The sequence below is a fragment of the Luteolibacter sp. genome, from assembly GCF_039920825.1.
Classification (GTDB): Bacteria; Verrucomicrobiota; Verrucomicrobiia; order Verrucomicrobiales; family Akkermansiaceae; genus Luteolibacter.
This window is the reverse complement of sequence record NZ_JBDSCX010000038.1, coordinates 230687-284925: the sequence shown is the minus strand read 5'-3', so window position 1 is coordinate 284925 and position 54239 is coordinate 230687. Positions and strand designations below refer to the sequence as shown.

Sequence of the window (54239 nt, the reverse complement as noted above, 5' to 3'; positions counted from 1 at the left end):
CTTCGTCCGGAACGCCGCTTCCTCCGCGCTGTTGATGCAGCTCCGGAGATCATCCTCGGTAATCTGCCGCCACATGGTTAGAGGGCCTCCCCGGTTTGGATTTCCTGAGCCGCGATCTCTTCGGCGAAATAGAGCGTAACCTTGCCGCCATTGGCGAAGGCGCAGAAACCCGCCACCAGGATCCGACTGCCGGGACTGCGAAGCGCCGCCATCACCGTCATTTCCGCCACCTTCACCGCACCGTCTGGAGTCTGGCTCCCTCCGGAAATGGCGTTCGCCTTCGCCGCCAGTTCCACGGCATCCACCTCCGCCAACAACGCTCTCACGGTGGCTACATCTTCCGGCTTATCTAAATCATGCATGGCTGGTCTCTCTTTTCTTTCTATCAACTTTCAACTCTCAACCATCAACTCGTGATGCCGGTGATGCGGCGGAACGGAAAACCATTAACCATCCCGCCGCACGAACCGGAACCAGAGGATTCAGGAAAGCGTGATCCGGCGTGCGCACGACGCTGCCACGACTTCGGGATCTTCGGTCCAATCGACGTAGTAGACATCGGATGCCGCCCGCTCCTCGCGGTATTCACGGACGCCATCGACCAGAGTGGCGGTCGTCGCGAAAGTCTTCGCGAACGACGGGTCCATTTGGTCGGGGTTGTCGGATCCGTAGAAGAGGAAGACCTCACCGCCGACGATGTTCACCGCGTTTTTGGCCGCGCCCGCCTTGAGCGTGTCGTAGCTGAGGATGCCCACGCGGAATTCCATCTGCGGATTGATCGTCATGCGCACGGCTTGATCGCCGGTCAGACCGATGAGTTCCGCGCCTGGCTGGCGGGCTTTCACGAGCGCGTGATTGCGGAAGACCCTCCAGGCACCGAGGCCGAAGATGATCCGGTTGGGCATGCGGCCGGTGTCGGTGGCGATGGCTTCGATCTGCGCGTCGATCTCGGCAACGGGATCGTTTGCAGCGTTGGACCACACACCCACGCCGCCGGACGCGGCCTTGCCCGCCTTCACCATGTCGAAGATCTTCTTCTCATGGCTGGTGGAACAGGCACCGACGAGGTTCCTGATCTTCGATTCCTGGAGCGCCTTGATTCCTTTTTCCCCGGCGAGTTCGCGTTCGTAGTCGTCGATGGTGGTTTCCAGGCCCTGCGGCACGCAGTTGAAAAACGGATCGGTGGCGGAGAATTCAATCCGCTTGCGGTTCCCCCCCACGGCGCGTGAGGTGTCGTAAACCTGGAAGTCGTTCTTGTCCCCGTATTTCTTGTATTGTCCGTGGGCAATTCCACAGGCAACAATCGGGGCAATGAAGTTGGCCAGGCTCGTGGTGCGATCCTGGGCGAGGCCGCTCGCGTAGTTCGAGAGGTAGATGTTTCGGGTAGCTGCTGAAGCAGGCATGATCGTATGGTGTTAGGGTATTGGTTTCTGGAGTGTCTGTTAGGCGAGGATGGCGGGATCGACGAGGACGGCATCAATGAGTTCCTGGGCGACACCGGCTTCGATTGCGCGGGCCACACGGATCCGGGCGGTGCCAGCACCGGGGTCGAGCTTGGTGGTGCCGTCCGCCTGGAGAACCAGGGAGGAACCGGCCACGACAGCGCCGGGCGCGGCACCCAGCTTGACCTTCACGATTCCGCCGAAGTTGTGCAGCGCGACGGAGTCTTTTCCGGTGACGGGAAATCCTTCGGTAATGACGCCGAGCGGCAGCGTGGCCGTGGCGGAGGTGACAATGCCGCCGGATGGCAGCACGAAGTATCCCTCAAGGCCGGTGTGATCGGCAAGGGGAGTGAGTGGGATGATGGCATCGGAACGAGAGATCATGATGTTTTGGTGTCTGGAGTTTGGTTTCTAACGTGTAGTGGATGGGATCAGAACAGTTCCGGCTTCTCGCCCTTGGCGATGGTCCAGGCGGTTTGGAAATCGCACTTCTCGCGATTCTTGACGGTGGCGACCAAAGCCGTGCGCTTGCTTTCCTTCTGGTCATCCTCCGCCTCGGTGAATTTCTTTCCGTCGGGAGGAGTGGCGCGGTTCTTTTGGAACAGGGGCTTGTTTGGATCCTCGCCCCTCTTCGCCATCTGGGCGGCGAAGGTCTTCACCGTGGCGGCGCGGTTGAGCTGGAGGAGTTCCTTGGCGGCTTCCTTGTCTTCAATGACTGCGGCGTAGGTTTCGAGATCGCTTTCGATGGCCTCGGCACGCAGGACCTTCACTTCGGTCTCCAGCTTGTCGGCTTCGGCAGCGCGGTTCTTGGAGGTGGCGACATCGGCTTTGAACGCCGTGGTTTTCGTTTCGAGTTCCGCCTCGGGGGTGGTTTCCGGGACGCCGAGAAGCCCGCAGAGCAGGGCGAGTGATTTGATGGTGGACATACTTTTGTTGGATTCAGTTTTGCGATTCGCGCTCACCGGCCTGAGCGCTTTCAGTTTGGGCCGGTTGGTCAGCCCGGCACCCGTTAGGGATGTCGGATAGAATTTGAAAACCCCGGCCTCATAGCGGACGGATCCGGAGAACTCGGGGGAGATGTAGCGGTAAACCTGGGTGGTGATTTTCTCCCGGCCCGGTGGAGTCCACGGGGTTTCCAGCTCCAGCTCGCTGCGGTCGCCGCCGTAGCGGAGCGCATGCCCCCAGCCGAGAGCTTCGGTGGACTGCGTCATGTCGTGGGACAGATGGTCCGCGTCGATCAGGATGTCACCCTCGAACGACTGCACCAGGCTCTCAAACACGGCCGCATCAAACACCGTCAGCCCTTCGACCGACATGTCCTCCGCCGCCACGCCGTATCCCGGCACATCGTAGCCGGCGGGAATGTCCACCGTGCCGGGAAACTCTCCCAGCGAGGCGACGTGCGTCCATGGCTTCGGCGTCTTGTTGAAGGTGGTTAGGTCGCGGAAACGTCCGCTGCAATGAAGTTCGTTTTTCATGGGGTATCCAAAAGGGCTTGAACCAGCTCGGCTCCTAACAATGCTTCCAGCTCCGGGCTTGCCATGAACTCGGGTGCCTTTTCGGCCAGGGCTTTCATCGCGGCATCGAGCGCGGGAATGTCATCGGCTTCCCAAGCGGACTCCACCGCACGGCCCAGCGGTTGGGCGTCGGCGGTCAATGCCGTGACCAGGGCGGAGTCAACGGATTTGGTTGCCCGGTTCTTTGAACCCGGCAGCTTGGATTTTTCATCCAGGAGTTTCTTCTCAGCGGCAAGCTTGGCGGGATCCGGTTTCGTGTCCGGATTGGCGGGATCGACCGGCGGCACAGCGGCGGCCTTGGCGGTTAGGGTGTAACCGGTTTTCTCACTGAGTTCCGCGCCGTCGATCACCCATCCGGCATCGGCCAGGTTTTTGACGTTTTCCACCAGCTTGCCGACATCCTCGGCATCCTTGGCCGCAAGCTCGAAATAACAGAGAGGGGTTTCGCCGGGGAAGGACTTCGCGAGGATCGGCACGTCGAGCTGTTCGTGAAATAACGCGGAGATCTCCTTGGCCAGTGCCAAGGCGATGTCGTCGAAGGTATCCTGGTGGGCTTCGGAGTTTCCAGAGCCGAGGCCGGTCGCTTCGTTGAGCATCGTCAGCTTGCCCGACGTGGCGGCCATCACGATCTGTTCATCCTGATAGCCGAGATGCTGGAGGAACGGATTTTGATCCTTGCCGCCGCCGCCGCTGTCCAGGGTTTCCAGCGTGCCGCCGGGAATGATGCCTTCGCCATCGCTGCCGATGCCGCGCATGATCCGCATCCACGCCTGCATCTTCGCCGGGTCATCGGCGAGGGCCGCCGCCATTTGGTCCGGCAGGATCCAGAACACGAACGGGATTCCATAGCGGGCGATGTAGGCATCAAAATCTTTTCCTGATAGACCTTTCCTGACGAAGGCGGGCAGCGCGATTTCATTGATCGGATCCTCGACCTCGCGAATCAGGAAATTCTCCGGCTTGATCTCCACGCCGGAAACGCCTCCATGCAGCGCGTTTTCCTGGAACAACCAGTCGCCGTAATAACCCTGCTTGCACCAGTGCCATTGCGGCACCGGCTCCAGGCCGATGATCTCACCACCGCTGCCGAAGTGTTTCTCCACATGCGAGAAGCCGCGGAACTCCGCCAGCGCCAGATGCTTCAGCGCGGCGCGGAAACCTGTCATGCCCTGGTAGGCGGCCTTGAGTTTCTCCGCCTGCTTCTCCGCCTTGGCTTTGAGGCCATCGTCTAAATCGGATTGGATCTTGATGTCCCAATCCAGCTTCAGCAGGGCGGATAGAATCCGCCGCTTGGCACCGCGCAAAGTGGCATCCCGCTTTTCAATGAAGTGGTAAAGCCACTGGAGATTGGAAAGTTCGCCACGCTGGCCAGCCTCCAACTCGGAGATCACCCGACCCATGTTCAATCCCCGCAACGGATTTTGCGTGGACAGCATGTTGTCGGTTAGGTCGGTCGTGAGCAGCTTCATGAAACGCCCTCACCCATGCACGCGACATCACCGCCCATTCAAGAACCGTGACAACTGCGGCGCGGACCTGTAGCAGGGACATCCTGTCCCTTGCCATCATTTATTCATCATCATCTGGCAGCACCCGAAACGTCCTCGGTGTGATCGTGCCGATTCCAGCTTGGCGCAATCGCTCTGAGAATCGTTCCCATGCGGTGCCTTCACCCTTACGCTCTGCGATTGCGCGGGCGGATATCAGTAGGTCTTCCAGTTCCAACTCCCGCGCCGTCTTCGCGGTCGTCACCTGGGAAAGTTCCAGGAACAGTTTGTCGATCATCTCAGTTTGCATAAAATGTTTCGGTTAGCCAGTCAACGAACGATCCCCGCGCATCACCGCATCCGGCGTCCAGATCTTCGTCCGCACCGGCGGCAGCACGATTCCCGTCGGCGTCTTGCCCGCATGAACAGACAAGGCCAAAGCCCAGAATCTATCCGAGTGACCGTCCGGCCCGGTGTCCGCCGTGAAACGGATGTTTCCTGACGCCGTGGTTTCTTTTTTAACACCACGCAAGTCCGCACGGATTTCCTTTCTCTCCGGAATCTTCAACGCCCGGTCCTCCATCAGCGAGCGGACCGGATAGGCCAGCTCTTCTTTGACGGGCGCGGAGAACGTCACCGCCTCCACTCGATAGATGGAGAACTTCTCCTGGGCGCGTTCGGCGAGCTGCATGCCGAGGCCGGTGGCGTCAATACAGCAACGCTTCACTTTCCGCTCCGCGATCAACGGCCACAGGATTTCCTCCTGTTTGGAGAAAGGCATGTTCTTCAGCTCAATGACGCGCCTGGTGAAATAATACCCGCCGATCTTCTCAAGAATCCAAATGACGGTGAGGTCATGGCGGCGGCCGATGTCCACGCCTATATATAAGTCACCGATGCAGTTGTGCAGGTCGATCTTGTCCCAGATCTCGCCCTTCGTGTATTCCGCCGCCGCGATCAGATCCCATTCCAGGAACGCGGCCTTGTCATCGGCCGGGATACAGCAGAACTCCTGGAGGAAGCTTTCCTCGTCCGGGCATTCGCGGCGGACCATGTCGAAGTATTCCGGTTCGTCCATGTCGAGGATCGGATCCTCGGGGTTCGCTTTCGCCAGGGTGGTCTGGAGTTTGAATAGAAAGCCCTGGTCGAGCGCGTCCTGGAGAGTGACCGTATGGAGCGAGATCTTCTTCGGGTTGCCCTTTTCCTTGATCTCTCTAACAAGTTCATTGAAGAAGGTCAGATTCCCCCGGTGGGTGGAAATCATCGAGAGATTGCCGCCCCAGGTGATGCCCGGATACGCGATGGCATATAACTTCCGCTGGTGCGGATTGATCGCGAACTCATCGAGCTTGCGCGGTCCGCGCTTTCCGGCCTGGGCATCCGGATTGGAACTGAGCGAATGAATCACCCGCTCGTTGGCGAACTGCATTTCATAGGACTTGAAGGCCTTGCCCTTTTCATCCTCGTAAACCTTTTCGCCCAGATCCTTGGCACCGTGCTGGAGAACCCTTGCCCAGCCGACGCAGTCATTTAGATAGAGAGCGGCCTGTCCTTCGTCACGGGAACTGATCCAGGTATCATGCACCCGGCTCGCCGGGGCGATGGACCGCACCGTTTCATAAGCATCTGCCCAGGAGATTCCCACCTGGCGGCTTTTCTCCATCAGCTTGATGCGGGCCTGATCCTTCACCCAGCGCGTCTGATAGGGAAGGAACCGCGCCTTTATATTAGTGGGCCGGATTTTCGCCTTACCCGGAAATGCCTTCACGGTGCATGACGCGGAAACTTTGCGCGGACGATTGGCAGGGGCCGTGCGAGCCGTGGTTTGCCCCGTGCGAGCGGCGGGAGCGTTTTCGGCGGCATCGCCCTTACCGGACGCGTCCGCGCCAGCTGGGGTTGATTTTCTCGCCCGCTTCATTTTCAGGATTAGCCGAAGAGTTCCAGGGATTCCTCCATCAGCTCGATGGCCTCTTTCGAGACCCCGCCCTTCTTGATCAGCGCGGCCTTCTTCTCCTCGATCTTTTGCTTGGCCGCCTGGCGCTCCTCCTCCTTGACCTCGAAGGCCCGGAGCTTTGCTTGTGTTAGCTTGTCGCCCTGGTTGGAGGACGAGAGCATTTGCAGCGTCAGCGCCAGTGAGGAGAACTGCTTCGGTGTGGCGTCATCCGTCATTAGGAAGTCCACCACCTTTTCCGCCAGTGCCGTGCGGCCACCGGCAAGCAACCCGGATTCATCACCGGCGGTCACGGCCTCGGCCAGCATTTCGCTTTTGTGGCGGGCTTCTCTCAGCCGGGTGAGATAGGGATGCAAAGCACCGTCCCGGAAACTGGAGGCACCCATCAGCGAGATTTCAACGCCTCGCTTTTTCGCCGCCTCCTTAATCACCGCGAGAACATGCCCGCCCGGCGTCTTGGCCAGCGCTTCGAGCAGCTCGACCACCTCTTCGGGTGTCAGTTCCTTTTCGACCTTGGATGACATTAGATTTTCTTCACTTCGATGTTCGATGTTGAACGTTCGATGTTCGGTGTTCCGCTAGACCAGCCCCTCGGCTTCGCAGTAATCCACCGCTTCCGCCGTGGACTCCCACCGTTTCACCCCTGCGGAAAGCGTCCTGCCCACCGGGAGCCGGGCGAAGCCGCGCTTGACCAGGTAATCAAGATGTTGCTCCAGCTCCTCGTTGGTCAGTCGGAAACCCGCCGCCTTGGCCGTCGCCAACAGAGTGGCGAGTGGCAGCGAGAGAGGAGCGGAAACCACCAACGCGGCCAACAACGCATCACGCAAAATCTGTTTTTGTTCGGCGGTCATGGCGGTTAGGAATGGCGGCCAAGCAGAGTGTCGATCTTCCTGCCCTGGTAAATCATCGTCTGTTCGATGGTCTCCTGGCCTTTCACCAGCGTGGCATTGCTCACTGCCACAGCCCCGATCTCAGTGCGGATTTCCTCACGAGCGCGGGTGCTTTCCTGCTGGCTCGTTTCCATCTTCGCTTCCACCTTGCCGAGCTGCTTCTGGAAATCCTTCTTCAGCGCTTCCAGGTCAGACTTCAAAACCGCCTGCCCGTCCCGACTGTCCCGCTTGTAGGCAAAGAAGAACTGGGAGAGCTGGATCGCGATCAGCACGAACACGCCAATCGAAGTCGGCGTGACTTCAGGGGCGGCATCAGCAATGAAAGTGAAGGGGATCATGTAGATTGTGAATTATGGCTTCTAACTAAAGTGTGGGGCGCGGCGTCAACCAGCCATGGAACCACCGCGCCCCGTTCGGGAATCACTTCCCGAGAATGGTGACGGGCCGGGTGGCTTTCATCCGGCCGTAGATGACCATGACCAGGCCGACGAGAGCGGAGACGCCTTCCAGCACTTGCTGGAGCTGTCCGCCCGCCTGGTTGATTTCGTCCTGGGAAACCGGCGCTTGATAGAACTGCGCCGCGATGGTCGCGGCCATGATCAAAGCACCCACGATGGTCTTGCTTTGGAAAATCGGTTTCGGATTCATGCCCAAACCATTGCCACCAAGCCCGCCCGTTCTGCCAGAACCGTGACAACTGCGGCGCGGCACCTTACCTCGGCAGGCCGGAAAAACCGCAGGCTTCACGCAGCCGCTGCATGGGAAACGCCGGGCCGGGATCGACCTTGCGCCGTGGCGCGATGTCGTCATGCCCGACCACGTCATCCAGATGATAGGCTTTCGTGATGGCTTGGAACACCGCGATGCCCGCGAGGATCTGCACCTCGGGAAAAGCCTCCCAGGAAGTGATCTGCCCGCCGTTCTTGTGCCGGGCGACCACGGGCGGGAGATTGGAATAGCGGCGGATCAAGCTGGCATCGTCGCCGCCGTTGGCGAACTCGATGCCGATGGAACAACTATTCAGCCAGGTGTAAGTCGTCCGCTGGTCATGCCAGGTGGACTCGCCCGCATGATCCGCCTTCTGGTTGAATGCGCGGATTTGATAGATCGTGCCGTCGCGGTCGATGATCACATGCGCCTCCGCTCCATGCGCATCGGTCGAGCGCCAGAAATCCACTGAGGAAAGCGCCGTCGCTCCGGACGTGAAATGCGCGATGCCGAAGCGGCGGATCCGCATCTCCGGCCCGGCCGGGTATTTCAAACGCGTCGCGCCGGTCAGCCAATGGTCAACCACCTCGATCTGCCTGCCACCCAAAAGGGTTTGAATGGCCGCCGGACGACTGAGGCTTTTCAACCAGGCAAGAATCGAATCAAAGATTTTCATTTCCGTTGTTTGGTAAAGGTCCGGCGTGTTCTATCAGTCGCGTCGTAGTTTCTGGAACCCTGCATGATCAGCAGGATGAAGCCGCAGCCGCAGACCATCCCGGCCATCAGCGTGCAGCCGAGCCACAGGAGGTAGGCATTCGCGAGGTTGGCCATCATAACAGATCCTCCCGGTGCAGTTCCATTCCGGCCAGGATCTCATTCTGCTCCTGCCGCTGTTCGCCGCTGGAAAGTGTCGCCCCCCGGCGTCGCAGGCACAGCAGCAGCGCTACCGCTGTGACGATCAATCCTGCACCGCCGGGGGACATTCGTTTTTGGGGTAATTGGTTGGAAAATTCAGGGGGTCCACAGCTTGCGAAAAAGGTGCATCGCCTCGCCCCTTACGGGAGTCACTTGTCCTGAGAAATCACAGGCACAATGACGGGAGTCGGCGCATGGGCGACGGCCCAGGAATCGACCGCCCACTTCACCATGCCGCTGACGAGGCCGATGGTCGGCGCGTCCGGGGTGGTGGTTTTGACCCCTTTCGGGTCAACCGTGGTGACGCAGGATGGTAGCAGCCCGATCAGGCAGACCATGAATAACAGACGCAGCAGGGATGGTTTCATCGGTAGTGGTGGTTTTGGTGGGTGGGGTTGCAAGCACCCCATCATTCCAAACCACCCGCCGTAAACATCCGTGACAACTGCGGCGTGGGACCGGTGCGTAAAAAAACTCCCCAACGTGGGGAGTTATTGGAAACCGGAAACGACTTCCGGCTTATTCAAAACCCGAAACCATTTCGGGTTTCACGGTTTCCACGCGGTCAAGGAAACAACATGCTTGACCTCAATCCAGTGCTCGTCCCCGCCATCATCGTAAACTGACAAACGGTTTGGGACGCCATCGGTCGACAACCATCCTTGAAAACCGTTGCCTCCAAACATCATAGGATTTGCAGTCTTTAGGATCTTGGGCGGGGATACCTTGCCATTCTCTAGCTTGTAGATGCGGACGTTCTCATCGTTGCCGACAACAAGTTTATCTTTGTCAAACAGGGCGACCTCCCAGGTGGAAACATCGCCAGCAATCTTCCAGTCGGAATCAGTCGTTTGGATCTCTGTCGAAAGCAGCTCCTTCCCCTTGGCGCTCACCCACACAATCAGATAACGGGGCGCTCGGTCTGTAAAACCCTCCGGCGGTCGCGGCTGTCCGATGACAAAGGCCGCGGATCCGTCACTCGCCATGGCGGCCGTCCGCAGCACCTGCGTGTAGGGTCCTTGTTTTGCCTTCCAGGTCCAGAGCTTCGTCTGGGCAAAAGCCTGGGTTGTCAAAGTGGCAAGGACGGTGGCTAGCAAGAGCTGTTTCATAGATTTGTTCGTATTTTTGATAGATAATTCCCATCCGCCATGCCTACTTCCCAAACTCCGCCTGCATCTTCCGGACCTTTTCATCAAAGCCTTTGCTGCCTTGTTCGCTTTCAAGATCCCACCTTAGCTTTTCCTCTTCGGTTTCATCTCCGTAACCATTGACCGCAGCCCGCGCCCTGAAGATCGCGATGTCCGCTCGGAGTCTCGCAATCTGAAGCCGGTCTTTCCTCGCTTGATCCTCCAAGATTTTCACTTGGGCAAGCGCGGGATCCGGCATCACCGGAACTGCTTTTTTCTCACAGCCTGAGCTGGCGATTAATGCAAAAACGATTCCAAGAAGGGTGATGTGTTTCATGATTTCGTTAGAATTGTTTCATTAGCCATTTTCCCGCAGCGATCAATCCGAGGATCACGACAAGCGGCACCCAGAGGACAAGTCCTCCGATCACCCGGTCCAGCATGGGATTGTCTCTCATGGTTTCATGATCTTGATGTTCTGTGCAGTTTCATTTCCAGATCTGGCGGCGCGATTCCCAGATTGGATAGATCCATGAGAAATCACTACGCTGGTGGGTGGTGGATTCATACCGAGGATTCAGCGGCATCAGTCTCACTTGGTTGCCCATGAATTCTAGACGCCGGAATACCACGCCGTCATCTACGAAACGGCACACAGCCAAGCAACCGCTGTAGGCTTCCTCGCCGGGCATTAAAACCAATTGATCTTTCTCGCGAAAAGAATCCTCCATGGAATCACCCTCTAGGATGACGCCGAAAGCTTTCGGATCCCGGCAGTCGGTCGGCATTGTTTGGCGATGCGATACGGCGATCTCTTCATAGACTGCGGCGGCACCGGCATGCGCCCACCCGAGCACGGGAATTCTTCGATCTCCAGTTTTGAGTTCCACCGCGTCTTTCCGTTCGGACATAATGCTCACCACGGGATTGATCGCGTCCGTAAGGAAATCCACAAAACGCTCTTGGGATGCCGGATCATTCGGATGATATTCGGAGCTAAGATCCTTAATTTTTCCTAACATACTTACAAAAGCCGTCCCTGAGTCCCTTGGCCCCTCACCGCTGATCAACCATTCCATGGAGACGTTTGCAGCCCTTGCTATTCCTAGCATCTGCTCACTTTTTGGCATCAGTTTTCCAGCAAGCCATTTAGCCAGAGCCGACGTTCCAGCGCCCGCCCTTACAGCGAATTCGGGCCTGCCGAGGCCAGACCTTTCAATGCTCCAAGTCAGGCGCTCCGCGAATGTTTCCATTTGGACATCTTTTTTATTGCGTGTCCATTCGGACAGTGTTTCTATACGGACATGAGCTTTGCACGCAGCGGCGCGGTTGAACAGCCCAAACCCCGCATCCAACGGAACACCCCCCGCATTCTCGCTCGCCGTGGATGGTCAATCAATACGGCGGCGAAACGCCTCGGTTGCGATGTCGGTCACCTGAGCCGGGTGCTGAGTGGTGAACGCTCCAGCAAGAGCCTCATGACCCGCGTCAATGAACTCCCAAACCTCATATCCTAACACCCGTGAACGAAACCCTTCATAACGCCATCCGCTCTATCCGCGTCTGCGCCTGGATCAACATCAAGCAGGCCAAAGTCGCCAAGGCCGCCGGTCGCTCCCTCCTCGCCAACTACCACGCCGCCGTTGCCCTCCAGTGCCGCCGGGATGCCAACAGCCTCCGACTCTAACATTCATGCCTCAATCATCCCACACCTGCCCTCACTGCTCCCGCGATTTCGCGACCGTTTCCGGACTTAAGAAGCACACCTGTCTGGACAGAAATGGAGACCCGATTTTCTCCAGCCCCTCGGAAGTTCTTCTATCAGGCCCGGAAGCAACCAGCCAATCCCCCATGGAAATCGCGGCCGCCGCCACCGCGCTCGCCACCTTTCAGACCGCCCGTGACGGCCTCAGTCACTGGTCCGGCCAGGTCAAGCTCTGCTCCCGCGCCACTCTCGCCGCCACCGCCATGGCCGGTCTCCACCTCCGCGCACTCCGCGTCCTCTACTTCGGCGAGCGCAACCCGAACGGCGGCCGGCCGAAAAAAACTCCGCACGCTGCGGAGTTTCCAGATTGGCCTTCAATGCTGACGGATTTTGCAGGTATTTCAGACGACACTGCGGGGCGGTGGATGAAGGTCGCCGACGCCATCGAAGCCCTCGCCGAGAAGCACGGCGGGGATGTCATTTCCATCTGCCGCACCGCGCCGTGGGATTGGACGCCGGAAGAATCCGAGGCCCTCGGCAATGCTGTGGGACTCCTCACCCAGGACAAGACCCAGCGCGAGCTGCTCCAGTCGGATTTTCTATCAAGCCTCGGCTACGAAGCACCGGAGAAAACCAACGGCTCCAACAATCCTAGCAGAAACAATGGCGGCAGGAAAGCACCCGCCGCCACGCCGCAGGCCAAGGTCGAAGCCAACCGCCTCATCGCCCGCACCGCCCTCTTCGGCCACGACTCCAAGGATCACCGCCCCAAGCCCGGCTCGCCCGCCTTCTGGATGAACGCCCTGATCGATGCCGACGGCAAAGGCGAACTCGCCAAACACCCCGCCGCCTCTCTCACCAAGAAGGAACGCGCCGACATTTACGACCTCCTCATCAAGCCCTTCGTCGATTCCTGGAAAGCACTCGACGCCTGATTCTAGCAACTACCACCCGCCTAGTAGCTAACTAATTTATGGAACCTCACACTAGTTCATCTGATTCCGTTGTGACCGGAACTCATTTTCGATGGCTTCTGGCCAGTCGGTTGAAAGCCATGGGCTTTTCGATACCCAAGCTGCTCCGCCTGCGGCCCAGTCAACAAGATAGGCGCGGCGTAATACCTTCGTCCACGCTTCTTTCGGCGGACACGGCTTTTCGTCCTTCATCCGAGTCAGCAATACTTCCGTCGCATATAGCAGACGAGTGCCGGTCAACATCGAGGCATCCAACTTCATCGAAGAGGACAGCGGCCAGCTCCCCGTCTGAACCCATGTCTCAACCGCCCGGTCGGATTCTTGATGAATCTCCTCTGGCAGATCCTTCAGCCAGCGGCCCGGATCTATGCCAGGCGTCAGGCGCTTGGAACCCGCATTGCCCGCTTGGTCAGTCACCCAACCAAGAAATTTCATCCAGTCCGGAGGAACGGTCTTCATGTCCGGATCGTGATCCCCGCCTGACTGGGGATCAAGCCGCTTCCTGAACCACGGACGTCATTTCTCACACTTCCACCACCCATGCCAACCAGCCCCGCCGCATATCTCCCTGGAAAAGCCATCGTCCTTTCCCGCCTCCCGGCGCAGGACTGGTTCTCTGTGGACGAGGCCGCGCAACACTCCGGCTGGGGTCGCACCTTCATCCGGCAACGCTGCATCAGTGGCGAACTGCCAGCCCAACAATGCACCGGCTGTGATGCCAGGCACCACGGCCGGAACATCTCCTACCGCATCCATGTCGATGACCTGGTCATGTTCATCCTGAAAAACAGCAACGGCCGCTACAGCGAGGAAAAACCCTTTCGGGATGTCGCCACCATCACCCGCACCTGGCCGGAGTGGATGCGCAAGGAACTCGTCACCTTTCTCTCCCGCTCCCTGCCCCCTTCCAGCCCACCCGAGGCAGGAACCACCGCCGTCCGCTCTCCGGGGGGGGAGCGGGCGGCCATTTCCTAACCATTGCCAGCCATGCAAGACAAAGCCATCGCCATCATGACCGTGCTCGACCGCGTCGCCGCCGTCTCCGGCATCCCGGTAAAAATGCTCATAGGCCGCAAGCGCACCCAGCGCGTGGTGCATGCCCGCTGGCTGGTCATTTGGGTTCTCCATCGGGAGAATCCCACCTGGACGCTTGAGGATCTCGCCAACGCCATCGGCGCGAAGCAACACGGCACCGCCCATCACGCCCTCCGCAGCGTGCCAGATCTCGCCGAAGCCGACGGCCACTTCCGCGCCATGGTCCGCGATCTCGAAACCCGCGTGACCAACGGCCTCGCCCTCAGCCCGGATCTGGTCGCGGAGATCCTCGCAGCTGCGGACATCGCCGCCCGCCCCACCACCCGCGTCTGGCTTCTCGCCGCCGCCGACTCCCTCCAACAAGCCGCCGGTCGCATCCGCACCGAACTCGCCACCGCCTAACCGCCATGATCCACAACCCGCCATTCGTCGTGATCCTGCTCCGCTCCTATCAGTCCGCAGCGCGGGTTTCGAGGACCCACCCTGAACTATTCGAGGCGCGTCCCCTCGACGTCATTTTGGCCGCGCTGCTCAAGCGCACCTTCGGTCATCAGCCTTACAACTTCTTCCTCGTCACCTATCAGTTCTACCTCCAGTCGATCCCCTTGGAGATCGCCAGATCCGCCTGGGGCATCAATGCCGCCGAGGCCGCCGCTCTCACCCACCAAACCAAGCCATGATACCAGACACCGTTCTAGCCATCATTCTCTCCGCGCTCCTCATCGGCTTCGGCTGGTTTGCGGCGTGGTTGTTTTTCCGTCCGCGCTTCCAGCGCATCCGCAAGGAGGAATGGCGGCAAGCCTGCCTCTACTACGAGCGCAAACACAACCCCGGTCAACGTCGAATCTAACCTAGCCATGGAACCCAAGCCACTCGAAATGATTACCTGCGGCCTCTGCGGTGGAAAGACCGTTGCCCGCTCGTTCGACCATGCTCTTCAGAAGCCTATCGGCCCGTGCTGTGCCAAAGCCCTTTCCTGCGCAACTCACGCCCTGGTCGATGCGGGCCTCATCCGCGTCACCCTCAATCCCGACCACGAGAAATGATCATGGATCCCACCCTTGAAAATCTCGTCGCCCTCATCTGCGAGCACGGCGTCCTGGGTGCCGATGAAGTCTTGCCGGAATCCACCTTCACCAGCCTCGGCTTCGACTCACTCGACCACGTCGATCTGATTCTCGATTGCGAGGAACAATTCGGCATCGAGTTCACCGACGAGGAATCCGCCTCCGCCCTCACCGTCCACGATCTCTATCAACTCATCCTCTCGAAACAACCGGCATGATCCCCGTCGCTCCCATTCCCTGCAAATGCTGTGGCCAGCATGCCCTCGGCACCTCCGATGAAAACGGCCATCACCTCCAGTGCTCGAACCTCATCGACTGCGACGTTTGGCCCGCCACCGAATCACTCCCCTCCGTGGCTGAAGCCGTCGAAGCATGGAACAAGATGAACGCACCCGAGGCCGCGCCAACACCGGATCCACTCGCAACCATCCGCACCCTCGCAACCGAGGCGCTGTTGCTCAATCGTACCATCGGCGGAAAAGAACATGACTCCCACCCGCCCGGATTTTTGCCTCCCAACAAAAGGCAGCGAGTCATTCGGCTTCTCAAGCAAATCCTGGAGTCCGCAGGCGGAAACGATCCGTTTCCAATCTCTAACGAACCAAAGACCTCGTTCTCCGATCACTGCTAACCGGTCACTTCCAACTTCACCATGGCCCAACACACCCTCACCCGCCTCACATTCAGCATTCCGACCGAAGACGCCCGCGAATACGCCGGTCTGCCGCAGATCACACGCGACCGTGTCAGTTGGATGCTGGAAGTCATGGCCGCCATCTCGGCGGCAGGGAAGGGCCGGACAACCGCCGTCTGCCATCAGTTCGCGGCTGCCGCCGAGAAACATTTCAACTCGATCTATCAGCCATGGCAGCGTTATTCGAAAACCGGCGACTGGCGGCAGCTCATGGACAAGCGCCACACCTCCGAGTTCTGGATCCGCGACGAGTCGAAGCAGGTCACCCTTCCTCACGACTTCATCCAACATTGGAAATTCCTCGTCGAGTCGAACGACCGGAAAGCCAAACCCGCACACGCCCGTCTCATCCTCCGGTGGAAACAATGGCGCAATGGCGACCTCACCAAAGCCATCCCCGGTTATGATCGCTGTCCCGGTCCCGGTGCCGGATCGCGGATTCCGAGGGGCTGGAACTATTCCAATCTGCTCAACCACATGCCGAATGATGTGGAGCTGGCCGCCGCACGCAAGGGCCGCACCGCCGCGAAGAAACTCATTGCCGGAGTCATCACCACCCGCGTCGGCCGCTACCCCTTCGGCGAGATCCAGTTCGACGACATGTGGCACAACTTCCTCGTGAATGTCCTCGGCTACAAGCGGGCGTATCGGCTGCTGGAGTTCGGGTGCATCGATCACTTTTCCACCTTCATTTTCAGGCCCGGCCTCAAGCCCCGGCTTCCGGACATGGAGACGGGAAAAATGAAGCAGCTCAACGGCCGCGACTTCCACCTCTACCTGGTCAACTGGCTTCTCGACTACGGCGTCCATCCGGATGGCACCATCTTCAATGTCGAGAACGGCACTGCCTCTATCAGCAAAGCGTTCGAGGCCAAGCTCCTCATGTGGTTCGGTGGCAAGCTCACCGTCCAGCGGGCGGGCATGTCCGGCACCGCCGCCTTCGGCGGGGGATGGAAGGAACGCGCCAAAGGAAACCCGAATGCCAAAGCACTGAAGGAAGGCATGGGCAACCTGGTCCAGAACAGCCTCGGCCACATCACCGGCCAGACCGGCATGAATCGCGACGACTGCCCCGGCCAGCTCACCGGCATGTCGAACGAAAACGAAATGCTGCTCGCCCTGGCCGATGCCGTTCCCGCACTCCGCGACAAACTCCAGCTTGGCTTCCTCGACCTAACCGAAGCCGTCTTCGCCGTGAACGAAGCCTATGACATGATCAACTTCCGCACGGAACATGAGATCGAAGGCTGGGGTGAATGCAATCTTATCATCCAAGAGTTCTGCGCGAACCGGAATACGGATACCTGGATCCCGCTAGATGATGCCGTCGCCGGACTACCGGACCACGAACGGCAGATCCTCGGACTCTCGCTTCGGCTGGACCCCACGCTTACGCGGCCACGCAAGCTTTCCCCCGGCGAGGTCGTTCTGGCCCATCAGCAACGCCTCATCAAGCCGCCACACGAGGCGGTCCCGGATCTCCTCGGTCCGGAATACGGAAAGATCCGCGAGGCCACCGGCGGGCGCATCTCTTTCACCTATCCCGGTGTCGGCAAGATTCGCTTCAAAGCCACCTATCAGGACTCGGATGGATTTGTCCGCCGCATCGAAAACGGCACCGAAATCCTCACCCACTTCAATCCCTGGAAACAGGATCACCTCTATCTATCGGATGCCAAGACGGGCCGTTTCCTTGGCCGCGCCTCCCGCGACCGGTCAGTCACCCACGGCGACGTGGAAGCCATCATGCAAAAGCACGGCGAAGCCGAGCGCGATTTCAAGGACGCCATCCGCGAAACCGCCGCCCGTCACGGCGTCACACGTCTGCCTCACATCAAGCTCAACACCGCCGCCATCCGCACGGCATCCCAACCCACCGCCCGCGACCGCTCCCTGGCCGAAGCCGGTTTCGACGCAAGCTCGATGCTCGATGCCGAAACGGAAACCGAAGACTTCACCGCCACCCCCGCCGCCTTCTTCGACCCCGCTGATCTCCTCTAAGTGGCAGGGACATCCTGTCCCTGCATCACTAACAAACCACAACCATGAAAGAAATCAAAGCTCTCGAAATCTCCTGCGACGAATTGAAGGGCGTCTCCATGCAGGCCCGCCTTCTTCAGCTAGGCCACATCGTCGGCACCCACGGTGCGAAAATCGTCATACTCCAGCATGCGAATGGCGTCGACCTCATGTTGAAGGATTTTGCCCGCGATTTCTTCGCGAGCGAAGGAATCATCATTCTCTAAACAGCCATGAGACCGCCTAACATAATCGACTTTCCAGCCAGCCAGCCAGCCAGCCAGCCACTGAACCAATGAAAACACCAATCAAATCCACCATCCGCCGTCGCTTCAAAATCTGGCGTCGCGCCCCCTTTAAACGCGCTCTGGGCCGCGCCTACAGCGAAGGGCTGATCAACTCAGCACAACTACACGAACTATCGGCAAAGTTCGATTGCCTCTGAAATCCTAACCATCAACTCAACCGCCATGCCTTTGACCCAACCACAACTCGACATCTACGCCGCATCCGGCTGCCAGACGCCCGGCTGCAAACACGCTCACGAAAAACAGATCGTCCTCGCCGCCCTTTGCTGTCCCGGAGCTGGCGTGAGAGTGACCTACGAAACCGGAGGAGTCCTTTTGTTGGACTGCCACCGCTGTCACCGGCGCATCACCGAAGTAGCCGTAGCCTCTTCCCTGAAAACTGAACGCTGAAACCTAGCAACTTTCCTACCCTTATGCAACCCGCCACCACCACCACCGTAGAAATCCCGCTCTCCCAACCCGAGCGCCTCGCCCTAACCGACGCCGCCAAGATCAACCAGGGCGGCAACGCCCGCGCCTCCTGGCGGGTCTCCGGCGATACCCTCCAGCAGAACCTCCGCCACTGCACTCCTTTGAAAAAGGAACTCATGGTCTGGGCCTTCCAATGGTGCATCGACAAACAAATCTTCCTCGACGACTTCGCCGCGCAGATCGGCTACGACCGGAAAACCGTCGATAAGATCATCACCGGCACCTACCGGGATCCGCGCACCCAGAGCCTTTACGATCTCCCTGACAAACTTGTCGAAGGCATCGAAGCCTTCCGCCGCATCCAGCTCGCCGAGGCCAAGCTCGGCAAGATCGAGTTCGTCATCACCCCATCCTCCAAGCGGATCTGGACCGCCTGCGAATTAGCCAGGGAATCCCACACGCCCGTCTTCCTCTACAGCGCATCCCACCTCGGAAAAACATGGGGGCTCGAATACTTCGCCATCCATAACAACCACGGCGCGTCGCCCCTGGTCACCGTCCCATCCTCCGAAGGCCTTGGCGGATTCATCCGCGCCATCGCGGCAAAAGTCGGCGTCGCCATTAAGGGCAACACCGCCGATCTCATCCACCGCGTCAAGGGCGCGATCACACCGGACATGGTGTTGATTCTCGATGAATTCCATCAGCTCATTTACACCTATCGGCGGGAAAGCTTCTTCGCCTGCTGTGAGGTCCTCCGCTCGATTTACGACCACTGCGGTTGCGGGATGGTCATCAGCACGACTAACATCTTCCGCACCGAGATTGAAAAGGAGCGCAAGGCCCACCTCGAACAGCTCTTCCGCCGTGGCGTCCATCGCTGCCAGTTAGGTGACATTGTCCTGAAAGCGGATGCTTCCCTGATCTTCAAAAAGAACGGACTCGACTGGCCGGCGAAAACCCTCCAGTTCGATTTCCCCGGTCTCAAGGCACCCGAGAAGCCCTACGAAATCCTCCGCATGCTCGCCAAGGATCACGGCCTCAAAGCCATGACCGAGCGCATCCGCTATGGCCGAAAATTCGCCGTCCACGCCAAGGAACCGCTCAACTGGAAGCACTGGACGCAAGCCCACCTCACCATCGAGAGCAACGCCGCCGAACCCGCCAACGACTGGACCTGATCCCATGAAAGGCATCCCTAACACCATTCACGGCCTCCGCGTCATCACGATAGATGAAGCCATCTCCACCGGCTTCCAATCCATCACCACCGGCATCCACCGCACGACGGAAGCCGACATCCTCAAGAGCGTCGCGAAAGGCAGGAACCCCGACCGGGCCGCCTGGATCATCATCGACTCCGACCGCGTCGAACTCGCCCTCAAACGCGAGGACGTTTCCAACCTCGCCGATCACCTCGTCGGCGGCTTCGTCGGATAACTCCCATCACTCCTATCAACTATCAACTCTCCACCATCAACTATCCCCATGCCTGCCAAACCGAAAAAAGCCAAACTTCCCGCCATCGAAACCAACGATCAGCTTCACAACACGGTCGATGAAATCGCCCGCCTTGAAGTCCGCCTCCGTGGTCTCGAAGCAAAGCGCGACGTGGCCATTCAGCTTGTCCGCGCCGAACACGATGAGCAGATCGAAGCCGACAATTCGCGCCTCGCCTCTCTGTTGAAACTCGCCGCCACTTACGCCAACTGCCACCGCGAAAGCCTGTTCACCGGCGGCCTCAAATCCGCGGCCTGCGCGCTCGCCCGCTTCGGTTTCCGTTCCGGCAATCCGACGCTGAAAACACTCAATAAGAAGTGGACCTGGGAGAAGATCCTGGCGGAACTCAAGATCGCCAAAAAATACTTCCGCTCCGTCACCACCGAGGAAGTCGATAAGGAGGCCATCAAGGCCGCCAAACTCACCGACGTGGAACTCGCCGCCCTCGGCCTCCGCATCGACTCCGGCGAAACCTTCTACGTCGAATCCAAATCCGACGAAGCCGACCGCCTCTCCACCACCGCCGAGCCGCAACCCGCCGTCGTCTAACTTTCCCCCAACACAATAGCTGTGGCCGGTGGAAAGTGGATCCGGCCAGTAACACCTCAGCTCCCATCCCGGCATCACGACCGGGGATTCCCCGGAGCAGCTTCCTTTTTTCCAACCGCCATGAAATTCAAAATTATAATTCAGATCCGCAACGTCGGTGACACCCCAACTTGGGAGGAAACTTACGATTCCTGGAGAGCCACGAATCCTTCACAACTTGAAATGAAGAATCCCGGGCGCCTTAACCTCAAGACCGAAGGCCAGGCGAACTTATGGGCAGAAGAGTTGATCGAAGCATTTAACGCTTCACGCCGCCGCCGCGAAAAAGCCCGGCAAATAGTTAGTATTCGAATTGAGCACCTGACCGATGAAAGGACTGCGGACGAATGCTGTGATTGCGGGTGGCAGGGTTCCGATGATGCCAAGGATCGTGAACCCGATGGCATCGGCGAAACGCTCGTCTGCCCGAACTGTGGCAGCGATGAATTCTATCAAGGATAACCCACCATGAAACACGCCGCAACCGCCATCATGCTCTATCGCCTCGCTGCAGCGCTTGGCTCACTGATCGACTTCTGCAGCCCCGGCGTCGCCTCCATCCTCCGGCCATTCATCAAGCCGCTCAACACCCTGGCCGACTGGCACCAGGAACAATCCAAGGACCTCACCACGCCATGAACCCCATCATCGACAAAATCAAAAAGCTTCTCCGCCTCAGCAAGGACGGCGGGGCGACTCCTGCCGAAGCGGCAACCGCCATGGCCAAGGCGCTTCAGCTCGCCGCCGATAACGGCCTGCGGCTCGAAGACATTCCGCCGGACTCCGACATCGGCGTCCTCACACACGAAACCGTAAAATCAACGGCTGGCCCCGCACAGGTCCTGGCGGCCGGAATTGTGAAGGAACATTTCGGCGTCGACACGCTGTTCATCACCGGCTGCAGGAAGGAAATCCACTTCATCGGACTCCCGGAACAGGTTGCCCTGGCGGCCTACGTCTACACCTATCTCGTTAGAACGATGTGCCGTGCATGGCGGACGCGGACCAACAAGCGGCTCCGGGATCGGAATGCCTTTCTCCGTGGATTCTCGGCATCTATCAACCGCCTCATGCCCGCCGTGTTCCACGTTCCGGGGATCATCCTTTGCGCCAAGAAATACGTGGACGAGGTGATCTGTGTCGGCTCCGGCTACAGCAAGACAACCACGATTCAGGCTCCCAAGGCGAAATCGGACCGCGCGTTTTCCGATGGTTACGACGCCGGCAAGAAGGCTGGGATCCGCAACGCCATCCGTGGCACCACCCAGCCGCTGCTCCCCTTCTGACCATGAAGACACCACTCGACATCTCCGTTCTATCAATTGCCGTTTCCTCACAACTCGACCGCCTCGGCATCACCCTGCCATCCGCATTGCGGGACAAGTTCGACCGGCTGACCGAAGCCCTGGCCACAACTTTCCTTCACGGCGTCATCACCGACAAGGCGTTCAAGCGCGGTGTGAAAAAACTCAAGAAGGAGATTCGCCACGAAGTCACCAAAGCAATTCGCCAGAAGCCATGATGGACATCGAACAAGCGAAGGAAACGGCGAACGCTCTCCTGGCAACCGTCAAAAAGGTCATGTCCGGCCGCGAGATCGAAGCCTGCGAATGGACACGCTCCTATGAGTTTGAGGATGAAGTTCTCTTCGTGGAATACGGCGACGCCGACTATCTCGAATATGACGACGATGGGGAGCCGCCGACCTGGCTGCACGATGACATCTGCTCGAAGCTGCACCTTCTTGAAAGCCTTTCCATTCAGTTTTCCCGTGAGGTCGGACGGTGGATCAACAGCCGCAACGCCGCCCGTGCCCGCAAAACCATCAAGGTCTAACCATGTCCGCAGCCGAAGACTACATTGATTCAATTCGCCTTGCCCTCACAGGGATGGGGTTTCCGCAGGTAAAGCCGACTATCAAATTGGAACCCTATCAGGAGGCGTTTTACGAGTGGGCTCAATCCGATTCGAAATCCGCGTTCGGTTTTAAGTCCAGAGCTAAAGGCCCGAGCTGGGGGAATTATCAGTTTGAACTCCTCGAACGGATTACCAACAGCCTTGCCGACGCAGGCTGGAAGTTCATCGAGAAAGAAGGTCCCCGTGGATTCTACTACGAAGGCGTCCGCCACAAAAAAGGCCTCGCCCGCGTGATGGGTGAACAACACCCGACCAAACAAGCCGCCTTCGCCGCCGCGCTCCGTCAGGCCAACGGCATCCAATTTCCACTCTTCCACTAACAACCAACCCCACCGAAATCAGCCATGGCAAAACGAATTAACAAAGCACAGCTCAACAGCGTCTACTGGCCTAATTGGCGAAAAGCCGAAAAGGTTCTCATCGCGGCGGACTACACCAAAGACGAAGCCGAGGAAATGCGAAAGGAAATCCATGTCACCGTCACCGGCGTCGCATGTTCATCCAAGGATCTCACCAACCGCACGCTCAACGAATGCCTCAAGAAATTCGCCGCCATCGCCACTCCGAAGGACGGCAAGCGCCAAGCGGATCTCGCCGACCAGCCCTGCAAACTCGTGCGTTTCAAAATCGCTGAGATCCAGAAGCGGATGAACCTCACGGACAATTACATCGACGGCACCGCCGTGAAAGTCGCCCGCACTGCCTACAAGTTCTGCAACGAAGAGCAGCTAACCAATGTCCTCATCGCCCTCATCAAACATGAAAAAAGGCACAATCAGTCCGCGCAGGCTTGAGGCCCGAGCCGTGATCCGCAAGGTGATCGACGACAACGTCTTCGGCCCGGTGGAGTCGCTGCCGAGGGAGGATGTTCTGGAACTCCGCGTCAAACTCCGCGAAGCTTATCCGTTCATGTGGAAACACGGCTGGCGGCTCAAACTCTGGCGCGAGGAAATCCGCATCGCTCTTGGCCATCCGCCGAACAAAGCACGCGTCCGGAAACCAAAGCCGAAACACTACAATGATCGCAACGTCATGCCCTCCATGCGCGAATGGGCGCGGCAGCGCGGCCTGATCCAGGACGAACCGGAAGTGACCGATGAGTGACACGCTAAAGCCTCTTTCTGCATTTTTGACATCCGCTCAAGCTGATAGTTTGAAGTATGGCACTCGCATCTATTATGCTGCCTGTCTGTCGCAACTGGGAAAACAAACCCGTAAACGGAAGCTCACAACCGGCGGGACGGGAGTGGAGGCCATGTGGCTCTTCGGAACCGTTCATGAAGTCAACGAACGTGGCGTCCAAGTATGTCCTGACGGGGCGCGAAAAGGAACTCACATTTGGTTCTGCGGATGGCTTCGCGTCCGAACATGTCCACCATGCCCCGAATACGTTTATCTTGATGAGCGGCGATTCGCCGATTCATCGCATCGTTCAGATATTTCTTGGTTGGGTATCGAGTTTGACGGCTGATTTTGATCCATCCTTGCGCATGTTCCGGTGAACACCTAAAAATTCCGCCATGCCCCAAGCACCCAAACCACTCGTCGCCTGGGCAGGCGGAAAGCGCCGCCTGCTGAAATACCTTCTTCCGCTCATCCCCGAGCACCAATGCTACGTCGAGGCCTTCGGTGGTGGCGGCGCAATGCTCTTCGCCAAACAACCGGCCAAGGTTGAGGTGTTCAACGACATCAACGGCGATCTCGTCAACCTCCTACGCCAGGTCAAATACCACGGCCCGGAAATGCAGCGAGAACTGGCCCTGACCCCGAACAGCCGTGAACTCTTCAAACTCTTCCTCAACAATCCCGGCCTGACCGAGATCCAGCGGGCCGCCCGCTTTCTCCTGGTCAACCGCTGGTCGTTCGGCGGACAGATGGACTCCTATGGAACGACGAAGGTTAGCGGCGGCGGAGGTGGCAACACCCGGCTCTCCGGTGTCCGCCAGAACATCGACGCCGTCTGTGAGCGTCTCGACCGCGTGAACATCGAGAACCTGGACTGGCAGGAACTGATCCGCCGCTACGACGCCGACGGCACCTTCTTCTTTTTTGATCCGCCCTACATCCGCGCCAGTGCCACCAACTACGCCGCGTGGAAGCCCCCGACGATGCTGGCCTTCCGTCAGGCCTTGGACACGATCAAGGGCAAATGGCTCGTCACCGTTGACGACAGCCCCGAATGCCGGGAGATCTTCGCAGGCTTCCACTTCACCGCCGTCGCCCGTGCCAACGGCATCGACTGCCGGTCCTCTCGCCGCAAGAACCCGGTTTACCACGAACTCATCATTCGAGCCGAGGTCTGCTGAGAAATTAACAAAACCTTTTCCACTCCCCGTGATTCTACCCTGTTCGTTCACAAAACCTCGTCTCGCCGGTGCTCCGGCGTCGAGGTCGGCAGATCCCCGTCCTTTAAGGGTTTCTAAGGCCTCCTAAGCCTTTTTCCAGTTTCCCAAGACCTTTCTCCTTGGTGCGCGATGAAACCCCTTGAATCCCCGATAAAACTAGAGTGGTCGGGCTGGCGGGATTCGAACCCACGACCCCCTGCCCCCCAGGCAGGTGCGCTACCAGACTGCGCTACAGCCCGTTTCGTAAACGGATGGCGAAGGAAACAGGGGAAATGCGGATTGGCAAGCACGGAAAATCGTGCGATGTCCCCCGCATGAATCGCGTCAAAACAGCCATCGTCGGAGCCAGCGGCTACACCGGGATGGAATTGCTCCGCCTGCTGCTCATCCACCCGGGCGTGGAACTCGTGGCCGCCACTTCCCGCCAGGAAGCGGGAAAATCGCTGGGCTCCGTGTTTCCGAGGTTCCAAAAAGCTCCGGGTGCGGATCTTGCCTTCATCGAGCCAAATCCGGATGCCATTGCGGCGACCGGGGCGCAAGTGGCGTTCCTCGCGTTGCCCCACGGCGTCGCTGCGGAGATCGCCCGCGCCTTGCTGGATCGGGGCTTGCGGGTCATCGATCTGAGCGCGGATTTCCGTCTGCGCGATGCCGCGGTTTATCAGGAATTTTACGACCACCCGCATCCCGCGCCGGAAATGCTGACGCAGGCGGTCTATGGCTTGCCGGAAATCCGCGCTGCGGAAATCGCGGCTGCGAAATTGGTAGCCGCGCCCGGTTGTTATCCGACGAGCATCCTGCTGCCGCTGCTGCCGCTGCTGCGCGAAAATCTCATCGATCCCGCGACCATTGTCGCGAACTCGATGAGCGGTGTCAGCGGAGCAGGGAAGAAGGCGGACCTCACGTTGCTGTTCTGCGAGTGCAACGAAAGCGCCCGGGCCTACGGTGTGCCGAAGCATCGCCACCTATCCGAGATCGAGCAGGAACTCAGCCTCGCCGCGGGCGAAAAAGTGACCATTTCCTTCCTTCCTCATCTCATCCCGGTGAACTCCGGCATCGTCACCACCACCACCGCGAAACTCCGTTCCGGGGTGTCGCCGGAGGCCATCGGCGCGGCGCTCGACAAGGCATACTCCGATGCCTCGTTCGTCCGCTTGCTCGGCCGTGGCGGTTGTGCGGATACGAAAAACGTCACCCGCACCAACTTCATCGACATCGGCTGGCAGGTCGATTCGCGCACCGGCCGCGTCATCCTGATGAGCGCCGAGGACAACCTTGGAAAAGGTGCCGGCGGCCAAGCCGTCCAGTGCTTCAACCTCATGTTCGGAATGGACCCCACTGGAGGGTTGCAAAATTTCTAGGAAGCCGCCAGTCTCGCCCGCTGTTTCCCTTATTTTGCCATGGACTTCCCATTTTCCCGAATCAAAGGCGGCGTCGGCGCGCCTTTGGGTTTTCTAACCAGTGCCGTGAGCTGCGGGATTAAAAATCCTGATAGCAAGCGCCTCGACCTCGCGCTGATCTACTCGGAAAAGCCGTGTACCTCCGCCGGCACCTTCACCACCAACCGCGTGAAAGCCGCGCCCGTCCGCGTCTCGCAGACCCATCTCCGCAAAGGAAATCTCCGCGCCATCATCGCGAACTCCGGCAACGCCAACGCCTGCACCGGCGTCCAAGGCATCCGCGATGCCAACGCGATGTGCGATGCCGTCGCCAAGCCGCTGAAATTGAAGCGTTCGGAAATCGGCGTCGCCTCCACCGGCGTGATCGGCCTGCCCATGCCGATGGTGCGCTTCGAGCCGAAATACGATGAGCTGCTAGAGCGGCTCGGTTCGAAAAACGGCTCGGATGTCGCCAACGCCATTATCACCAGCGACACCCATGCCAAAGAAGTCGCCATTTCCTTCGACCTCGGCGAGCACCGTGTCCGCCTCGGCGGCTGCGTGAAGGGCGCGGGCATGATTTCCCCGAGCATGGCGACCATGCTCTGCTTCATCACCACCGACGCGAACATTCCGGCGGAAAATCTGCGCAAGACCGTGCTGGAGTGCGTCGAGGAAAGTTTCAACCGCATCACCATCGACGGCGACATGTCCACCAACGACACCGTCATCGTCCTCGCCAATGGTGCCGCCAAAATGCCGGCACTTCGCCGCAACAGCGCTCTCTGCAAACAATTCCGGCGTGCCTTGCGCTGGCTCATGTTAGAACTCGCGAAGGCGGTGGTTCGCGATGGCGAACGCGTCACCAAGTTCGTCACCGTCAAAGTCGAAGGCGCCAAAACCTACCTCGACGCGAAGAAGGTTGCCGAAGCCGTTTGCAAATCCGCCCTCGTCAAATCTTCATGGAACGGCGGCGATCCTAACTGGGGCCGCATCATCCATGCCGTCGGCTACTCGCGCGCACGCATCCGCGAGGAGCTCGTCGATATCCACATCGGCGGAAAAGCCGCCTGCATCGGCGGTCTCCAGGCCGAGACGCCGATGGACCAGCTCCGCGAAGCCGTTTCCCACCCCGAGTTCGAGATTGTCATCAACCTCAACCAGGGAGAGGCCGACTACACGATGTATTCCAGCGATCTCTCGCCCGAATACATCGACTTCAACCGCTCCGAATACGCGTATTGGAAACAAGCGCGCAAGGACGGGCTGGTGTGATGGAACCGCCGCGCGGCCGGCCCTGGCGTGGCTCCTCGAATTTTTCAGAAGCCCCCATGCTCATCATCCGGACACGTGTCATCTGGATCGTTGCGTCCATGGGATTTCTCGCCTGCGGCGGGCTCTATCTGATGGAAAGTTCCCGCGACGACGCGATCATGGGAAAAATCCGTATCCGCTATGGTCGGATGGCCGTCGCCCTCGCTTCGGGGGATACGGCCGCTGCCGGAGCGTTGACCGCTCCGCATTCCCGGCTCTCTCCATCCGATTTCCAGCGGCTCCGCACGTTCGCCACTACTCTCCGCGAAGACTCGGTAATCCACCTTTCCGGATCGACAGCCCGAGTCTGTCCGTCTCCTGTTCGTCACTGGGGTTTCATTCCCGGCGGAGACACCGTGGAAATGATCGAGGTGGGCGGCGAGTGGTTCTTCACCGGCAGGGTGCATATCGATTGACCTGTGGCCTGCAATCGATCGTCAATCCTGATTGACCCCTGGCGGGCTAGCGGATAAGCGGTGGCTCATCGAGTTCGATCGCCACGAATGATTGTCGTTCGATGTCGAACCCACCGGCCCCGGCGTGGACGGATCAGCGAAACCCACATGACCTCCCCCCGATACCCCGTCCTGGATCAGCTCCGGGTGATCGCGATGTTCATGGTCCTGCTGGTTCACTCTCCTGTGAATGAGGAACTCTGGACGACGCCGGTCGTATCGTTTCTGCAACGATTCATCGCCGTGGGAGCGGTTCCCGCATTTTTCATGCTCTCTGGCTATCTTGGGGCAAGGAAACTCGATTCCCGGTCCATCAGTTTCAGGGAGTATTCATTGGAAAAAATCCGGACACTGGTCATTCCGTTCTTATTCTGGAACCTCTCCGTCCTTTCGCTGGTGCTTTTGATCAAGATCCTCGGACTCGATTCCGGTTTCCGCGGGCAGGGAGCTTATTTCGATGTCGAGCTCACATTTTCGTCCATCGTCTCGGCGATGTTTGGAATCGGCAGGTGGCCCATCGTCTTTCAACTCTGGTTTTTGCGTGATCTGATTGTCGTGGTGTTCCTCGCTTTTTTCATTCGCCGTTATCTGCCGAAAATCCCGCTTCTGCCGTGGCTGCTGTTATTGCTGGTCCCGGTGCCCATGGCCTCTTCGCTCGGCTATTATCTCCTGGGCCACTGGATGCGCGAGAGCCTGCCGCCCGATAAATTTCCGGAGGTCCGTGGCAGTGTTCTGTTTTGTGTCAGCTGGATCTTGCTTGGCATTTGGATGACCATGGGGGCCTTCGTCGTTCCCTATCCGTTGTTGCAGATCGGCAGCGCCGCGTTTGCTTTGATGCTGGCCATTGCCACCGTATCGACGCCTTGGCTTGGCCGCCTCTCGGTTCTCGGGCCGGCGATGTTTTTCGTTTATGCCACCCACTCACTGTTGTTTACCGTTATCGGCAAAATGTGGCAGGTGTCCGGCCTGCGGGGCTATGGTTCTATTTTTTGCTACCTGATCGTGCCATTGATTGTCTTCCCGCTGTGCGTGGGCGCCTATTGGGTTTTGAAAGCCTTGTCTCCCCGTCTCATAGCGCTGGCGACAGGAGGGCGGTAGAAATTCCCACGCGCGGTTCTGGACCTCAGTCGGCGGATGCTGTGTAGTCCCGGCCATCGTGAATTCCCGCCCTTCCACTTCCACTCCCGCAACGCCCGACCTTGAAATCAAGGACGCCCAGTTGATTTTCAACCGGGTGTGGAAGGAACTCGAAGCGGAAATAGGCCGCGAAAGCCTGTTATTTCCCAAGGAATTGATCCTGCTCGGCGGGGCTCCGGGTTCGGGTAAGGGGACAAACACGGCGTTCATTTGCGAAGTCCGGGGGATTTCCGCGCCGCCCATCGTCATCAGCGAGCTGCTGGCTTCGCCCGAGGCGCAGGTCATCAAGGCCCGCGGCGGGATGGTTGGCGACGAGGAGGTGCTGCGGCTGCTCCTGCGCGAGCTGCTGAAGCCGCAATTCCGCGACAGCGCGGTGCTTGACGGCTTCCCGCGGACCAACGTGCAGGTGGAGTGTTTGAAAATGTTCTACGACCAGATGGTGCTGCTGCGCCGCGAGTTTTCCGACACGCCGCGCGCCCATCATTTTCGCCAGCCGATTTTCCACATCATGGTGCTGTTCGTCGACGAGGCGGAGAGCATTGTCCGCCAACTCAAGCGGGGCCGCGAGGCGATCGTTAGAAATGCCGAGGCCCGCCAGTCCGGCGTCGGCACGCTGGAGGAGGAGCGCAACACCGACTTCGATCCGGAACTCGCGCGCAACCGCTACCGCACCTTCAAGGAAAAGACCTACGACGCGCTCGTCTCGCTCAAACAGATTTTCCACTACCATTTCATCAACGCCCAGGCGCCGATCGATGTCGTCCAACAGAACATCATCAGCGAGCTCGAATATCAAAGCTCGCTGGAACTCGACCCGCGGACCTACGACACGCTGCGGCATATCCCGCTGGCCGATGAAATCGTCCAGGGCGCCCGCCAGGAACTCGTCAACCGGCTCGACAGCTATCAGATCGAGCACCCGCGGCTGTTCCTCGCCGTCGTCGATTTCATCCAGGTGAAAATGATGCCGATCATCAAGCGCTACGCCGTCAGCGGGCGGACGATGATCAATTCCGAGGAATGCCTGTTCGAAGACCCGACAGCCATCGCCATTCTCATCGACATCTTTTCCGAACGCGGTTTCCGGGCGAGCGTCGACATCCACCATCAGGAAATCCCCGAGCGCTTCGATCTAACGACCGGCGAGATCAAGGTGCGCACGAAGCGCGTCTATCGAATGACCATCCTTTTCAACGGCTCGAAAATCCGCCGCGGCTGATCATAGCTTTTCCAGATAGACCACGCTCTTGCGGATGTCGGCGAAAGGATCGGGCGACTGGTCCTGCTCGACGTGGCAGTGTTTCACTCCGGCGGCCTTCGCGGCCACGATGATCGGCTCCATCGGGATGATGCCGCTGCCTAGCGGTTGGAACGCGTCTTTCGGCAGATCGGTGGAATACGAGGGGCTCGCAATCCCTTCCTTGAGATCCTTCAGGTGCAGTTGCGAGACGCGGCCGTGGAGTTTTTTGATCAACTCGACCGGATCAACGCCGCCCGCTTTCACCCAGAACACATCGATCTCGAACTGCATGTCCGGTGAGAATTCCTCCATGAAAATATCATAGCCGCGCTTGCCTCCTTCCTTCGGCTCGAATTCGAAATTGTGGTTGTGATAGGAGAGTTGGATCCCGGCCTTCTTGGCCATCGCAGCCGCTTTGTTCGCATGCGCGGCGACCTTTTTGTAATCATCCAGCGTCGTGCGGTTCGGCTCCTTGAGATACGGAATGACCAGATGGCTGAGCCCGATCTCATGCGCCTTGTCCAAGATTTTCGCGAAATCCGGTAGGCTCTCGTCCTTGGGATTCACCACCGCATCCCATTCAAAGTGCGACGAATGGATCTCCAGGCCCGCGTCCTTCGCCCCGGCGATCATCGCCTCCGCATGGGGAAATCCGTAAGGCTCGACCTGTTTGTAACCGTCGGCCGCGACTTTTTTCAAAGTCCCTGCGGCGTCCTTTTCCAACTCGTTGCGCAGCGTGTAAAGTTGGATCCCGAGGTTCTTGCGAAACGAGTTTTCCGCTTCCAGAGCCATCAGGCTCCCAGTCTGGCTGATGGCGAGCGTGGTGGCGGCGGTTGTCCGGATGAAGGTTCTGCGGTTCATAAGAGCTTCCTATGCAATCCCTCCTACCAAGCCAAGCTTTGTCATCCGGACATTTTCCTGCCGAAATTCTTGACACCTGCTCGAAAACTCGGCTTCTTTCCGCCCCGCGCATGGCGCAAGGCACCCGTAGCTCAGCTGGATAGAGCGTCTGACTACGAATCAGAAGGCCGGGGGTTCGAATCCCTCCGGGTGTACCACTCTTTAAACCCTGTAACTCAAAAGGTTACAGGGTTTTTTTGTGCGGGGGAGTGTGATTAACCAAGCGATCAGGTGATGGCGATATCGTCCTCCCGGATCTCCGTTCACTCCACGATTTTGCCGTCGAAGACCGTTTCGAGCTGCGGTGCGCTGAACATCCGGACGGGGGTGATGATTTTCTCGTCCAACAGGCCCGATCTGGAAATCTTCTGCGAACTGAGATTGAATCGTTCTTCGATGAGTTTCTCGACCTCGGGTTTCTGATAGCTCAGGTCACGGACCGTCTGGACCTCGCCGATCGAGACGCCGCAGGCTTTGTTGTAGGCTTTCCAGACGAGTTCGCTGCAATAGATCTTCTTGTCCGACCATTCGAACAGCGTGTCGTAGGATTTACCGAGGTCGCTCATCAGGGCGTCGTGGACGGCCTGCCTTTTTTCAGCGGTTAGAACGGCGGCCGCGTTCTTGAGCCGCTTCACGGCGATGTGGCGGTCGTTGCTGGCGGTCACGAAATTCGTCAGGCTGATATAGGCCACGCCCTTCCCGCCGGCCTCCAGAATGCGGGTCTTCGAGCCGTCGGAAACGACGATGGCCATGTGCGTCCATTTCGAGCCGGTGGCCGCGCGAATGGCGCCGGACTGGCGGCTCTGGCTTTCCTGGAAAATCAGGTCGCCATCCCGCAGCATTCCGGAAAGTGAATCGACGCCGATGGCTTCCGCCGAGACGTGAAGGATTCCGGCCGTTAGAAGCAGGCCGGCGATGACGACTCCCAGGAGAACGGGCATTTTCACGGCTTGCTTTTCCTTTCCTGTTTCGCGATTTCCAGCGCCTTGCGGTAGTCGTCGTTCGGGACGAAAACCAAAGTATAGAGATAGTCGAACTTGCGGTCAGGATGGCCTGCGGGAAGAAAGGAATTCAGCATGAAGGTGGTTGGGGAATAGTTGTCGGGCATGCTGGCGTTCATCGATCCGGCATAGTTGTCCCGGGCGACTTCAACGCCGTTGATCGTCGTCGAATTCCTGTTGCCGAGGACCATCTGATAGTAGACGGAGAGCTGGTCCATGAGCGGCTTCACCTGTTTGGCCGTGGCCTTGTGGCCGGTGGAAAGCTGGGGTGCGTCGGTGTCGGTGAAGATTTCAGCGGAGAGTTCGAGTTTCCGCTCCGGCGGGAGCTTGGCGCCCGCGGAGGTCAGTACAGTTAGGGGGCCGTCCGCCATCCCCTCGCCACCGGTGAGTGATACGAAATCCGCGGGAGGAAAGATCACCGGGGCATTGTCATGCAGTTTTCCGTTGAGCGACTGCATGTGCCAGACGAATTCCGAGCAGTACATTTTCATCGGACTGTCCTGCGATCCGGGTGACAGGGCGATGGTGCGGAAGCGATCCACCGACTGCGCCGGGGTGATCTGATAGGCCGCATAACGCGGGGTCAGGTAGTCGGAATTGAACGGCAACAGTCCCTTTTTCCGGATCGTTGGAACGTCAGTTAGAAATTCGTCGATGAACTGCCGGAAATCCTTGAGGTCGGCTTCGTGGAAATCCCGGTGGCGCAGGACATGCACGGCCTTGGCCTCGAGGTAATGCTTGCTGTTCAGTTCGCTGTTGAACGCCTTGTTGAACTCCTCGTCCAGCGGCATGTCGAGATTGTAGGCGGTGCCGTTGCGGGTGTGGATGAACCCCGAATGGCTGATGCCCATCTGGATGTGCGGATAGGCCATGGTATCCGCCCAGTCGGGCCGGAAGGTCAGCACCACGTCGCCGTCTTCCAACAGCCCCTTCGAACTCAACATCCTGCACGCGGCGGTGCGGTTGGGCGGGGTGTCGGGCAGGACGACGAAGCGCAGGCCGGCGGGGATTTCAGGCAGTCCGGCGATTTCCGAATCCACGACCACGGCGCCGCCGGGCAGCTCGGCACCGGCTTTCAATTCCCGCGCCTCGCCCCACGCGGTCCTGGGGGCGGCGAAGTAAAATGGAAAATCAAACAGCGTTGCCTCCGCGTTCGCGGAGTTGCCGAGTCCCATCGCGAGAATGGCGATCGATATGCCGTGAACAGGGATGCGTCTTTGCATGGGGGAAACAATTGACGCCATATCCTGCGCATTTGAAGGCGCTTGGCGAGTCATCATTTGCCACGGTGCCTGCGGCAAATTTTTCGTTAGATCAATTCCTGTCAGGCAGCGTGGATCCGTCCACCCACACACCCTCCACGAGGTTCTGGCGGAAAATCGTCGGAACTCCGCGGGCCCCATCATTGATGAGGGAATTCAGCATCAGCAATCCCACGCGGCCGATTTCCTCGGGGTTCTGGTTGATTCCCGCGTCGGCGGTACTGTCGAGTACGGTGGTGACGGCGAGTCCGATGTCTTCCGGTACCCGGATCCCGGCGCGTTTCAGGATGTCGGGGGTTTCACTCATGTCGGTGAAAACCGCGTCCGGTTTGTATTTCTTTTTCCAAGCGAGCACGGTTTCGACCCGGCCGGTGCGCGGGCCGTTGCCGATGGTGCAGATGGGGATGCGCTGTTTTTCAGGTACCCCGCGCTGCGCCATCAGATAGCCGGCTTCGAACAGATGGCCGCGCTCGAAAATGTCGCCTTCGTGAGTGATGAAACCGATGCGTTTGTAACCGCGTTCCTGGATTTTGCGGAAAGCGAGGAGTGTGTTGGCGACTTGATCGGCGGTCACAATGTGGGTTCCGGGACTTTTCAACGACCGGCCGAAACGGACGACCGAATAGTTTTCCCAAGGAAAATCCCCCCAGTCCGGATGAGGTCGTTGCGGAGGAAGGAGGATACCGACGATGCCGCGTGCGGTTAGAATCTGGTTGAGCCGTCCGGGGGTGCAGCCGTCGCCGAGGCGGAATTCCTCCAGGCGGTAGCCGAACTTGGTGGCGGCTTTGCTGGCACCCTCCCAATAGGCGTTGAATTCCAGATATTTCCGCAGCCCTTCCGGTGGATTCCAGGTGTTGATCCAGGCGATGGCCGCGGTGATCGGCGCGGTCGATTTGCCTTTCCGATACTGCGCGAGTGCGGCCAGCATCGGGTCGGGTTGATAACCCATTTCGACCGCGGCCTTGCGGATTTTTTCCCGGACCTTTTTGGAAATCCGGGGATTGTCGCGCAGCGCCAGCGAGACCGTCACGTGGCTCACGCCAAGGATTCTGCCAATATCGCGGAGACTCACGCGGGCGGGGACTGGGTCTTGTTCCATGGGGATACGGGTTTCTAGACCATTTCAGATGTCTGTTTCCAGATTATCCGGAGCCGGTGACGATGCCGCCGCAAGATGAGTGGTTGAAACCCCTTTAAAATGATTTTCAGAACCTGGGACTGGAAATTTAGCGATTTTCTTCCCTTCCGACTAAACCTTGCTCATGAATGTGTCGTATTACCTCAAGTGGAGACCCATGTGGAAATCGACGATGTTGACGGCTTCGTTCAAGAGCTGACGGCCTGTCAGGATGATCTCATCCTGTTTATCAGGACGCTTTGCGGCGATTTTCACCTCGCGGCGGATATCCGGCAAGAGGTGAACATGGTCCTCTGGCGCAAACGAAGGAAATTCACGCCGGGGACGAGTTTCCGCAGTTGGGCCTACCGGATCGCCCATCTGGAAGTGAAGAACTCGTTCCGAAGTGGCAAGCGGGGGCGGCTCACTTTACTTGAACCGGAGTTGTTGGATTGCTTTGTCATCGAGTTGCCGGGTGCGCTTGATGAGCTTCCCGAGCGGCGGCTGGCCTTGGCGGGTTGCATGGAGCGACTGACGCCGAAAGATCGTGAACTGCTTCAGCATCGATACTGGTCTGAAAGCACCCTCGAATCCCTGGCCGAAGCCACCGAACGCAGCGTGGGAACTCTGAAAGCCAGGCTCTTCCAACTCCGTACGGCATTGCGGTTGTGCATCGGCGAACGCATGAGGGAGGTCGTGCCGTGAATCCCCGGATTGAGGGTCTGCTCAACCGCTGGCTCGACGGGGAACTCGATCCGCCGGAGGCCGAAGCCGTACAACGGATGCTGATCGATCGGCCCGAAGTCCGCCAGGCCTACTATGAGTTGTTGATGGTGGATCAAATGCTGGCCGAGCACGGGAAGGAATTTTCACACGGCGAGGAAATAATCGAGCAGCTCGCGGATGAGATTGAGTCCGATCGCGTGCGGTCATTTCCTAACACGAGATATCTGGCGATTGCGGCCATCGTGCTGCTCACCCTTTTCTCGACGTTTTTACTTTTCAGGAAAGGTGCCACTGCCAGCTCGGAGCTGGCGGGGAGCCGCGGGCCTTCCATCACCGGTAGCACCGACAGCCGTCTAACCGTCGCCCAACGACAGGATAATTCGCGGTGGGCGGTGGGCGAGGTCCTGCGGCTGGAACGGGGAAGCGCCGTCTTGCAGCTCAAGCCACTTGCGACGGCCAATATCGAGGGACCCGCAGCCATCGAGCTGGTCGATGCCTGGGGTAACATCCGTCTGTTGGAGGGCATGGGATCATTTTCTGTGGGTGAAACGGGGAGCAGTCTCGACGTGCATGTTCCCGGCGGTGTCATCCGCAATCTGGATTCGCGGTTCACTGCGGAGGTTTTCTCGGATGGGATCGCGAACGTCAGGGTGGAATCCGGATTTTTGGAAATCCGTCCGCGTGGCGCAAGCGAGCCGATCTATCTGAAAAAGGGCGAGGCCCTGCGATTGGAATCCAATGGCGGGAGCGAGCCGATCCGTCTTCCGAACCAACATTTCCGTTCCGGCCTGCCCCAACAGATGGCGCTCTTTCAGGACGATTTCCACACGGATGAGGGTCTGCCGCTAGACCAGCATCGTCCTACGATCGGCCTGTCGTGGGAAGCCATTTCCGAAACCAATCCGACGATCATCCGCAATCAGGTGCTCGATACTTCCACGGGGGCCCGCAATCTGCTCGCGCGCCTTTCACCCCACGAAGCCAGCGGGTCGCGGTCCGTTTACATTTTCACTTTCCATCTGGTTCCTCCCACGATGATCGACGACAAGGTGAACCGAAAAGGAGGCGTTGAAACGATTTCGTTGGTGGATGCTTCGGGGAAGGAATTTCTCACCGTGTTCGCCACCGCCGTCAACAGCCACCGCTGGCAGTTGCGCGATGATTATTCCAAAGCCGTGACGGCGCTCACTCCGGTTTGCTCGCTCTGGACCCATTCTCTAACATTATGTTATGGAATGGACGGCAGGGCCACCCTGCATGACGGATCCACCGCCCAGGCTCCGGTCATCGCCGAGCTCAAGATCGCCTCGCCCAGTCAGGTGATGGGCATTCAGATCGGAAACCGGGATGGCGGAGACATCGCCTTCTCGTCCATCGAGACTGCGTTGCTGCAGGCCGCTCCGGCCGAACCTTAGCGGTTTCACCGGAGGTTTTCCTCCGGTGTGAATGCCTTTCCCGGTGGTCCGGAAAATTTTCGGAAAAATTTTCACCACCCGACTAAACCCTTTCCCCCCTTTTGGTCGTATTGGGTGTCATCACGGACTTCTCACCACGATGTGTGGCCGGTGTTGACGTTTGAACCCCAACCGGGCTTTGCCCCGAAAAAACCCATACCATGAAATTCAGAAATTTAGGATACCCGTCTCTTCGTTTTCCGTTGTCGACCATTACCTTGGCCTGTTGCGTCGGATTGACCGCGCCCCTTCATGCTCTGGACTACACGTGGACGGGCACCACCAGCAATGCCTACAACGTTAAAACCAACTGGAGCCCCAACACTCCTAATGATATTCCGCCTTTGGCGGACAATGTGTTGATCAATACCAACACGCCGAATCCGACGAATGTTCCGTCCGGAAACTGGGATCGTCGCGGAGCGGGAACCACCACCATCAACGGGACCGGAGCGGTGAACGTGATCACCGGCTCCGCCCGTCTCCTCAACAATGGATCCTTCAGCATGTTAGGGGGACAACTCATTACCAACGGAGAGTATTTCATCGTGGGATCCAACGGCGTGGGCACATTCACGCAAAGCGGCGGAACAATTGACTCCACTTTGAAGCGCGGATTCTTCCTCTCGGATGCGAATGGCGACTCGGGCTCTGTCTACAACCTTTCGGCTGGCACGCTTAGCGTGAAATCGGCGACCGATTCAGCTGTCGGCGAGGATCTGCGCGGCGTGTGGTTCGGCAAGGGAATTAACGGAGCCAGCACGGATAAGTTCAACGTCACCGGCAGTACCGCGACGTTTGAAAAGACCGGCGGTTCCACCGCGAACCTCCAGCTCTCAGGCAGTGCCGAGATCAACATCACGACCGGCACGGTCACCTTTGACAAATACACCGAAGCCAGAATCGGCTACCAAGCTGCCACTGCCGACCTGCAGTCCAAGATCAACGTCAACAGCGGAACGCTGAACTTCACCAATGCCGCAGGCAGCACGAATGTAAGGATTGGCTACAACGACAAGGGTCTCCTCAAGATCGACGGCGGCACGGTGAATATCAAAGGGCTCCTGGGCATTGGCACTACCGCCAATACCCCTCTGGATGCCGGAGAAGGACTCTGCCAGATGAGCGCCGGAGCGATGAACGTCACCGGCAACCTCAACGTCGGCACCACCACCAGCAAGGGCACCCTCACGATGACCGGCGGCACGCTCACGGAGACCAACACCGGCGTCGACATCATCGGCGGCGGAAATGGCGGAGTTGCCACCGTCAATCTATCAGGCACCAGCATTCTCAACGCCGCCACCACCAAATGGAAGACCGGCGACTTCGGCGGAACCGGTAACACCGGCACCACCTCCATTTCCCTCAGTGGCAGCGCGGCGCTCACTCTCAAGGAATTCACCATCGGCCACATCGGCAGCGCGACTGCGACGGAAACGGTCAGCCTCAGCGGCACCTCAATTCTAACAGTTAATAATTTCGTCACCATCGGTCGTGATGACAACACCGCGCAGTCCGGCATCGTCTCTTCGCTAAACCTCAACGGCGGCACGCTTGCCACGACCTATATCCAGAAGGGTGCCGACGATTCCACGGTTTCGAAAAACAACGTCAACGCCAATGGCGGCACGATCAAGGCACTGGCCGCGCAAACCGACTTCTTCAAGCTCGGCACGCTCAATCCCGGCCGGGTCTATGTGAACCTGCAAAGCGGAGGGCTCAATTTCGACACCAACAACTTCGACGTGGGTTTCCAGACGGGACTTCACGGCACCGGCGGTCTCACCAAGCAAGGGGCGGGCACACTCACCCTTTCCAACTTGGACGACTACACCGGCACCACCACCGTTAGCGCCGGCACGCTGCTGACGACTACCGGAAATTTCCCCGGAACTTCCTGCGTCGTGGCGGATGGAACCACACTTGCGGTCACCGGTGATGCATACCAATCTTGGAAGACCACCGGTCTAACGCTTGGCTCCGCCACAGGGGTGACCGTGGACATCCGCAACTTCAATCCCGCCACGGGCGTGCCGGCCATCGATGCGACAAGCAGCCTGGTTCCGCATGGTACGGTGACCTTGAAAGTCTCCGGCATCCCGGTCGTCGGGACCTATCCGCTCATCAGCTATCCCGTCAGCGGCTCCATCGGTGGCAGCGGTATCGGCGCTTTCCAACTCGCCCCTCTGCCACGTGGCGTGGTCGCCAATGTGATCGATTCCAACAATGCGGTCTCCCTTCAGGTTACGGCGATCAATGTCCTTAAATGGAAGGGAAATGTGGATTCGATCTGGGATATCAACACCACCTCCAACTGGACGCTCGGAGCCTCCCCCGACAAGTATTTGGAAAACGACAACACCCAGTTTAATGATTCTGCGACCAGCACCGCGATCACGCTGAACTCGGTCGTGTCACCTGCCAGCGTCACCTTCGACCACACCAGCAAGGATTACACTTTGAGCGGCACGGGTCGCATTGCCGGACCGACAGTCCTGAACAAACTTGGTGATGGCATGCTCACTCTCGCCACGGCGAACACCTACACCGGCATTACGACCGTTAACGCCGGAACCCTGCGCTTGGGAGATGGTGTGTCGGACGGTTCCCTCACCAGCCCCCTTGTCGTCAACGACGCGAGCGTGATTTTCAATACCACCGGTTCCCCCGTCCTATCAGGAGCGCTCAGTGGTTACGGCTCCGCCACGAATCTAACGAAGACGGGGGCGGGAACCCAGATTTTCACAGGGACATCCAACACCTATTCCGGACTCTTGCAAATCACCCAGGGAACATTCCAATTCGGAGATGGTACGGTGAACGGCAGCATGGGTTCCACCACCACCTATGATATCGCGGCGGGTGGCAAACTCAGGTTCAATTCCACCGTCGCCGCCACCGCGGCCTGGGATAAAATCACGGGTGCGGGTGTCGTTTCTTTGAACTCCGCCCAGTTGGTCAATGCAACGGCGGATTGGGGTGCCTTCGCACTGACGCCAAGTTTCACCGGCACCTTGCGCGTTGAAAAAGGACGGGTGGGAGCCAACAACGGCAAGGACGCCTTCGGAGCCGCAAGTAAAATTCAGATCCTCGACGGCGCGCAGTTGCTCGCATTCACCAGCGTCGATCCCTACACCACGCCGGTGGAAATCGCGGGATCGGGCTGGGGGGAAGGCGGGTATCCCGGCGGACTCCGTTTGGCTGGCAGCGCTACCGCCACATGGGCTGGCAGCGTGACGCTAACGGCGGATTCCGGCATCATGGCCCAACGCCTCGCCAATTTCACCATCACCGGTTCTATCAGCGGACCATTCCAGTGCGAATTTTATGCGGGTGATCCCGTGGGTGATTCAGGAACCATCAACGTGGCTCCCGCCGCCGTCCAGAACTCGTACGCATCCACCAAAATCAACGGTCGCCCCAACGGTTCCACCATCGCAGGAAATGCCAACGCCTTCAGTTCCGGTCCGCTGGTGGTCGCCGAATCCATGCTCAAGCTTAATGGCTTCAATTTCACCTTCGCCAACCTCAGCGGCACCGGTGGAAAAATCAGCAACTCCCATGCTGCGAATCCCTCCGTCATCACCGTCGGCGGTGACAACACCAGCACCGCTTACAGCGGCGTGATCCTCGACGGCGGCACCGCCGCGCTCGGCATTGTCAAAACCGGTACCGGCACGCTAAGTCTGACAGGCTCTAACAGCTATTCCGGTGCGACTACGGTCAGCCAAGGCACGCTCTCCATCACCTCGCCCACCCTCGGCGATGCATCCACTGTCACTGTCGCCAGCGGCGCCCACTTGGACCTCGCCACCGGAACCTCCTCCGACACAGTCGGAGTGCTCATCCTCGGCGGCGTCACCATGCTTCCCGGCACTTACAACCCGTCCCATCCGACCTATGGCGCGTTCTTCACCGGCACCGGAAGCCTGGTGGTCGCCAGCGGCTATTCGAGCTGGGCCACTTCGAAGGGCCTCGACGGCACGAACAACGGACTCACCCAGGACGCCGACAACGACGGTGTCAGCAACCTGATGGAGTTCTATCTGAATGGAAACCCGCTAACTTCGGATTCCCAGATCCTGCCGGTGCAAACCTCCGACGCCACCTACGTGATCCTCACGTTCAGCCGCCGCGACGACGCGGAGGCGGACGTCACCTCCCAGACCGCCCAATACGGCTCGACCCTAACGGGCTGGACGGATGCGGTGATCGGTGCGGGGGACTCCGGACCGGACGTCAACGGAGTAACCGTCACCGTTGCTGAAAATCTCGATGCGCCGGACACCATCAACGTTCGCATTCCTCGTGCGAATGCCGTCGGACGAAAAATCTTCGGTCGCCTCAAGGTTGCCAAGTGACCTGTGTGAATGCCGCCGCACCGGTGTCACGCCGGGCGGCGGCATTTCATTCGAATTAGCTAACATTATTTCATGTCCTTACGTCTATCCGCTGCGGTTGCCGCCGCTTGTTTTTTTTCCTGGGTTTCGGCACCGGCCGCCACCCTTCGTCATCATTATGAATTGGACTCCGGAGGCGGTGACGCGCTGGGTGCCGCCAATCTGACGGTTCAGGGAAATTCCGTAGTCTTCAACTCCAGCGGAGGAGCCGCCGGCGGTTATGTGCGGCTCGGCGGCAGCGATGATTATCTGTTAGCGAGCCTGGATGGCGGCAGCACTTTTTCCTTGCTGGGGAGTTTCAGCACGTTCCGGCCTTTCAGCATTTCATTCTGGGTGAGGCAGACGCCGGCGCAATCCACCTCGTCAACGCATGCGGTGTTCGGCATGACCACCGGGTCCACAGACTCCGCCACCTATAATACCGGTTTCGAAGTCATCACGCGGGAGAGTTCCGCGGGGCGCGGATTGCGGGTTCGTGCCCGGCAGGGAGGCAGCGGCAACAACGCGGGTGAGATCAGCACGGGCTATGATGTTTGCGATGGCAACTGGCACCATGTCGTTGCCGTCTATGAGAGCTCGAGCCGTTCGGTCTATGTGGATGGCATTTTCCGTGGCGAGAACACCATCCCCGTCGCGATCACCACCAATCCGATCAAATACTTCGCGATCGGCGCGTTCCTGCGGGCCGGCAGCATTCTCGATGATTTCAACGGCGATGTGGACGACCTCCAGGTTTACGAAGGAGCGGTCACCGCGGCCGAGGCGCTCCAGCTTTTCCAAAACCCCGGCACCACGATTGAAACGATTCCGCCGACCACCAATCTCGCGCCGATCAATCTCGTCGATCCCCTGATAGGTGCCGAAGGAACGGGCGGCTGCGTGCCGGGAGCCTGCCTGCCACAGTCATCCATCTATCCGAGTCCGGATACGCTGGCGGTTTCTCCCTCCGGCTACAAAGCGGGCAGCGCCGTGGTCGGCTTCGCGCAACTCCATGCCCAAGGGGCGGGGGCGAGCACTCCTTCTTTTGGTAATTTCCTGGTCTCGCCCCGGCTTGGGGCCGGTATCAACGAGAGCGATCACGCGTCTCCGGTTTACGGAGTCACGGCCCGTCCCTATTCCTACCGCGCCAGACTGACAGGTTGGAACACCGACTGCGCCGTCGTGCCCACAGCTAACAGCACGATCTATCAATTCGATTTCCCGGCATCGACGGATGCCCGCCTGTCCTTCGACGTCGCACGGAAACTCGGCAGAGCGGACGGCATGACCAGCGGCTCCGTGACCATCGACACCGAGGCCGGCACGATCAGTGGTGGCGGCACCTTCGACGGCAACTGGAACCCGGCGGCCTACAACGTTTATTTTTATGCGAAGGTGGACACCACGCCGATGTCCGGCGGCACATGGATCGGCAGCACCTCCAGCACCGGCGTTCTATCAGCCTCCACCGTCACCAGGCAGCGGCTTGGCGGTTGGATGCGATTCGATACGACGGCCTCGCGGAAGGTCATGTTGAAAATCGCGGTTTCCTTCGTCTCGGTGGAACAAGCGCGGGCTCATCTTGAACAGGAGATTCCGGCTTGGGACCTCACCGGTCTCGAAGCGCAGGCCAAGGCACGCTGGGTGGACGCGCTATCCGTTTTGACGACGCCGGGAGTCAGCAACGAGGAAGGAAGGAAGCTCTACACGTCGCTTTTCCACAGCCTGGTGCAACCCCGCGACCGCACCAGCGATTCTCCGGGCTGGCCGGCGGGCACGCCTTTCTGGGACGATCAATACACGCTTTGGGACACCTGGCAGACGCTCTATCCGCTGCTGGCGATCGTGAAACCGGCGGCGGTGGCGGCGAACGTGAACTCCTTCGCCGAGCGATTCGCCCGAAACGGCCGTGCCGAAACCGCGTTCATCCAAGGCAAGGATTTCGCATCCGGTCAGGGCGGGGACGAGGTGGATCTCGTCATCGCTGACGCCCATGCGAAACAGATTCCCGGCATCGATTGGGAAAAAGTCTGGCCGCTCCTCCAGTTCAACGCGGGCCGCCGCACGGCGGACTATCGGAATCTCGGCTACGTTTCGTACGACGGCAGCATCGGCGGTTATGACGGTCGCATGAAATCCGGTTCCTCCACGCTGGCTTTCGCTTACGGCGACTGGTGCGCCGCGCAGGTGGGACTTGCCCACGGCCATGCGGCGGAGGCTCAAGCGCTCCTCGTCCGCTCGTCTAACTGGAAGAACGTATGGGACGCTTCCGCGAGTGGCGATGGCTTTTCCGGTTTCGTCCGCGCGCGCAATCGTGACGGCAGTTTCCGATCCACCGCCGCCATTGCTGGGAATGGAACCGATTTCTATCAGGGAACCTGCTGGAACTATTCCTTCAACGTTCCACATGACCGCGAGGCGATGATCGGCCTGATGGGAGGGCGTGCCCGCTTCATCGAGCGGTTGAACCACGCGCTCGGGAAAAACGATAGCAACTACATCGATTTCACCAACGAGCCTTCGTTCCAGCCCATCTGGCAGTTCTGCCATACCGGGCGTCCCTATCTGGCTTCCTATTATGCCGACCAGTTGCGCCAGCGGTTCGGCGCTTATTCGTTCCCGGGTGATGAGGATTCGGGCGCGATGTCCTCGCTCTATTTTTTCCTCACGGCGGGATTTTTTCCGAGCTCGGGGCAGGACCACTACTATTTGCACGGGCCACGCGTGCCACGGCTCGAGTTCAGGATTTCTAACGAAAAAACCTTCTCAGTGATCGCAGAAAACTCCGGCGGCGCGAACATCTACGTCCAATCCGCCACCCTGAACGGCCAACCGCTCGACACACCGATCATCCATCATTCGGACATTCTGGCGGGAAGCACCCTTTCATTTGTCATGGGGCCGAGCCCCACAGCTTGGGGAACGGGACAGGATTTCCAGCCGCCTCCGGCACACGAGTTGGTGATTCCCGCCCGTGGCGTATGGACCGGCGGACTCGGCACCCCGCAAATCACCGCACCCGCCACCGATTCACCCGTCTGGGAAAACACCAGCGCCACTGCCATCCACTCGCCATTTCCCCAAGTCACGCTCGAAGATTCCGGCGACTCGATCACCCTCTCTGCGGAAGCCACCTTCCTCGGCCTCTCCGCGTCGCCGGGGAGCGAACGCTTTGCTTGGGGATTGTTTTCAACCCTTTCCGCTTCCAACACACCCGGCTACCTCGCCACCAACGATTCCACCGCCAGTTTCTGGAGAAAAACCACCGGTGCGTATTCCACCACCGTCGGAGCGTCCACACTCGCCACCACGGGGTTCGTTCCACCCGCTTTTACCGATGGAAACTACCGGCTCCTCCTCACCCTCACCCGCACCGCCGACGGCGGGCTCGACTACTACGCCGCCCTGATCCGCGTCTCGGACGGTGTGCTCTTTTCCGCTTTCACAGGATCAGACCCTAGCCCCAGCACGTTCTCGTTCGACCGCGTGGGGCTGCGTTGCGGCAGCACACCCACCTCGATCTCGCTGCGCCACACGACGATTACCGTCCGCCGCGCCGACTACACCGGGAAAAACCTCACCATTCCTCCGGGATCCACCTTTTTCCCCACCGATCTCGCCGCCTCTCTCGCCTCGATCACCAATTATGGGACCCTCGATCTCATTACCTCCTCCGTCCCGCTCCCATCGAATTTCATAAACTTCGGCACGGTTTTGGGCATTACCTCTGTGGATCTCGTCTGCTCCGCCGTGGGCGATGACCTTGCATTCTCACTCAACGGTCATCCCGGACATACCTACCAGCTCCAACAAGACATCGGCGGAAAACTCAATGGCCCTTGGGAAAATGTCGGTGAGCCCCTCCTCGGGGACGGCGCGATCCTTTCTTTAGTGATCCTTGGTGCGGGTGCTAAGTCATCCGCCTTTTTTCGCATTAAAGTGGAGTGATATGTGCATAAATTAACATTTTGAATTTACATTGTAAAAATAGAGCCAATATTTCCGTCAAGCCTTCTTGTATACAACGTTTGGATTACCCCTCCCAACTTGCTTGATCGGCTCCGCGCAAAACCTAAAAAAACCATGAACCTCAGCCCACTCCGCCGCTTGCGCCCCCGCCACTTGGCGCACAAAAGGGGATTCGCTCTTATCGTCACGCTCAGCCTGATGATTCTGCTTGTCGTCATCGCTGTCGGCCTCCTGTCGCTCAGCTCGATCACGCTTCGCGCCACGGCCGGGACCTCGGCGGGCAACATTGCCCGGGCCAACGCCCGGCTGTCGCTCATGCTGGCCTTGGGAGAACTCCAGAAAGCGGCGGGGGACGACCGCCGCGTCACGGTGGACGGGTCGATTTTCGATGGGGCGAAGAACCCGAATGTCGTCGGTGTCTGGAGGTCCTGGTCGCCGAATCTGGCGAACAATCCGCAAGGCAGCGCTCCCTCCTATGCCAGCAAGAAAACCACGAGTTTTGTCAGCTGGCTGACTTCCAGCGGCAACCCGGTAGACCTCACGGTTCAGGACTGGGCCAAAAGCGGAACCGTCGAGAAACCGGTGCCGCTGTTCACAGTGGCGTCGGATGGTTTCAGTCTATCCGGCGCCAAGGTGGACGTGATGAAAGGGAAACCCATTTCCGGAGCGATCGCCTGGTCCGTCGTGCAGGACGCCACCCGGGCCAAGATCAATGTCGGCGGACCTGAGAAAAACGAAGTGATTCCCAATGATCGTCTGCAGGCCCAGGCGCGTCCTTCGTTGGCAAAATCCAACAATTTCAATCAACCGGCCTCCGATTGGAACCACCGTGCCGGCCGGGTCGTCAGCATGGGGCAGGCGAAACTCGATACCGATCTTTGGAAAGGAACCGCCGCGACTCCGGAAAACGCTGATTTCACCTCGCAGGGCCTCGGTCTTCTAACGGACGTGGTCAACGGCGGCCTCAAGACCGATCTCACCCTCGGATTTGAAATGTCGGATGGGAGTTTCCAACAAAACGCCTGGGGGACCTTCAAAAATCCCTTCCGCTCCGTGAATGTTCCGCAGTTCACCACTCCCTCCAACTACCGTGGGCAGCGTCCGTTGTTCCGTCCGATTGTCACGACATCGGGTAGTGTTCATGTGGACCTTACTTTCAACCCGGCAACCACGAGCTTTGAGTTTCCCGCGGCGGCCGTGCCCACCTTCGACACGTTGCGGTCGTTCTATCGGACGCCCTATCACCTGTATTCAACGGGCGACGGACCGACCATTTTTGAGCGGGGGATGGATCACGTCTCCCTCAGGCAGTCGAGTGGTGGAAACATCTGCCCGGCCGCGCCCCCACCTGCCCTGGCAACCCAGAACGGTTTCCGTCCTGTGCTGGACCGGGTGCTCTATCTGCTCAGTCTCGGGGTGGGTGCGGACAAGGAAGTCCGGCTCGTCATGACGCCGATCGTCACACTGTGGAATCCCTATAACGTGGCCTTGGAGATCGAGGGAGCGGTGGCCTACCCGTGGATGGATGTTCCTTTCTCAACCGACTGGACCTTTACGAAAAACGGAGTTTCTGAACCGGTGCGAGGCGTCGGGCTTTCACAGATCGTCGGCTATCAATTTCTCAACGTAGGCCACGGCCGGTCGGTGAATCCGTATTTTTTCGCCTTCATCACGCCTACCGGCAGCAGCCCGGCCGCGGCCGGACAGTCGATCCGTTTCAAGCCGGGAGAAGTCCGTGTGTTCGCTCCCGCCACCCAGACCGATGTCGAATTCGTTTCCAACAATTCCATCCGCAAGCGCAGCATCGCTCTCCGGCCCGTGGACAATCCCAACCAGCTTTCGACCCGGGGAGGATTCGCCATCCCGATGAAGAACGCGGCTGATGCCAAATACGGATTTACCCGGGTGATGGATCCCAACCCAACGGTCAAGGATTCCGTCGAAGTGAATTTCGTTCCCAGTACCGGCAGTAATTATCCCTTCTCCGTGGGATTAGAGGATGCCACCCGCACCAAGCTCGCGAATCCGGTGGACTCCAATCGCGGTCAGGCGGTCGGCGACGTGCAGACGGTGAATTTCGCACAGCAATCCACCGTCACCGCCTCCATGAAATCCCCGCGCTACAGCTATGCGGAGCTCGTCAGCGCGGCGACGAGACAGCCTTTTGGTCTGATAGAAACCTATCACCGCGTGGCGACCGATTCTTTGGTCAGCCGTCGCGGGGATCTCGTTTACACCACCAATCCGCGCCAGCCATATATCAACCGCTATCTCACCACCGGGACCTTCCTCGCAGGTCCTCATTATGAAACACGGATGAGGGCGGTCTCCACATTCAACGAAGTGCTACAAACCAACAATGGAGGCCGTTCCGCTTTCTACGGAGCTTCGAACAGCTCCGGCACCGGTGAATCCCAACTCTCGTTTTTCGAGGTGCCGCAGGAACCGATGCTGTCACTGGCAGGCTTCCAACATGCCGATCTATCATATACGCCTTATGCTCCCGCCAACCAGTTTGGAAACAGCTGGGCCAGCGCCTATCTGAGAAAAGGTCTTGCCGCGGAGCGTTCCCCACTCACGAGCGGCGGCTCCGGCGAAGCCACCTACACACGCCAGGAGATGCCGGTTTACGACTATTCGTATCTCGCGAACGAAGCTCTCTGGGACTCCTTCTACTTCAGCGGAGCGGCACCCGTGCTCACGCCGGATAGCAGAACCGGTTCGCCCTCCGCTTGGCTCAGTGACATCGCCAAAGTCACCAAAAGCAGCGCGGATGTCCTGGCGGATTTCATCGATGATCCCGCGAAGCATCCCTTGCGGAATTCCCGCATGAGGTTGGAAAAGGGGAGTTTATCGGCGTCCGATCTCAAGGCCGATCTTACCAAGCCGGAAGGATGTCTCAAGATCGCGGCCCATCTCTACGTGGATGGCGCGTTCAACATCAACTCCACCAGCGAGAAGGCGTGGATCGCGTTTCTGAGCGGCATGCGTGACCAGGAATTCACCATTCGCGACGGAACCGCGCCCGGTTCCGGTAAGACCGCCTTCCCGCGTTTCCGCAATCCCTTGGGCTCTGATTCCAACAACTGGCAGGGTTTCCGATCCCTGACGGATCCCCAAATCGCGGAGCTTGCCCAGAAAATCATCGTCCAGGTCAAACTGCGGGGCCCGTTCCTCTCCATGGGTGAATTCGTGAACCGGCGCATCGACAGCAGCAATACCGACATGCCGCTCAAAGGAGCCATCCAGGCGGCGATCGACAGCACCAGCTTCAATCAAAGCGCTCTCTACGACACCTTCGATACCGGCGGTTATCCTGTTAGTTCGAAAATCAACATCACCTCGCCGAGAACCGGTGTGGGCATTCCCGGCTACCTGACCCAGGCGGACGTGCTGCAATCCCTCGCTCCGGTCATGACCGCGCGTTCCGATACTTTCACCATCCGCGGCTATGGCGAGGCGAAGGACTCGGCGGGCAAGGTGCTGGCCATCGCCCGATGCGAGGCCGTGGTGCAGAGAAAAGCGGAGTTCGTTGATCCTGCCAATTCGCCTTATGTGTCCGTCGCGGAGCTGAATTCGGTCAATCTCGCCTTCGGCCGGAAATTTTGCATCGTCTCGTTCCGCTATCTAACCAACAATGAGGTGGTCTCCGATCAGCTTCCCTGAAACCATTCCATGAAAAACTCCATCAATCCTCCGTTCCGGCTGCTCGCGATTTCCATTCTCGCCTCCTGCATCGGTTCCCCGCTGCTCCATGCCATTCCCGTCCGCGTGCTTGCCTGGGACTCGGAAATCGCCGGGATGAAACTCGCCCTGGCGGATTCGAAAGGCAGCAAGATCATCGACGCGATGCATCCGGCCAAGCGCACCGGCGTCTATCAGATCAGCGCGGGGGAGACGCCCGCCGTCATCGAGACGCTCGATAAAAAAGACGCCGAAGGAAAACCCTTCAAGGCGGCGATCACCATCCCGGACGGCCTCAAACAACCCCTCATCGTGATCCTCCCGGATTCCAAAGCGGCGTCGGGGATCCGCCCGTTCGTGATCGAGGACGACAGTTCATCGTTTGCCTGGGGGAGCAACCGGTTCATCAACGCCACCGGCAAGGAACTGGTCTTCGTTTGCGAAAAGAAAATCGTGGACCTTCCGCCTTCATGGACACCCGTCATTGCGGATGCAGGCGGCATCAACCGCAACTTGGAAGTAAAACTCTTTTTCCGCGACCAGCCGCAGCGAGCCATTTACTCGGCCGTCTGGGAGCACAACTCCGACCAGCGGATGCTGGTGTTTCTCGTGCCCGGCGACGATCCGCGCCTTGGACCGGTGGCGATGAAAATGATCCCCGAGGACCGCAGATCGAAGGCTCCGGATGAGGCGGCCAGCCACAACCCTTGACGGCCGCGGGGCGGATCGTTGATTTCCAGGCGGGGCATGTCGGTTAGGCAAACGCTGAATAAATGCAACCCTGCGGTTCAGAGTTCTGACTCGCGGGAATCGGATTGCCCGGGAGGCTGATAGAGATGACGGTGATGAGGTTTTGCCATGGTCGGAGAATTTTTCCTCAGTTCACGGGCGGCAGCGGCTGTTCCGCGATTTTTTGACAGTTAGAGGCCTGGCCCGCCAACTCGCTCCGGGCGCGATCCCGCAGACTTCCCTCGGGAAACAGCCCGACCCATGCCGAAGCGGCTTCGAAATCCCGCAGGATCCACTGATGCAGGACCATGATGGCGGCTTCTGTCTGGCGTTCCCCGGGATTCATTCCCTCTACCACCTTGCGGGCGGCCGCCGCGGGATCGGTCTGTGCGGCGATGAAGATGATCCGTTCCATGAGGGCGTCACGAGGTTCACCCGCAGGCTGCTGGTTTACCCAATCCGAAGCCGCAGGCAGATCCCGGTCAGCCCATTCGGTGGCGAGATTTCCGACCAGATCTCCGGGTTTCTCATCGAAGTGATGGTCCAGGGCCAGTTTAATGGCGGTTGCTGGATCGGTTTCCGAGGCCTTGAGAAAAACCTGGAGCATCGCCATATCCGCCTCGCCGGGATCCGGCAGTCGGGAGGCCCAGGCGAGAGCCGCCGCAGGATCGGTGGTGGCCCAAGCCTGCATGGCGCGGCGCATCAGTTCCTCCCGAAGGGACGGAGCTTCCACGGCAAAGGCATCCTCGGCGGCGAGCATCCCGGCCGGTGGCGACCGGACAGCTTGCGCGGCACGCTCGGGCACGTTTGCAAGCGGGAAGGAGGGTTCCAAAGGGATGAAACCATCCGCATGGGTCTGATAGGTCCTGTCTCCCGCTTTGGAAATGCGGGTGATGACGGGCGAAGTGCCGGGGTCATCGATCGTCCGCCACACGACCGCGCCGATAGTGATAGTTAGAAACCACAGGCAGAGGTTTTTCCGGATGTTCATGATCATGAATTTCGGCAAGAGGTTGGGTCGGGGACGCACAGAGCGCATCCCCGACCCGATTCATTTCGGAGTTTCTATTGGGCCGTCACTTCGGCGAAGGTGGCGCTTTCCTGGGCGGCGGTTCCGGAGACTGTGGCGGCGTTCACCGCGCCGCCGACATTGATGACGTAGCGGGTGGCGTCGCCCCACATCTGATAGGAATACATCGCCGTGTTGGACAAGCCGGTGACGCGGCGGAAGGTGGCGGTGGTGTTGAATGCGGCGGTGCCGTCGGCGACATCGACCCAGGTTTCGCCGTTGGCGCGGACGCATAGGAAACGGCCGGGGAAGTTGATCGATTCCAACGAAACGCCAGTCACTCCGGCAAGTCCCGGAACCACACGGAATTCGGAATCCTGAGCGGGGAACGGATCAGTGGCGATGTAGCCGCGGAAGCCGGAGTGGCGCAGGTATTGGTTGGTCGTGGTGGAGAGGCGCAGCCGGCGGACTGTCGAAGTGGCGGTGAATTTCCACTGCTGGTTGGTGCCGCCGAGATATTGCCATTGGTAAATATTGGCGCCGTCAGCCGTGGAGATATTGGCGACATCGACTGCTTTGCCACTATGGACAGGCGTGAGCCGGTAATAGGAGGAATCCGTGGCGGTGAAGGTGAATTTCTGGTTGTTTCCATTGAGATAGTCCCAGATGAGGATGTTGGCGCCATTGGCCGTGGAAATGCCGCTGACGTCGAGGGCCTTGCCGCTGAAGGAGCCGAGGATCTGGTATTGTCCGGAACCCAACGAGCTGACGGTCCAGTTTTGATTGTCGGTATCGGCGACCGTGCGCTGGTCCACGTTGGTGCCGTTGGCCGTCCCGTTGTTGAGAACCGCCATCGCTTTTCCGCTGTGGCGGGCGGTGATCTGATAGACACCTGCGGGCACGGTGGTGGCGATGGGATCGCGGTAGCAGGTGAGGGAGGTGAAACCGAGATGGTCGAACTGGCTGCCATGAACGCCATATTGCGGACCACCATCAGGACGGGTGGAGGCGGCTTTTTCCTCGACCTCCGGAATGGCGATGCCTTTGCGCTGTGCGTAATGACCGACGATCATGTCCCAGACCGGCCGGGTGGCGCCTTGGCCGGCATTGGAGACGACGCTCTGGGTTTGGGCGGAACCGCCGCCGGTGCCGCTGCGCCACGAATAGAAGGAGAAGGGCACGGTCTTCAGGTTGTTATAGCGGGCGATGTATTCGGCACCGGCCATGAAGCGGTTGTTGTTCCAGGCGTAGAGGTCGATGCCTTGGTTCCAAGCCATTTCGCAGATGGTGGCCATCAGTCCGATACCCATGATCGAGTGCTCCTGATCGCGGCCGGCTTCCTGCCATTGGCCGAGGGTGGGCGAGTGGAGGATGGGCACGGCGTTGTTGATCGAGCCGTTGCCGCCGCCGGTCTTGAAGTAGTTGACGGCTTGGTCGATTTTCGCCTGGTCATCGCAGAGGATGCCGATGGCGAGGATCGAAGCCATGTTAGATAGGTCCCAGTTCGCCCAGTAATTTTGGATGTTGGCGTCGTTGTGGGTGAGCAGGAACTGGTTGTTCAGCGGGTAAAAAACATTGACCATCATGGTCTTGAACTGGGTGAAATCCGCAGGAGCCCAGCCGGAATAGGTGCGCATGATCTCGGCGGCGTTGGCTATCTCGTAGCCGTAGAGGCCGGCGGCGAGGAAGCGGTCGGCGTTGCCGGTGACGGCGGTGAGGGTGTAGCCCCAGGCGTTGAGGATTTCCACCGCCTTGTTAGCGTGGGCGACGTCGCCGGTGACTTTCCAGCGCAGGGCGTTTTGATAGGCGGCGGCCGCGTCGTTGTAGAGCAGCGCACAGTTATCCGGCGAGGTGCCGCGGTTGATCACGGAGACCGCACGCGGTCCCCAGGTGCTCTGGGAGTTGGAGCTGGCGACGAGCAGGTCCCAGCTTCCTTTCCAGGGCTGGGCGTTGGCGTTCACTTTCGCGGCCATGCGGGTGAAATCGGCGTTGGTGTGGAGCATGCCGGGATGAGTCGCTCCGGCGGCGATCTGTTGGAAGGCGATGCCGAGAGCAAGGCACAGTCCTGATTTGGGCTTTATGGTTTTTTTCAGTTTCATGGATTTATTGGTTTTGGGTTTGTATCTCGTGCCGGACTTCCCGGCATGAAAATGGTGGTTTTGGATCCACTGGCATTCGTCAGTTTACTGGATCGGATGAGGGATCGGGTGCAGGTCTGTTAAAAATGTTGGAATGGATTTGAAATTGAAATGCGGATTCGTAGAATCTAACAACAATCTCCACGTCGCGGAGTTATTTCGGATCGGCTGAGGCTGCATTTAAGGATCACGGGAAAACCTTGAAACCTCAGCCGCGGCGGCGGCGGAGCAGCGCCAGTAGACCGAGGCCTCCGAGGAGAGCGGCACCGGGTTCGGGGATCACGGTGAGAACGCCGGTGGATTCCTTGAAGGTGAAGGTCGCGGGACCTGACGTGCCGCTCCAGCTATCCGATCCGGGCGAATAAACGAGACTGAGTCCACCGACACTGACCGAGGTGAAATCCCCGGTGATGGCGGTCGCGTCGAACAGGTTGTAGGCCGCGTTCAAGGAGAGATCGTAACTGTTATAGCTGATGATGTTTAGCGCTCCGCCGTAGTTGAGAGTACCCAACACGTTGCCGTAGTCGTAATCGGTGCCGGCGACGGCGCTGCCACCGAGTTCCATGGTGGCGGTGCCTGTGAGGGTGAGGTCGTTGTTGAAGTTCATCGAGCCGGGGCTGTTGCCGATGGCGAGGGTTCCCGCGACGGTGGTGTTGCCGATGATGGTGCCGGAGCCTCCCAATGTTTGGCTCGACCCCACGGTGTAGCCGGTGACGGCGGAGACGTCATAGGTGGCGTTGTTGATGATGGTCGAGCTGTTGGCGATGCTGCCGGTGGAGGCGAGCTTGAGGGTGCCGCTGCTGATGGTGGTGATGCCGGTGTAGGTGTTGGCGTTGCTGAGAGTCAGCGTGCCGTTTCCTTGTTTGGTGAGTCCGCCATCCGTCGCATTGTCACCGCCGATACTGCTGTGGACGAGTGCCTGGGCGACGGTGACATCGAAGCCGTTGGTATGGATGATGGCGCCGCCATTGCGGACGTTGGCGCTGGCGCTGCCGGTGCCGAGGTTCAGGAAGGTGGCGGACGATGCGGTGGGCTTCAGCGTGCCGCCGTTGAAGTTGAATGTGCGGGTCCCGGTGGTGGCGGTGGAAAGAATCCTGGGAACGGTTAGCGTTCCGCCGTTCAGGTTATAGGTATTGTTGCTTGCCGCAGCACCCGCGTATTGCAAATCGAGATCGCCGGTTCCGCCCGCGGTCGTGGCGTTGTCGCTGTAGAAGGTCACCGAGCCACCGCTTTGGTTGATGACGTTGGCACCCGTGCCGGTCTGGCGGTTCATCTTGATCGCCGAGCTGGAATTCAGATTGAGCGACCCGCCGGTGATATCAAACTGCCCCTTGGCAGTGTCCCACGATCCGACTTGAAGCCACTTGGCTGTGGTGGTGCCGATGTTCACGGTGCCCGTCCCGCTGATCGTGAGTTTGCCCAGGGCACCCGCACCAGCATAGCCGAGGATCACGTCGCCCGTGGAGGTGAGCGAGCCGCCGCTGACGTTGATGGTGCCGTTGATCAGTCCGGCGTTGTTGTTGTTCCGGGCAAGGGTGATTGCGCCGACCGTTGCCGTGCCTCCTGAAATGTTGATGGTTCCGGAGCCGCCCGAGAACGTTCCGTTGGTGTTGGAGGCACCGACCCGGACTTCACCATTGGCATGGCTGAAGGTGCCGCTGTTCAGATTGACGATGCCGGTGCCGGTCTGATAGCCGACATTCAGAGCGCTTGTTCCGGCATCATTGAACGACGCCGAACCGTTGA

Annotated in this window: 65 protein-coding genes and 2 tRNA genes (2 of these 67 running past the window's edge); 39 read left to right on the top strand and 28 right to left on the bottom strand. The window is 59.1% G+C overall.

Going from position 1 to position 54239, the window contains the following annotated elements; genetic code table 11:
• The 19 genes from ABIQ96_RS10410 to ABIQ96_RS10320 form a co-directional block, all read right to left on the bottom strand.
• Positions 1–75: the 5' end (the start) of a hypothetical protein gene (locus ABIQ96_RS10410; protein ID WP_348214517.1), read on the bottom strand. The gene continues 372 nt to the left of window position 1, outside the view; 75 of the gene's 447 nt are visible here — the first part of the coding sequence; the start codon lies at positions 73–75; its stop codon lies beyond the left edge, outside the window.
• Between the two features lie 2 nt (positions 76–77).
• On the bottom strand, positions 78–362 hold the full coding sequence (locus ABIQ96_RS10405) for a hypothetical protein (RefSeq protein WP_348214516.1): 285 nt from the start codon (positions 360–362) through the stop codon (positions 78–80).
• Positions 363–482: 120 nt separating this feature from the next.
• Positions 483–1403 carry a hypothetical protein gene (locus ABIQ96_RS10400; protein WP_348214515.1) on the bottom strand — a complete coding sequence of 307 codons (921 nt, stop codon included), beginning with the start codon at positions 1401–1403 and terminating at the stop codon, positions 483–485.
• Positions 1404–1442: 39 nt separating this feature from the next.
• Entirely contained in the window at positions 1443–1826 is a 384-nt protein-coding gene (locus ABIQ96_RS10395; RefSeq protein ID WP_348214514.1) for a hypothetical protein, read from the bottom strand.
• 47 nt (positions 1827–1873) lie between these two features.
• Positions 1874–2920, bottom strand: a complete 1047-nt coding sequence (locus ABIQ96_RS10390; protein ID WP_348214513.1) for a phage protease — start codon at positions 2918–2920, stop codon at positions 1874–1876.
• Positions 2917–4428, bottom strand: coding sequence for a DUF935 family protein (locus tag ABIQ96_RS10385; protein ID WP_348214512.1), 1512 nt, complete (start codon positions 4426–4428; stop codon positions 2917–2919). Before ABIQ96_RS10385 ends, ABIQ96_RS10390 begins: the two co-directional genes overlap by 4 nt.
• 100 nt (positions 4429–4528) lie before the next feature.
• Positions 4529–4744: a hypothetical protein gene (locus ABIQ96_RS10380; RefSeq protein ID WP_348214511.1), complete on the bottom strand. Its 216-nt coding sequence runs from the start codon at positions 4742–4744 to the stop codon at positions 4529–4531.
• A gap of 24 nt (positions 4745–4768) precedes the next feature.
• Positions 4769–6214, bottom strand: a complete 1446-nt coding sequence (locus ABIQ96_RS10375) for a hypothetical protein (protein WP_348214510.1) — start codon at positions 6212–6214, stop codon at positions 4769–4771.
• Between the two features lie 158 nt (positions 6215–6372).
• Positions 6373–6921, bottom strand: coding sequence for a hypothetical protein (locus tag ABIQ96_RS10370; RefSeq protein WP_348214509.1), 549 nt, complete (start codon positions 6919–6921; stop codon positions 6373–6375).
• A gap of 54 nt (positions 6922–6975) precedes the next feature.
• Positions 6976–7248 (bottom strand): hypothetical protein, encoded by a 273-nt coding sequence (locus ABIQ96_RS10365; protein ID WP_348214508.1) that lies wholly within the window; start codon positions 7246–7248, stop codon positions 6976–6978.
• 5 nt (positions 7249–7253) lie between these two features.
• A complete protein-coding gene (locus ABIQ96_RS10360) occupies positions 7254–7625 on the bottom strand; it encodes a hypothetical protein (RefSeq protein ID WP_348214507.1) in 372 nt (123 codons plus the stop codon).
• A gap of 82 nt (positions 7626–7707) precedes the next feature.
• The gene (locus ABIQ96_RS10355) at positions 7708–7935 is read right to left on the bottom strand and encodes a hypothetical protein (RefSeq protein ID WP_348214506.1); all 228 of its coding nucleotides are present in this window, start codon (positions 7933–7935) and stop codon (positions 7708–7710) included.
• Positions 7936–7999: 64 nt separating this feature from the next.
• Positions 8000–8671, bottom strand: a complete 672-nt coding sequence (locus tag ABIQ96_RS10350; protein ID WP_348214505.1) for an N-acetylmuramoyl-L-alanine amidase — start codon at positions 8669–8671, stop codon at positions 8000–8002.
• Entirely contained in the window at positions 8668–8829 is a 162-nt protein-coding gene (locus ABIQ96_RS10345; RefSeq protein ID WP_348214504.1) for a hypothetical protein, read from the bottom strand. Before ABIQ96_RS10345 ends, ABIQ96_RS10350 begins: the two co-directional genes overlap by 4 nt.
• Positions 8826–8978, bottom strand: coding sequence for a hypothetical protein (locus ABIQ96_RS10340; RefSeq protein WP_348214503.1), 153 nt, complete (start codon positions 8976–8978; stop codon positions 8826–8828). The genes ABIQ96_RS10345 and ABIQ96_RS10340 overlap by 4 nt, the downstream gene beginning before the upstream one ends.
• Positions 8979–9059: 81 nt before the next feature.
• On the bottom strand, positions 9060–9278 hold the full coding sequence (locus ABIQ96_RS10335; RefSeq protein WP_348214502.1) for a hypothetical protein: 219 nt from the start codon (positions 9276–9278) through the stop codon (positions 9060–9062).
• A gap of 180 nt (positions 9279–9458) precedes the next feature.
• A complete protein-coding gene (locus ABIQ96_RS10330; RefSeq protein ID WP_348214501.1) occupies positions 9459–10019 on the bottom strand; it encodes a hypothetical protein in 561 nt (186 codons plus the stop codon).
• Between the two features lie 43 nt (positions 10020–10062).
• The gene (locus ABIQ96_RS10325; protein ID WP_348214500.1) at positions 10063–10374 is read right to left on the bottom strand and encodes a hypothetical protein; all 312 of its coding nucleotides are present in this window, start codon (positions 10372–10374) and stop codon (positions 10063–10065) included.
• A 151-nt stretch (positions 10375–10525) separates the two neighbouring features.
• On the bottom strand, positions 10526–11290 hold the full coding sequence (locus tag ABIQ96_RS10320; RefSeq protein WP_348214499.1) for a S24 family peptidase: 765 nt from the start codon (positions 11288–11290) through the stop codon (positions 10526–10528).
• Positions 11291–11341: 51 nt separating this feature from the next.
• Between ABIQ96_RS10320 and ABIQ96_RS10315 the strand changes: the two genes are divergently transcribed.
• Genes ABIQ96_RS10315 through ABIQ96_RS10305 form a run of 3 tightly spaced genes read left to right on the top strand, consistent with a single transcriptional unit; the run spans position 11342 to position 12677 of the window.
• Positions 11342–11554, top strand: a complete 213-nt coding sequence (locus tag ABIQ96_RS10315) for a transcriptional regulator (RefSeq protein ID WP_348214498.1) — start codon at positions 11342–11344, stop codon at positions 11552–11554.
• 5 nt (positions 11555–11559) lie between these two features.
• Positions 11560–11724 (top strand): hypothetical protein, encoded by a 165-nt coding sequence (locus ABIQ96_RS10310; protein WP_348214497.1) that lies wholly within the window; start codon positions 11560–11562, stop codon positions 11722–11724.
• A gap of 5 nt (positions 11725–11729) precedes the next feature.
• Positions 11730–12677, top strand: coding sequence for a hypothetical protein (locus ABIQ96_RS10305; protein WP_348214496.1), 948 nt, complete (start codon positions 11730–11732; stop codon positions 12675–12677).
• A gap of 51 nt (positions 12678–12728) precedes the next feature.
• On the opposite strand, the gene ABIQ96_RS10300 is transcribed toward ABIQ96_RS10305, so the two are convergent.
• Positions 12729–13175 (bottom strand): hypothetical protein, encoded by a 447-nt coding sequence (locus ABIQ96_RS10300; protein ID WP_348214495.1) that lies wholly within the window; start codon positions 13173–13175, stop codon positions 12729–12731.
• An 81-nt stretch (positions 13176–13256) separates the two neighbouring features.
• Between ABIQ96_RS10300 and ABIQ96_RS10295 the strand changes: the two genes are divergently transcribed.
• The 24 genes from ABIQ96_RS10295 (at position 13257) to ABIQ96_RS10180 (ending at position 24561) form a co-directional block, all read left to right on the top strand.
• Positions 13257–13691: a hypothetical protein gene (locus ABIQ96_RS10295; protein ID WP_348214494.1), complete on the top strand. Its 435-nt coding sequence runs from the start codon at positions 13257–13259 to the stop codon at positions 13689–13691.
• Positions 13692–13703: 12 nt separating this feature from the next.
• Entirely contained in the window at positions 13704–14153 is a 450-nt protein-coding gene (locus ABIQ96_RS10290) for a helix-turn-helix domain-containing protein (RefSeq protein ID WP_348214493.1), read from the top strand.
• A 5-nt stretch (positions 14154–14158) separates the two neighbouring features.
• Positions 14159–14431: a hypothetical protein gene (locus ABIQ96_RS10285; protein ID WP_348214492.1), complete on the top strand. Its 273-nt coding sequence runs from the start codon at positions 14159–14161 to the stop codon at positions 14429–14431.
• Positions 14428–14601 (top strand): hypothetical protein, encoded by a 174-nt coding sequence (locus ABIQ96_RS10280; RefSeq protein WP_348214491.1) that lies wholly within the window; start codon positions 14428–14430, stop codon positions 14599–14601. The genes ABIQ96_RS10285 and ABIQ96_RS10280 overlap by 4 nt, the downstream gene beginning before the upstream one ends.
• 7 nt (positions 14602–14608) lie before the next feature.
• Positions 14609–14797 carry a hypothetical protein gene (locus ABIQ96_RS10275; protein WP_348214490.1) on the top strand — a complete coding sequence of 63 codons (189 nt, stop codon included), beginning with the start codon at positions 14609–14611 and terminating at the stop codon, positions 14795–14797.
• Positions 14798–14799: 2 nt separating this feature from the next.
• Positions 14800–15036: an acyl carrier protein gene (locus ABIQ96_RS10270; RefSeq protein ID WP_348214489.1), complete on the top strand. Its 237-nt coding sequence runs from the start codon at positions 14800–14802 to the stop codon at positions 15034–15036.
• A complete protein-coding gene (locus tag ABIQ96_RS10265) occupies positions 15033–15449 on the top strand; it encodes a hypothetical protein (RefSeq protein ID WP_348214488.1) in 417 nt (138 codons plus the stop codon). The genes ABIQ96_RS10270 and ABIQ96_RS10265 overlap by 4 nt, the downstream gene beginning before the upstream one ends.
• Before the next feature lie 21 nt (positions 15450–15470).
• Positions 15471–17513 (top strand): hypothetical protein, encoded by a 2043-nt coding sequence (locus ABIQ96_RS10260; protein WP_348214487.1) that lies wholly within the window; start codon positions 15471–15473, stop codon positions 17511–17513.
• A 44-nt stretch (positions 17514–17557) separates the two neighbouring features.
• A complete protein-coding gene (locus ABIQ96_RS10255; RefSeq protein ID WP_348214486.1) occupies positions 17558–17758 on the top strand; it encodes a hypothetical protein in 201 nt (66 codons plus the stop codon).
• Positions 17759–17826: 68 nt separating this feature from the next.
• A complete protein-coding gene (locus ABIQ96_RS10250) occupies positions 17827–17976 on the top strand; it encodes a hypothetical protein (protein WP_348214485.1) in 150 nt (49 codons plus the stop codon).
• Positions 17977–18001: 25 nt separating this feature from the next.
• Entirely contained in the window at positions 18002–18229 is a 228-nt protein-coding gene (locus tag ABIQ96_RS10245; protein WP_348214484.1) for a hypothetical protein, read from the top strand.
• Positions 18230–18252: 23 nt separating this feature from the next.
• Positions 18253–19431, top strand: a complete 1179-nt coding sequence (locus tag ABIQ96_RS10240) for an AAA family ATPase (RefSeq protein ID WP_348214483.1) — start codon at positions 18253–18255, stop codon at positions 19429–19431.
• Positions 19432–19435: 4 nt separating this feature from the next.
• On the top strand, positions 19436–19690 hold the full coding sequence (locus ABIQ96_RS10235) for a hypothetical protein (RefSeq protein WP_348214482.1): 255 nt from the start codon (positions 19436–19438) through the stop codon (positions 19688–19690).
• Positions 19691–19738: 48 nt separating this feature from the next.
• Positions 19739–20299 carry a host-nuclease inhibitor Gam family protein gene (locus ABIQ96_RS10230; protein WP_348214481.1) on the top strand — a complete coding sequence of 187 codons (561 nt, stop codon included), beginning with the start codon at positions 19739–19741 and terminating at the stop codon, positions 20297–20299.
• Between the two features lie 120 nt (positions 20300–20419).
• Positions 20420–20800: a hypothetical protein gene (locus tag ABIQ96_RS10225; protein WP_348214480.1), complete on the top strand. Its 381-nt coding sequence runs from the start codon at positions 20420–20422 to the stop codon at positions 20798–20800.
• A gap of 6 nt (positions 20801–20806) precedes the next feature.
• The gene (locus ABIQ96_RS10220; RefSeq protein WP_348214479.1) at positions 20807–20977 is read left to right on the top strand and encodes a hypothetical protein; all 171 of its coding nucleotides are present in this window, start codon (positions 20807–20809) and stop codon (positions 20975–20977) included.
• On the top strand, positions 20974–21624 hold the full coding sequence (locus ABIQ96_RS10215; protein ID WP_348214478.1) for a DUF2786 domain-containing protein: 651 nt from the start codon (positions 20974–20976) through the stop codon (positions 21622–21624). The genes ABIQ96_RS10220 and ABIQ96_RS10215 overlap by 4 nt, the downstream gene beginning before the upstream one ends.
• A gap of 2 nt (positions 21625–21626) precedes the next feature.
• Entirely contained in the window at positions 21627–21860 is a 234-nt protein-coding gene (locus ABIQ96_RS10210) for a hypothetical protein (protein ID WP_348214477.1), read from the top strand.
• Positions 21857–22174 (top strand): hypothetical protein, encoded by a 318-nt coding sequence (locus tag ABIQ96_RS10205; RefSeq protein ID WP_348214476.1) that lies wholly within the window; start codon positions 21857–21859, stop codon positions 22172–22174. Before ABIQ96_RS10210 ends, ABIQ96_RS10205 begins: the two co-directional genes overlap by 4 nt.
• Before the next feature lie 2 nt (positions 22175–22176).
• Positions 22177–22575, top strand: a complete 399-nt coding sequence (locus ABIQ96_RS10200; RefSeq protein ID WP_348214475.1) for a hypothetical protein — start codon at positions 22177–22179, stop codon at positions 22573–22575.
• A gap of 24 nt (positions 22576–22599) precedes the next feature.
• Entirely contained in the window at positions 22600–23049 is a 450-nt protein-coding gene (locus ABIQ96_RS10195) for a hypothetical protein (RefSeq protein ID WP_348214474.1), read from the top strand.
• The gene (locus ABIQ96_RS10190) at positions 23015–23359 is read left to right on the top strand and encodes a hypothetical protein (RefSeq protein WP_348214473.1); all 345 of its coding nucleotides are present in this window, start codon (positions 23015–23017) and stop codon (positions 23357–23359) included. The genes ABIQ96_RS10195 and ABIQ96_RS10190 overlap by 35 nt, the downstream gene beginning before the upstream one ends.
• 173 nt (positions 23360–23532) lie before the next feature.
• Complete coding sequence (locus tag ABIQ96_RS10185; RefSeq protein ID WP_348214472.1) at positions 23533–23757, top strand: hypothetical protein; 225 nt, start codon at positions 23533–23535, stop codon at positions 23755–23757.
• A gap of 18 nt (positions 23758–23775) precedes the next feature.
• On the top strand, positions 23776–24561 hold the full coding sequence (locus ABIQ96_RS10180) for a DNA adenine methylase (protein WP_348214471.1): 786 nt from the start codon (positions 23776–23778) through the stop codon (positions 24559–24561).
• Between the two features lie 201 nt (positions 24562–24762).
• Here ABIQ96_RS10180 and ABIQ96_RS10175 read toward each other — a convergent pair.
• Positions 24763–24839, bottom strand: a tRNA-Pro gene (locus ABIQ96_RS10175).
• Positions 24840–24914: 75 nt separating this feature from the next.
• Here ABIQ96_RS10175 and argC point away from each other — a divergent pair.
• The 5 genes from argC (at position 24915) to ABIQ96_RS10150 (ending at position 30101) form a co-directional block, all read left to right on the top strand.
• Entirely contained in the window at positions 24915–25958 is a 1044-nt protein-coding gene (gene argC / locus ABIQ96_RS10170; protein WP_348214470.1) for an N-acetyl-gamma-glutamyl-phosphate reductase, read from the top strand.
• Between the two features lie 39 nt (positions 25959–25997).
• Positions 25998–27251: a bifunctional glutamate N-acetyltransferase/amino-acid acetyltransferase ArgJ gene (gene argJ, locus ABIQ96_RS10165; RefSeq protein ID WP_348214469.1), complete on the top strand. Its 1254-nt coding sequence runs from the start codon at positions 25998–26000 to the stop codon at positions 27249–27251.
• Between the two features lie 56 nt (positions 27252–27307).
• Positions 27308–27706 carry a hypothetical protein gene (locus tag ABIQ96_RS10160; protein WP_348214468.1) on the top strand — a complete coding sequence of 133 codons (399 nt, stop codon included), beginning with the start codon at positions 27308–27310 and terminating at the stop codon, positions 27704–27706.
• 87 nt (positions 27707–27793) lie between these two features.
• Complete coding sequence (locus ABIQ96_RS10155; protein ID WP_348214467.1) at positions 27794–28843, top strand: acyltransferase; 1050 nt, start codon at positions 27794–27796, stop codon at positions 28841–28843.
• Positions 28844–28901: 58 nt separating this feature from the next.
• Positions 28902–30101: a nucleoside monophosphate kinase gene (locus ABIQ96_RS10150; RefSeq protein WP_348214466.1), complete on the top strand. Its 1200-nt coding sequence runs from the start codon at positions 28902–28904 to the stop codon at positions 30099–30101.
• Here the strand turns inward: ABIQ96_RS10150 and ABIQ96_RS10145 are convergent, their stop codons facing one another.
• Positions 30102–30983, bottom strand: a complete 882-nt coding sequence (locus tag ABIQ96_RS10145) for a sugar phosphate isomerase/epimerase (protein WP_348214465.1) — start codon at positions 30981–30983, stop codon at positions 30102–30104.
• Between the two features lie 120 nt (positions 30984–31103).
• Here ABIQ96_RS10145 and ABIQ96_RS10140 point away from each other — a divergent pair.
• A tRNA-Arg gene (locus ABIQ96_RS10140) sits at positions 31104–31180 on the top strand.
• Positions 31181–31285: 105 nt separating this feature from the next.
• Here ABIQ96_RS10140 and ABIQ96_RS10135 read toward each other — a convergent pair.
• The 3 genes from ABIQ96_RS10135 to ABIQ96_RS10125 form a co-directional block, all read right to left on the bottom strand.
• Positions 31286–31963: a YiiX/YebB-like N1pC/P60 family cysteine hydrolase gene (locus ABIQ96_RS10135; RefSeq protein ID WP_348214464.1), complete on the bottom strand. Its 678-nt coding sequence runs from the start codon at positions 31961–31963 to the stop codon at positions 31286–31288.
• Positions 31964–31965: 2 nt separating this feature from the next.
• On the bottom strand, positions 31966–33246 hold the full coding sequence (locus tag ABIQ96_RS10130) for a hypothetical protein (RefSeq protein ID WP_348214463.1): 1281 nt from the start codon (positions 33244–33246) through the stop codon (positions 31966–31968).
• Between the two features lie 91 nt (positions 33247–33337).
• Complete coding sequence (locus ABIQ96_RS10125) at positions 33338–34384, bottom strand: LacI family DNA-binding transcriptional regulator (protein WP_348214462.1); 1047 nt, start codon at positions 34382–34384, stop codon at positions 33338–33340.
• A 186-nt stretch (positions 34385–34570) separates the two neighbouring features.
• On the opposite strand from ABIQ96_RS10125, the gene ABIQ96_RS10120 reads away from it, so the two are divergent.
• The 6 genes from ABIQ96_RS10120 (at position 34571) to ABIQ96_RS10095 (ending at position 49328) form a co-directional block, all read left to right on the top strand.
• Positions 34571–35107, top strand: coding sequence for a sigma-70 family RNA polymerase sigma factor (locus tag ABIQ96_RS10120; protein ID WP_348214461.1), 537 nt, complete (start codon positions 34571–34573; stop codon positions 35105–35107).
• Complete coding sequence (locus ABIQ96_RS10115; RefSeq protein WP_348214460.1) at positions 35104–36543, top strand: hypothetical protein; 1440 nt, start codon at positions 35104–35106, stop codon at positions 36541–36543. The genes ABIQ96_RS10120 and ABIQ96_RS10115 overlap by 4 nt, the downstream gene beginning before the upstream one ends.
• Before the next feature lie 200 nt (positions 36544–36743).
• A complete protein-coding gene (locus ABIQ96_RS10110; RefSeq protein WP_348214459.1) occupies positions 36744–40946 on the top strand; it encodes an autotransporter-associated beta strand repeat-containing protein in 4203 nt (1400 codons plus the stop codon).
• 72 nt (positions 40947–41018) lie between these two features.
• Complete coding sequence (locus ABIQ96_RS10105) at positions 41019–44912, top strand: GH92 family glycosyl hydrolase (RefSeq protein WP_348214458.1); 3894 nt, start codon at positions 41019–41021, stop codon at positions 44910–44912.
• A 135-nt stretch (positions 44913–45047) separates the two neighbouring features.
• Entirely contained in the window at positions 45048–48599 is a 3552-nt protein-coding gene (locus tag ABIQ96_RS10100) for a hypothetical protein (protein ID WP_348214457.1), read from the top strand.
• 9 nt (positions 48600–48608) lie between these two features.
• Entirely contained in the window at positions 48609–49328 is a 720-nt protein-coding gene (locus ABIQ96_RS10095; protein ID WP_348214456.1) for a hypothetical protein, read from the top strand.
• A 166-nt stretch (positions 49329–49494) separates the two neighbouring features.
• On the opposite strand, the gene ABIQ96_RS10090 is transcribed toward ABIQ96_RS10095, so the two are convergent.
• From ABIQ96_RS10090 to ABIQ96_RS10080, 3 genes are all read right to left on the bottom strand, one after another.
• Positions 49495–50343, bottom strand: coding sequence for a hypothetical protein (locus tag ABIQ96_RS10090; protein WP_348214455.1), 849 nt, complete (start codon positions 50341–50343; stop codon positions 49495–49497).
• A 68-nt stretch (positions 50344–50411) separates the two neighbouring features.
• The gene (locus tag ABIQ96_RS10085) at positions 50412–52454 is read right to left on the bottom strand and encodes an RICIN domain-containing protein (RefSeq protein WP_348214454.1); all 2043 of its coding nucleotides are present in this window, start codon (positions 52452–52454) and stop codon (positions 50412–50414) included.
• Between the two features lie 247 nt (positions 52455–52701).
• A protein-coding gene (locus ABIQ96_RS10080; protein WP_348214453.1) for an autotransporter-associated beta strand repeat-containing protein crosses the window boundary here: on the bottom strand, positions 52702–54239 show its 3' portion. It continues 1156 nt past the right edge of the window; 1538 of the gene's 2694 nt are visible here — the last part of the coding sequence; the start codon falls outside the window, past its right edge; its stop codon occupies positions 52702–52704.

Coding starts and splice junctions, on each gene's coding strand:
- ABIQ96_RS10405 (WP_348214516.1), bottom strand. CDS start 362: ATGCATGATTTAGATAAGCCGGAAGATGTAGCCACCGTGAGAGCGTTG.
- ABIQ96_RS10400 (WP_348214515.1), bottom strand. CDS start 1,403: ATGCCTGCTTCAGCAGCTACCCGAAACATCTACCTCTCGAACTACGCG.
- ABIQ96_RS10395 (WP_348214514.1), bottom strand. CDS start 1,826: ATGATCTCTCGTTCCGATGCCATCATCCCACTCACTCCCCTTGCCGAT.
- ABIQ96_RS10390 (WP_348214513.1), bottom strand. CDS start 2,920: ATGAAAAACGAACTTCATTGCAGCGGACGTTTCCGCGACCTAACCACC.
- ABIQ96_RS10385 (WP_348214512.1), bottom strand. CDS start 4,428: ATGAAGCTGCTCACGACCGACCTAACCGACAACATGCTGTCCACGCAA.
- ABIQ96_RS10380 (WP_348214511.1), bottom strand. CDS start 4,744: ATGATCGACAAACTGTTCCTGGAACTTTCCCAGGTGACGACCGCGAAG.
- ABIQ96_RS10370 (WP_348214509.1), bottom strand. CDS start 6,921: ATGTCATCCAAGGTCGAAAAGGAACTGACACCCGAAGAGGTGGTCGAG.
- ABIQ96_RS10365 (WP_348214508.1), bottom strand. CDS start 7,248: ATGACCGCCGAACAAAAACAGATTTTGCGTGATGCGTTGTTGGCCGCG.
- ABIQ96_RS10360 (WP_348214507.1), bottom strand. CDS start 7,625: ATGATCCCCTTCACTTTCATTGCTGATGCCGCCCCTGAAGTCACGCCG.
- ABIQ96_RS10355 (WP_348214506.1), bottom strand. CDS start 7,935: ATGAATCCGAAACCGATTTTCCAAAGCAAGACCATCGTGGGTGCTTTG.
- ABIQ96_RS10350 (WP_348214505.1), bottom strand. CDS start 8,671: ATGAAAATCTTTGATTCGATTCTTGCCTGGTTGAAAAGCCTCAGTCGT.
- ABIQ96_RS10345 (WP_348214504.1), bottom strand. CDS start 8,829: ATGATGGCCAACCTCGCGAATGCCTACCTCCTGTGGCTCGGCTGCACG.
- ABIQ96_RS10340 (WP_348214503.1), bottom strand. CDS start 8,978: ATGTCCCCCGGCGGTGCAGGATTGATCGTCACAGCGGTAGCGCTGCTG.
- ABIQ96_RS10335 (WP_348214502.1), bottom strand. CDS start 9,278: ATGAAACCATCCCTGCTGCGTCTGTTATTCATGGTCTGCCTGATCGGG.
- ABIQ96_RS10330 (WP_348214501.1), bottom strand. CDS start 10,019: ATGAAACAGCTCTTGCTAGCCACCGTCCTTGCCACTTTGACAACCCAG.
- ABIQ96_RS10325 (WP_348214500.1), bottom strand. CDS start 10,374: ATGAAACACATCACCCTTCTTGGAATCGTTTTTGCATTAATCGCCAGC.
- ABIQ96_RS10320 (WP_348214499.1), bottom strand. CDS start 11,290: ATGGAAACATTCGCGGAGCGCCTGACTTGGAGCATTGAAAGGTCTGGC.
- ABIQ96_RS10315 (WP_348214498.1), top strand. CDS start 11,342: ATGAGCTTTGCACGCAGCGGCGCGGTTGAACAGCCCAAACCCCGCATC.
- ABIQ96_RS10305 (WP_348214496.1), top strand. CDS start 11,730: ATGCCTCAATCATCCCACACCTGCCCTCACTGCTCCCGCGATTTCGCG.
- ABIQ96_RS10300 (WP_348214495.1), bottom strand. CDS start 13,175: ATGAAGACCGTTCCTCCGGACTGGATGAAATTTCTTGGTTGGGTGACT.
- ABIQ96_RS10295 (WP_348214494.1), top strand. CDS start 13,257: ATGCCAACCAGCCCCGCCGCATATCTCCCTGGAAAAGCCATCGTCCTT.
- ABIQ96_RS10290 (WP_348214493.1), top strand. CDS start 13,704: ATGCAAGACAAAGCCATCGCCATCATGACCGTGCTCGACCGCGTCGCC.
- ABIQ96_RS10285 (WP_348214492.1), top strand. CDS start 14,159: ATGATCCACAACCCGCCATTCGTCGTGATCCTGCTCCGCTCCTATCAG.
- ABIQ96_RS10280 (WP_348214491.1), top strand. CDS start 14,428: ATGATACCAGACACCGTTCTAGCCATCATTCTCTCCGCGCTCCTCATC.
- ABIQ96_RS10275 (WP_348214490.1), top strand. CDS start 14,609: ATGGAACCCAAGCCACTCGAAATGATTACCTGCGGCCTCTGCGGTGGA.
- ABIQ96_RS10270 (WP_348214489.1), top strand. CDS start 14,800: ATGGATCCCACCCTTGAAAATCTCGTCGCCCTCATCTGCGAGCACGGC.
- ABIQ96_RS10265 (WP_348214488.1), top strand. CDS start 15,033: ATGATCCCCGTCGCTCCCATTCCCTGCAAATGCTGTGGCCAGCATGCC.
- ABIQ96_RS10260 (WP_348214487.1), top strand. CDS start 15,471: ATGGCCCAACACACCCTCACCCGCCTCACATTCAGCATTCCGACCGAA.
- ABIQ96_RS10255 (WP_348214486.1), top strand. CDS start 17,558: ATGAAAGAAATCAAAGCTCTCGAAATCTCCTGCGACGAATTGAAGGGC.
- ABIQ96_RS10250 (WP_348214485.1), top strand. CDS start 17,827: ATGAAAACACCAATCAAATCCACCATCCGCCGTCGCTTCAAAATCTGG.
- ABIQ96_RS10245 (WP_348214484.1), top strand. CDS start 18,002: ATGCCTTTGACCCAACCACAACTCGACATCTACGCCGCATCCGGCTGC.
- ABIQ96_RS10240 (WP_348214483.1), top strand. CDS start 18,253: ATGCAACCCGCCACCACCACCACCGTAGAAATCCCGCTCTCCCAACCC.
- ABIQ96_RS10235 (WP_348214482.1), top strand. CDS start 19,436: ATGAAAGGCATCCCTAACACCATTCACGGCCTCCGCGTCATCACGATA.
- ABIQ96_RS10230 (WP_348214481.1), top strand. CDS start 19,739: ATGCCTGCCAAACCGAAAAAAGCCAAACTTCCCGCCATCGAAACCAAC.
- ABIQ96_RS10225 (WP_348214480.1), top strand. CDS start 20,420: ATGAAATTCAAAATTATAATTCAGATCCGCAACGTCGGTGACACCCCA.
- ABIQ96_RS10220 (WP_348214479.1), top strand. CDS start 20,807: ATGAAACACGCCGCAACCGCCATCATGCTCTATCGCCTCGCTGCAGCG.
- ABIQ96_RS10215 (WP_348214478.1), top strand. CDS start 20,974: ATGAACCCCATCATCGACAAAATCAAAAAGCTTCTCCGCCTCAGCAAG.
- ABIQ96_RS10210 (WP_348214477.1), top strand. CDS start 21,627: ATGAAGACACCACTCGACATCTCCGTTCTATCAATTGCCGTTTCCTCA.
- ABIQ96_RS10205 (WP_348214476.1), top strand. CDS start 21,857: ATGATGGACATCGAACAAGCGAAGGAAACGGCGAACGCTCTCCTGGCA.
- ABIQ96_RS10200 (WP_348214475.1), top strand. CDS start 22,177: ATGTCCGCAGCCGAAGACTACATTGATTCAATTCGCCTTGCCCTCACA.
- ABIQ96_RS10195 (WP_348214474.1), top strand. CDS start 22,600: ATGGCAAAACGAATTAACAAAGCACAGCTCAACAGCGTCTACTGGCCT.
- ABIQ96_RS10190 (WP_348214473.1), top strand. CDS start 23,015: ATGAAAAAAGGCACAATCAGTCCGCGCAGGCTTGAGGCCCGAGCCGTG.
- ABIQ96_RS10185 (WP_348214472.1), top strand. CDS start 23,533: ATGAAGTCAACGAACGTGGCGTCCAAGTATGTCCTGACGGGGCGCGAA.
- ABIQ96_RS10180 (WP_348214471.1), top strand. CDS start 23,776: ATGCCCCAAGCACCCAAACCACTCGTCGCCTGGGCAGGCGGAAAGCGC.
- argC (WP_348214470.1), top strand. CDS start 24,915: ATGAATCGCGTCAAAACAGCCATCGTCGGAGCCAGCGGCTACACCGGG.
- argJ (WP_348214469.1), top strand. CDS start 25,998: ATGGACTTCCCATTTTCCCGAATCAAAGGCGGCGTCGGCGCGCCTTTG.
- ABIQ96_RS10160 (WP_348214468.1), top strand. CDS start 27,308: ATGCTCATCATCCGGACACGTGTCATCTGGATCGTTGCGTCCATGGGA.
- ABIQ96_RS10155 (WP_348214467.1), top strand. CDS start 27,794: ATGATTGTCGTTCGATGTCGAACCCACCGGCCCCGGCGTGGACGGATC.
- ABIQ96_RS10145 (WP_348214465.1), bottom strand. CDS start 30,983: ATGAACCGCAGAACCTTCATCCGGACAACCGCCGCCACCACGCTCGCC.
- ABIQ96_RS10135 (WP_348214464.1), bottom strand. CDS start 31,963: ATGCCCGTTCTCCTGGGAGTCGTCATCGCCGGCCTGCTTCTAACGGCC.
- ABIQ96_RS10130 (WP_348214463.1), bottom strand. CDS start 33,246: ATGCAAAGACGCATCCCTGTTCACGGCATATCGATCGCCATTCTCGCG.
- ABIQ96_RS10125 (WP_348214462.1), bottom strand. CDS start 34,384: ATGGAACAAGACCCAGTCCCCGCCCGCGTGAGTCTCCGCGATATTGGC.
- ABIQ96_RS10110 (WP_348214459.1), top strand. CDS start 36,744: ATGAAATTCAGAAATTTAGGATACCCGTCTCTTCGTTTTCCGTTGTCG.
- ABIQ96_RS10105 (WP_348214458.1), top strand. CDS start 41,019: ATGTCCTTACGTCTATCCGCTGCGGTTGCCGCCGCTTGTTTTTTTTCC.
- ABIQ96_RS10100 (WP_348214457.1), top strand. CDS start 45,048: ATGAACCTCAGCCCACTCCGCCGCTTGCGCCCCCGCCACTTGGCGCAC.
- ABIQ96_RS10095 (WP_348214456.1), top strand. CDS start 48,609: ATGAAAAACTCCATCAATCCTCCGTTCCGGCTGCTCGCGATTTCCATT.
- ABIQ96_RS10090 (WP_348214455.1), bottom strand. CDS start 50,343: ATGATCATGAACATCCGGAAAAACCTCTGCCTGTGGTTTCTAACTATC.
- ABIQ96_RS10085 (WP_348214454.1), bottom strand. CDS start 52,454: ATGAAACTGAAAAAAACCATAAAGCCCAAATCAGGACTGTGCCTTGCT.